The organism is Pantoea sp. FN0307 (assembly GCF_050113815.1).
In the GTDB taxonomy this organism is placed as follows: domain Bacteria; phylum Pseudomonadota; class Gammaproteobacteria; order Enterobacterales; family Enterobacteriaceae; genus Mixta; species Mixta alhagi.
In genome coordinates, this window is sequence record NZ_JBNJSO010000002.1 from 1 (window position 1) to 57,671 (window position 57,671).

Genomic DNA, 57,671 nt, shown 5'->3' on the forward strand with positions numbered 1-57,671 from the left:
GAATTTGCCTGGCGGCGAGAGCGCGGTGGTCCCACCTGACCCCATGCCGAACTCAGAAGTGAAACGCCGCAGCGCCGATGGTAGTGTGGGGCCTCCCCATGCGAGAGTAGGGAACTGCCAGGCATCAGATAACGACGGAGCCTCAGCGAAAGCTGAGGCTTTTTCGCGTCTGACGATCTCTTATTACCTACTGTTGTACCTCACCCATCCCTCCTGCGTTATAACCATTTTTTCTTTTTCCCTGTGCCCTCATAGCTTTTTTAATTTCCTGAATGAAACATTTTCAATTACTGGCTGAAGTCTCGACATTCTGGCTCTGGCAGGCTATCTTCGGGCATCTGGATGTCTAAACGTATAAACGTATATAGTGAGGAAGAAAGGCTATGCCAATTCGGGTACCTGATGAATTACCAGCCGTAAACTGTTTACGCCAGGAGAATGTCTTTGTTATGACGCATTCTCGCGCCAGCGTTCAGGAAATCCGACCGCTTAAAGTGCTGGTACTGAATCTGATGCCAAAAAAGATCGAGACGGAAAATCAGTTTTTACGTCTGCTCTCGAACTCCCCGCTACAAATAGATATTCAGCTGTTACGTATCGATAGTCGTGAATCCCGTAACACGCCGATGGAGCATCTCAATAATTTTTACTGCAATTTTGAAGACATTGAGCATGATAACTACGATGGTTTGATTGTTACCGGTGCGCCGCTGGGGCTGGTCGATTTTCAGGATGTGGCTTACTGGCCGCAAATAGAGCGCGTATTGCACTGGGCGAAAGAGCATGTCACTTCTACCTTGTTTGTCTGTTGGGCGGTACAGGCGGCGCTTAATATTCTGTATGGCCTGCCAAAACAAACCCGCGCTACCAAACTGTCAGGCGTTTATGAACATCAAACGTTGCATCCGCATGCCTTATTAACGCGTGGTTTTGACGATACTTTCCTTGCGCCGCACTCCCGTTATGCGGACTTTCCCGCTCAGCTAATTCGTGACTATACCGATCTGGAGATCTTCGCAGAATCTGAGCAGGCTGGCCCCTATCTGCTGGGCAGTAAAGATAAGCGGCTGGCCTTTGTTACCGGCCACCCTGAATATGATGCGCTAACGCTGGCAGGAGAATTTCAACGCGATAGCGAAGCGGGATTAAACCCGGTGATCCCTTATAACTATTTTCCGCACAACGACCCGACGCAGAAGCCACGCGCCAGCTGGCGCAGCCATGGAAACCTGCTGTTTTCCAACTGGCTCAACTATTACGTTTATCAAATAACACCTTACGACTTACGCCATATGAACCCTACCCTGGAGTAATGGATATCAACTGCCGTTGCATCAATTAAGAACGCGGCTGATCTGAATCCTGCTCCAGAGGCAGCTTTGAGTCGTACAAAAATTATGCCAGACTGTGCCGCAGACGGTACTAAAAATAACCAAAACAGGTGAAGCAAGAGTGACAGACAGAATCGACGCGCTGCATCGGCAGCTGGCACAGCGCATCATGGTGCTGGACGGCGGAATGGGCACCATGATCCAGAGCTACCGTCTGGAAGAGCAGGATTACCGGGGCGAGCGCTTCGCAGAGTGGCGTAGCGACCTGAAAGGCAACAACGATCTGTTGGTGCTGACGCAGCCGGAGATTATCCGAGCCATCCACAATGCCTACCTTGAAGCGGGCGCCGACATTCTGGAAACCAACACCTTTAACGCCACCACTATTGCGATGGCGGATTACCATATGGAAGCGCTGTCGGCAGAGATCAACTATGAAGCAGCCAGACTGGCTCGCGCCTGCGCCGATGAATGGAGTGCAAAAACGCCGGAGCGACCACGCTATGTTGCCGGCGTGTTGGGCCCGACCAACCGTACCTGCTCAATCTCTCCTGATGTAAACGATCCTGCGTTCCGTAATGTCACTTTCAATGAACTGGTTATTGCCTACCGCGAATCAACACGCGCGCTGATTGAAGGTGGCGTAGATATCATCATGATCGAAACCATTTTCGACACGTTGAACGCAAAAGCCGCCGTATTTGCTATCCAGAGCGAGTTTGACGCGCTGGGTGTTTCATTGCCGCTGATGATCTCCGGCACCATCACTGATGCCTCAGGCCGTACCCTTTCCGGACAGACAACCGAAGCGTTTTATAACTCGCTGCGCCATGCCGAACCGCTCTCTTTTGGGCTGAACTGCGCGTTGGGGCCGGACGAACTGCGTCAGTACGTAGCCGAAATGTCGCGTCTTGCCGAATGTTACGTCACCGCCCATCCGAATGCCGGTCTGCCTAACGCTTTTGGTGAATACGATCTGGATGCTGCGGTGATGGCGGAGCAGATTGCCGAGTGGGCGCATGCCGGTTTTTTAAATATCGTCGGCGGCTGCTGTGGAACCACGCCAGCGCATATCGCCGCGATGGCACAGGCGATCGAAGGCGTGACGCCGCGCAAGCTGCCGACGTTGCCGGTTGCCTGTCGCCTGTCCGGTCTGGAACCGCTGAACATTGGTGCCGATTCGCTGTTTGTTAACGTGGGTGAACGTACTAACGTTACCGGATCAGCAAAATTCAAGCGGTTAATTAAAGAAGAGAAATACAACGAGGCGCTGGATGTTGCACGTCAGCAGGTAGAGAGCGGTGCGCAAATCATCGATATCAATATGGATGAGGGAATGCTCGACGCTGAAGCGGCGATGGTGCGTTTCCTTAATCTGATTGCCGGTGAACCCGACATTGCGCGCGTGCCGATCATGATCGACTCCTCAAAATGGGATGTGATCGAAAAAGGGCTGCAATGCATCCAGGGCAAAGGCATCGTTAACTCTATTTCGATGAAAGAGGGTGAGGAAGCCTTTATCCATTATGCGCGACTGGTACGCCGTTACGGTGCGGCGGTGGTGGTAATGGCATTTGATGAGGTCGGGCAGGCGGATACGCGGGCGCGTAAGATCGAAATCTGTCGACGCGCTTATCGCATTCTGACGGAAGAGGTTGGCTTCCCGCCGGAAGATATCATCTTCGACCCAAATATTTTTGCCGTTGCGACCGGGATTGATGAACACAATAACTACGCGATGGACTTTATCGGTGCCTGTGAGGATATCAAACGGGAGTTGCCACATGCGCTAATCTCCGGCGGCGTCTCTAACGTTTCCTTCTCGTTTCGCGGCAACGATCCGGTACGTGAGGCGATTCACGCCGTATTCCTTTATTACGCTATCCGCAACGGCATGGATATGGGGATTGTTAACGCCGGCCAGCTGGCGATTTATGACGATCTGCCCGCCGAACTACGCGATGCGGTAGAAGATGTCGTTCTAAACCGCCGCGATGACGGTACCGAACGCCTGCTGGAGCTGGCGGAAAAATATCGCGGCAGCAAAGCGGCAGATGACAGCACCAAACCGCAGGCGGAATGGCGCAGCTGGGATGTGGCGAAGCGGCTGGAATATTCGCTGGTGAAGGGCATCACTGAATTTATCGAAGAGGATACCGAAGAGGCGCGTCTGCAGGCGGATCGTCCCATTGAGGTAATTGAAGGGCCGCTGATGGCCGGTATGAATGTGGTTGGCGATCTGTTTGGCGAAGGGAAGATGTTCCTGCCGCAGGTGGTGAAGTCGGCACGCGTTATGAAGCAGGCGGTGGCCTGGCTGGAACCCTATATTCAGGCCAGTAAGGCGGTCGGCAGCACCAACGGCAAAATTGTGTTGGCCACGGTAAAAGGCGATGTGCATGACATCGGTAAGAATATTGTTGGCGTAGTGCTGCAGTGCAATAACTACGAAATTATCGATCTTGGCGTCATGGTGCCGACGGAGAAAATCCTTAAAACCGCGCGTGAAGAACGGGCGGATATTATTGGCCTGTCAGGGCTGATTACTCCGTCGCTGGATGAGATGGTCAACGTGGCAAAAGAGATGGAGCGTCAGGGCTTTACCCTGCCGCTGTTGATTGGCGGAGCCACCACCTCTAAAGCGCATACCGCAGTAAAAATCGAACAGAACTACAGCGGCCCGACGGTTTACGTGCAGAACGCCTCGCGTACCGTTGGCGTGGTTTCTGCGCTGCTGTCGCCTGAGCAGTACGAGGGTTTTGTGGCCCGTACGCGTAAAGAGTATGAAACGGTGCGTATTCAGCACGGGCGTAAAAAGCCGCGCACGCCGCCGGTTACCTTACAGGCCGCGCGCGAAAATGATTTCGCCTTTGACTGGGAGCAGTACACGCCGCCCGGCGCACACCGGTTGGGCGTCAGCGACGTGCAAGCGTCAATTGAGACTCTGCGCCACTATATCGACTGGACGCCATTCTTTATGACCTGGTCGCTGGCGGGAAAATACCCGCGCATCCTTGAAGATGAGGTGGTTGGCGAAGAGGCTCAGCGCCTGTTTGCCGATGCGAATGCCATGCTCGATCGGCTGAGTGCTGACGGTAGCCTCACGCCACGGGGCGTGGTGGGGATTTTTCCGGCGAACCGCGTTGGCGACGACATTGAAATTTATCAGGATGAGTCGCGATCGCATGTGATTGCCGTCAGCCACCATTTACGCCAGCAAACGGAGAAGGTGGGTTTCGCGAACTATTGTCTGGCAGATTTTGTTGCGCCGAAGGCGAGCGGAAAAGCGGACTACCTGGGAGCGTTTGCCGTGACCGGTGGGCTGGAAGAGGATGCGCTGGCGGAAGCCTGGGATCGCAAACATGACGACTACAACAAGATAATGGTTAAAGCGCTGTCCGATCGTCTGGCCGAGGCCTTTGCTGAATATCTGCACGAACGGGTACGTAAGGTGATCTGGGGTTATGCCGCCAATGAAAACCTTAGCAATGAAGAGCTGATTCGTGAAAACTATCAGGGGATTCGACCTGCGCCTGGTTATCCGGCCTGCCCCGAGCATACCGAGAAAGCCACCATCTGGCAGCTGCTGGATGTGGAGCGTCATACCGGCATGAAGCTGACCGAGTCCTTCGCCATGTGGCCTGGTGCTTCCGTTTCCGGCTGGTACTTTAGCCATCCTGACAGTCGTTACTTTGCCGTGGCGCAGCTGCAGCGCGATCAGATTGAAGATTACGCTGCACGTAAAGGCATGACGATAAGCGAAGTAGAGCGCTGGCTGGCACCCCATCTTGGTTACGACGCCGACTGATAAACAGATCGCCGGCCCTGCTCTGGGCCGGCAACTTCTGCAACGTTGCCCAGCCAGGGCGTATACCCCTGCATAACGCCCATTAACTTTCCCCCGTGGCAGCCCCGTCTGGTCTACATTTAATAGATTAATCCCCGCGTGTGCCGCCTGAAAAATACCCTAAAAACAGGATCCTGCGGAGCGTGTAAGGAGAATTCTTTCATTTACTGCATTCCCGCCGGGCGGGCTGTAAATGCTGTTGTAGCCCGGCATAAAGGAGTCAGATAGCCGTGTTAACCCTGCTTAATTTACTTTCTGCGGTGGCGCTGCTGGTATGGGGAACCCATATTGTGCGCACCGGCATTATGCGCGTTTACGGTGCCGATCTGCGGCGCGTGCTCAGCCGCAGCGTAGAAAAGAAACCCATGGCCTTTGTTGCCGGGATTGGCGTGACGGCGCTGGTGCAGAGCAGCAATGCCACCACGCTGCTGGTGACCTCATTTGTGGCGCAAAACCTGGTCGGCCTGACGCCGGCACTGGTGATTATTCTTGGTGCTGATGTGGGTACGGCGATCATGGCGCGCGTGCTGACCTTTGATCTCTCCTGGCTGTCGCCGCTGTTTATCTTTTTTGGCGTGGTTTTCTTTCTTGGTCGTAAGCAAACGCGCGCAGGCCAACTGGGGCGAGCCAGTATCGGTCTTGGCTTGATTTTGCTGGCGCTGCAACTGGTGGTGGAGGCGGCCCGGCCAATCACGCAGGCTTCCGGCGTTAAGGTACTGTTCTCGTCGCTGACCGGCGATATTATGTTGGATGCGCTGATCGGCGCGGTGTTCGCTATTATCAGCTACTCCAGTCTGGCAGCGGTTCTGCTAACAGCAACGCTAACGGCGACCGGCGTTATCTCATTTCAGGTGGCTCTTTGCCTGGTGATCGGCGCTAACCTCGGCAGCGGGCTGTTGGCGATGCTGAATAACAGCGGCTCCAACGCAGCCGGTAAGCGGGTGGCGCTCGGCAGTCTGCTGTTTAAGGGCATTGGTTGTGTTTTAGTGCTGCCTTTTGTCCATGTGCTGTCGCCGTGGCTGGATAAATTGCCGGTGCCCGATGAAGAGCTGGTGATCTTCTTCCATGTTTTTTACAACCTGATCCGCTGTCTGGTTATGGTGCCTTTTGCCGATCCCATGGCGCGGCTCTGTAAGCGGCTGATCCGCGACGATCAGGAAAACGATGCGCGTCTGAAACCAAAACATCTCGATCGCAGCGCGCTGGATACGCCAGCGCTGGCGCTGGCTAACGCCGCGCGTGAAACCCTGCGCATGGGCGATGTGCTGGAAATGATGATGGATAATTTCTATAAGGTTATGCACGGCGAGCCGCGCCAGGAGCGTGAAATCCGGCGACTCGATGATGATGTGGATGTGCTTTATACCGCCATCAAACTCTATCTGGCACGCATGCCGAAAGAGGATCTGCCAGAGGAAGATTCACGCCGCTGGGCCGAAATTATCGAAACGGCGCTGAACCTGGAGCAGGCGGGCGATATTATCGAACGCATGAGCGGCGACGTGGCTGATAAGTCGCTGGCCGCGCGCCGCGCTTTCTCGCCGGAAGGGTTAAGAGAGCTGGAGCAACTGCATGAACAGCTGCTGAATAATCTGCGGCTGGCGCTCTCGGTATTTCTGTCGCGTGATATCGCCAGCGCGAAGCGTCTGCGCCGGGCTAAACACCGTTTTCGCATTATGAACCGCCGCTTTTCACATGAGCATGTTGATCGCCTGCATCAGAAAAATGTGCAGAGCATTGAAACCAGCTCGCTGCATCTGGGATTGCTGGGTGATATGAAGCGGCTTAACTCGCTGTTTTGCGCGATAGCCTATAGCGTGCTGGAACAGCCGGACGACGAACGGGATAAAGAGTGAAGCTTTGCCAGCCTTTCAGGCTGGCAAATCTCCCGGGCTTATTTTTTATTAACCGATTTGCCAGACCAGTAACCCGCCAGCAGTGAACCGGAAAGGTTATGCCAGACGGAAAACAGCGCGCCGGGCAGGGCTGCCAGCGGCGAGAAATAAAGTTTGCCCAGTGTGGCCGCCAGTCCGGAGTTTTGCATTCCCACCTCCAGTGCCAGCGTACGGCAGGTTGACTCATCAAAGCCAAACAGCTTGCCGCCCCAGTAGCCGCCTAACAGCCCGATGGCATTGTGCAGAATCACTGCCGCAATCACTACCAGGCCCACCGAACCGATAAAGCCCTGGCTACCGGCCACTACCGCGCTGATGATCAACAAAATGCATACCATGGAAAACGCGGGCAACCAGGGTTCCACGCGCTTTACCACGCGATTCATGGTGTGATGAACCATCAGACCGAGGCCGATAGGGATCACCACGATTTTGATAATGCTCAACAGCATGCCGACCACATCCACTTCAATATGCGTGTCTACATAAAAACGCGTCAGCAAGGGTGTGGCAAACACGCCTACCAGCGCCGAAACGGAAGAGATAGTTACCGATAGCGCTACATCGCCTTTCGCCAGATAGATCATAACGTTAGATGCTGTGCCGCTGGCTACGCTGCCCACCAGAATCATGCCTGCGGCCAGATCGGGCGGCATCTGAAACAGCCTGGCCAGCAGCCAGGCAGCCAGCGGCATCACCAGATAATGCAAAAAGGTACCGGCGATAACCGGAGCCGGGCGCACCAGCACACGCTTAAAATCATCGATATGCAAGGTAACGCCCATCCCGAACATAATCAGCATCAGCAAATAAGAAACCCAGGGGCCGATGCCGGTAAAGGTGCCGGGGGAAAAATAGGCGGCCACTGAAAGCAAAATCGCCCACAGCGGAAACAGCCGGGTGATCCTGGTAAGCATAGCCAGATATCCTTATAAAAATGCCAGGCGTTTGCTGTCAGGTTACGTTTATTTTACATCCGTGCCGCTGACAGCGTTAAACATTAGCTCTTAAACAGATTGCGATGCAGGGTGCGCACTATCTGCTCGGCATCGTTGCCTGGCACCAGGAAACAGAGGTTATAGCTGCTGGCGCCATAGCAGATCATGCGCAGGTTAAAAGGCTCCAGTACGCCGAAGACCTCTTTGCCAACGCCGCATGCCTGCGACAGCTTGTTGCCGATCAGGGCGATCAGCGCCAGATTCTCTTCTACCTCTACGCGACAGAGCGAGGAGAGCTCGGTCAGCAGCGCCTGGGTTAACAGACTGTCGCCGGTAGAGGTTGAGCCAGTGGTATCCAGCGTCAGCGCCACGCTCACTTCGGAGGTGGTAATCAGATCAACAGAAATATGATGGCGCGCCAGAATAGCAAACACCTCCGCCAGGAAGCCGCGCGCATGTAGCATATTCAGGCTATGCAACGTCAGCAGCGTTTGCTTGCGACGCAACGCCAGCGCACGGAATAAAGGCGGGTTTTCGGTCTCATTGCAGACCAGCGTGCCGCCAGCGGCAGGATCTTTGCTGGAGCCGACAAAAACCGGGATATCGTTGCGCACTGCAGGCATCAGCGTTGCCGGATGCAGTACTTTAGCGCCGAAGGTGGCCATTTCGGCCGCCTCTTCAAAGGTGATTTTATCGATGCGCTGCGCCGTCGGAACGATGCGCGGATCGGTGGTATAGATGCCGGGAACATCGGTCCAGATATCGATGCGCTGCGCCTGCAATGCCTCGCCCAGCAGCGCAGCAGTATAATCGCTGCCGCCCCGGCCCAGCGTGGTAGTGCGACCTTTCGCTTCGCTGCCGATAAAGCCCTGGGTAATCACCAGCGCCTGTTCCAGCCTTGGGCGCAACAGCTGGTGGCTTAATTCGGCCAGCATACTGACATCCGGCTCGGCGCGGCCAAAGCGATCGTCGGTGCGCATGATCTTACGCACGTCGAACCATTCGGCATCCACTTCGCGCTCCCGCAGGATTTCCACAAACAGCAGAGTGGAGATCAGCTCGCCGTGGCTCACCAGCTCATCGGTCAGCGCTGCCGAAGAGGCAAGCGCCGCCGCATCGGCCAGCATGGCAATATTCTCCAGCATGCGGTCGATCTCCTCGCGGATCACTTCCGGCTGCTGCAGCCGATCGACAATAGCGTATTGAATACGGCGAAGTTCATCCAGCAGCGCATAGCGCTGTGTGGGTTCATGGCCTTCGGCCAGGGCCACCAGCAGGTTGGTAACGCCGGCGGAAGCGGACAGCACCACCAGGCGCACATTAGCATCGCCCAGCACCACATCGGCGCTGCGGTTCATGGCGGTAAAATCCGCTACGCTGGTGCCGCCAAACTTGGCAACGATTAATTCAGATTGCAACATAGATACCCCGTGTCAGGTTCAATTCCATCAGCCTTGGCACAAGGGAAGAGCAGAAACGGGGCAGACGTAGAGGGGGAACAACTACGATCACCCAGAAGCGCCCCACCTTGCGGCGCGTCCGACTGTCGCACGCGCCTGGTGACAACCCAGAGGATTCAGCCTCTGCAGTCGACAACATCTCTGCCGTGGAGATATTGCCTCGGCGTCGCTCCCCCTGATGTGTCTTCACCGGATACGGCTCCTCTGACACACTGCCTGGGCGACGCGCCTCTTCTGGCTTGCGCATCGCTGCGCAACTAACCGTTTACAAATATCGGGTTCTGTCGCTGCTGTCAATCACTGCCATTTGAAGAATTCTCAACTTGTACCAGCGCAATCAGCGTACAGGGCACTTCCGGCGGCGCAGCGTTGCTCATAATCACCAGCTGTCTGTTCTCTTGTAGCGCAAAGAGTGGGATCGCGCCCCGATGCGTTGCCAGGTAATCCTGCCAGCCGAAATTTTCCGTTAGCTGGGTTGCTTTGATGGTTGCGCCTTTCGCCAACAGTGCGCTGAGATGACTCCAGGTTTGCTCCGCGCCGAAAAGCGTCTCATGCCGACGGAAGCGCGGACTTTCAGTATCACCACGACCTGTCAGCGACGATCCGGAGCGAACCGAAGCCACCTTCGCTGCGCCGAAGATATGGCTAAAATGATAAACCGCCAGCGCGTTTTGATGCCGGTTGGGTGACAGCGCCAGTACCTGAGCAATATCACTAAGATCGAGGTAGTTCTCCGCATGTTCTGACCAGGCATTACCGTAATAGGCAGGGATGCCTTCCATTCTGGCCTGACGATAAGATTCCCAGCTGCTGTCGGTAAGCATCACCGGGATATCCAGCCGCTGAAGCGCCAGCGCTAACGCCCGCGCGACGGCGTTAGCGCCGATAATCAACACGCCGCGCGGACGCTGCTGCTGAACGCGCAGCCAGCGAGCAAGCGGGGCGCTGGTCAGGCTTTGCAAAACGACGGTGCCGATAATCACCGCAAACACCACTGTTACCAGCCGGTCGGCCTGCGCATACCCGCTGCGCGCCAGCGTCAGGGCAAAAAGCGCGCTGACCGCCGCTGCCACAATGCCGCGCGGCGCGATCCAGCTCAGCAGCATGCGATCGCGCCAGTGCAGGGAGGATCCCCAGGTAGAGAGCGCGATACAGAGCGGTCGGGCGATAAACTGCACCACCAGCAGCACCGCTACCAGCGGCCAGCCCAGCGTCAGCAGCGCGCCAATATCCAGCCGGGCGGCAAGAATAATAAACAGGCCGGAAATCAGCAGCGCCGACAGTTCCTCTTTAAAGGCGATGATGTCACGCAGATCCACATCCCGCATATTGGCCAGCCAGATGCCCATTACGGTCACGGTTAGCAGGCCCGACTCATCGGCCAGCGCGTTGGATACGCCGAAGGCGGTTAACACAATCGCCAGTACGCCAAAGTTTTGCAGATAACCGGGTAGCCAGACGCGTTTCAGGGCGATACCCAGTAACCAGCCGGCCAGCGCGCCGATGCTCAGACCCACCGCTGCGGTAACGCCCAGCGTCCAGAACAGATGCGATAACGATTCAGCATGCTGACGCAGCACAATGAATTCAAAGACCAGCAGAGTAAAAATAGCGCCTACCGGATCGATAACGATGCCTTCCCAGCGCAGCACCTGATTGATCGCAGTATTGGGACGCACCACGCGCATCAGCGGCGCAATCACCGTTGGGCCGGTCACCACCGTGACCGCGCCGACCAGCGCCGCCAGTTCAGGTGGGAAGTTCAGCAGCAGCCAGCAGGCGAGGCTAATAACGGTAAACGTAACCGGCATACCGATGACAATCAGGTTACGCACTACGCCGCCGAGGCCGCGAATTTCATCGACGCGCAGCGTAAGCGCGCCTTCAAACAGAATGATGGCGACCGACAGTGAAACCAGCGGAAACAGCAGATCGCCAAACAGCGCATCAGGCTGCAAGACATGCGTTATCGGACCGAGTACGATTCCGAAAACCAACAGCGGTAAAATCGCTGGAAGCCGCAGTAACCAGGCGATCCACTGGGCCATCAGTGAACTGAAGCCAATGATCACCAGCAGTAATGGAGCAGAGAGCGGCATAAAAATTTTTCCTTTCAACGGTAAGAATCGTCATACTGAAATACCTTGCGGCTACGGTCACCGCAGCCTGAATTATAATGAGTCCCGGGCAAAGGGTGAGAAAAAGCTAGCGCGTGCTCACCGCTACAATAGTCGTAACCTGTTGCAGGAAAAGGAAAGTGAGTCACGGTCAACAGGTAAGATGACGTCCGGTCAGAATTACGGTTGTTAAAACATAAGAGTGTTGCCATGAAAAATATCAATCCGACGCAAACCGCTGCCTGGCAGGCCCTGCAGCAGCATTACCAACAGATGAAAGACGTACGTATTGCCGACCTGTTTGCCCAGGACAGCGATCGTTTTGCGAAATTCTCCGCTTCCTTTGATGACCAGATGCTGGTGGATTTCTCAAAAAACCGTATCACTACGGAAACCCTGGAAAAATTACAGGCGCTGGCAAAAGAGACCGATCTGGCAGGTGCAATTAAGTCGATGTTCTCGGGTGAGAAGATCAACCGCACTGAAGATCGCGCTGTGCTGCACGTTGCGCTACGCAACCGCAGCAAGACGCCGATCCTGGTAGATGGCAAAGATGTCATGCCAGAAGTGAATGCGGTGCTGGAGAAGATGAAATCTTTTTCTGAGCGCATCATCAGCGGCGAATGGAAAGGTTATACCGGCAAGCCTATCACCGATGTGGTTAACATCGGTATCGGCGGCTCCGATCTTGGTCCCTATATGGTGACCGAGGCGCTGCGCCCTTATAAAAATCATCTTAACATGCACTTTGTTTCCAACGTGGACGGCACGCACATCGCTGAAACGCTGAAAAAAGTGAGCCCGGAAACCACGCTGTTCCTGGTCGCGTCAAAAACCTTTACCACGCAGGAAACCATGACCAACGCCCACAGTGCGCGTGACTGGTTCCTGAACGCAGCGGGCGACGAGCAGCAGGTAGCGAAACACTTTGCCGCGCTCTCCACCAATGCCAAAGAAGTCGCTAAGTTCGGTATCGATACCGCCAATATGTTTGAGTTCTGGGACTGGGTTGGCGGCCGTTACTCTCTGTGGTCAGCAATTGGTCTCTCTATCATCCTGTCTGTGGGCTTCGATAATTTCGAGCAGCTGCTGAGCGGCGCCCATGCGATGGATAAGCACTTTGCGGAAACCCCGGCGGAGCAGAACCTGCCGGTACTGCTGGCGCTGATCGGCATCTGGTACAACAATTTCTTCGGCGCTGAAACCGAAGCTATCCTGCCGTATGACCAGTATATGCATCGCTTTGCGGCTTACTTCCAGCAGGGCAATATGGAGTCCAACGGTAAGTATGTCGATCGCAACGGTAATCCGGTCTCTTATCAGACAGGCCCAATTATCTGGGGCGAACCGGGCACCAACGGACAGCACGCGTTCTATCAGCTGATCCATCAGGGCACCAAGCTGGTTCCTTGCGACTTTATCGCACCGGCTATTACCCATAATCCGCTGGGCGACCATCACGCAAAACTGCTTTCTAACTTCTTTGCTCAGACCGAAGCGTTAGCCTTTGGTAAGTCACGCGAAGTGGTGGAAAAAGAGTTTGCCGATGCGGGCAAAGATGCGAAATCCGTGGAGCATGTCGCGCCGTTTAAAGTGTTTGAGGGCAACCGTCCGACAAACTCTATTTTGCTGCGTGAGATTACGCCGTACAGCCTGGGCGCGTTGATTGCGCTCTATGAGCATAAAATCTTTACCCAGGGCGTTATCTTGAATATCTTCACTTTCGATCAGTGGGGCGTTGAGCTGGGCAAACAGCTGGCTAACCGTATTCTGCCTGAGCTGGAAAATGGCGAGGAAGTAACCAGCCATGACAGCTCTACCAATGGCCTGATCAATCTGTATAAAGCCTGGCGTTAATCGCTGGCCTGAATCGCTGGCCTGAATCGCAAAGGCGCCCTGTACGGCGCCTTTTTTATTCCTCCGCATGATTTCAGGCGTGAAAAAATGCATTTTTGCGATCGATATTTCATTTCCTGACAGCAAAGATGGCGAAATTGGCTTTTTTGCTCTAAGCATTTTCTTAAAATATCGATTAGAGCCGAAAATTAACGCAGGATTAGTCCTAAACCTCTCTGGTTAAAAGTGGCGCTAAACAGGCGCTGATATTTTTTTAATATTTTGAAATATAAAGATTAATGTATAAAAGTTCATTAAAAGATAAATGATTTTGATTAATTTTTAATCAAAACAAGGCCTTTATTTAAATATTCTGAAATTTTGTTTTCAATTGGTTTTAACTGCTAAGTTTTATACATTTTACCAATGAAAAATATGAGATATGCCTTTTGTTCTGGATTTTAATGCTATCTCATCTTGCTGTTCTTCTCACCCCGCCACGCCCTAATTTCTGGTAATTTGTTGCCCTATACTGGAGCCGCCTGGAACCATCCAGGCAAATCATCCATTCATTTCATGAAGGGAAATTCAGTATGAAAAAAATAGTATGTGCCACGGCGGTTGCGCTGTATCTGGCATCCGGTTCGGCTGCCTTTGCCGCTCCGGTTGAAGCCGGTGCGGCAGCAGGCGCTGAAGCGGGAGCCATTTCCGCAGGCAGCACCACTGCAGTAGGTATTGGTGCCCTGGGCGCGCTGGTAGGCGTTGGCCTGGCGGCATCCGGCGGTGGGGATGGAACCAATACCGGAACCACCACCACAACCACGACCAGCACGACCCGCTAACGCGGTTTTTAATCATAACCACACGCCCGTGTGGTTATTTTCTGACTTTGCCGAACTCACACAGGGATAGACAGGTGCGCCATATTCCATTGCTGTTTCTTTGTCTTTTGTTACAAGCGTGTACACAAACGCAACAGGGGCTGGTTGATACCGCGAAGCTGGCGGTAATGGGCCCGGACGATGTCACCGTATCGGATGAAAAAATAGAATCACTGCCTTACGCCAGCATGTATTTGCGTATCAACGGCGGTCAGCGCATCTTCCTGGTGCTGGGCTATGCCGAACAAGGCCAACAGAAATGGGTAACGCAGGATCGGGCGATGCTGGTCACGCAGCAGGGCCGTCTGGTAAAAACCCTGGGCCTGAGCGACAACCTGCTGGAAGTGGATAATTTACAGCAGGATCCCTTAGCGCATTCACTGCAGATTCGTGAGGGTGAAAGCTGGACGCGCATCATGAGCTGGACCGAGAACGGCCAGCTGCGCGCAAGTAGCGCGACTTCACGTTTTATCCGCGGTCATGACGAAGTACTGACGCTGGCGGGTCAAAAGATCCCCTGCCGGGTCTGGCATGAAGAGGTGACCATCGCCGCGAACGGTACGGAATGGCAAAACACTTTCTGGATTGATGCCATCAGCGGCGAGGTGCGTCAGAGCGCACAGCAGGTGGGAGCGGATACGCTGCCGGTCGAGATCACCATTCTGAAGCCCGCAAAATCATGAAAAACATTCTTGCCTTAGCCAGCCTGCTTGGCGGCCTCGCATTTAACGCGCTGGCGGATAGCCAGGTGACAATTTATTACCCCAACGCATCGCAAACCGCCGTGGTCAGTGATGCACAAACGCTCTCTCAGCTACTTGCCAGTCCGGCGGTGAAGGATCGAAGCTGGTGGCCCGGTACGGTCATTGCGGAGTCGCTGGCAACGGCAGCGGCGCAGCAGCATTACCATCAGACGCTGGCAAAATTACAACGCTGGGCGGCAAGCGCAGAGGGCGCGCGCGCTGCGGCGATCAATGCTGTGTTGCAACAACTAAAAACGGTGCGGGTAACCGGCAGACAATTCACCTCGCTCGATCCTGACTGGATACGGCTACGTCCGGAGGCCAATCGGCGTCTGGAAGGAGAGTACAGCCTCTACACCCTGCAACGCCCCACCAGCATTACGCTGGCCGGCGCCATTGCCGACAGCGGTAAAGTGGTCTGGCAGCCGGGGCGCGATACGCGTGATTACCTTGTCGGTCATGCGCGCCTGAGTGGCGCAGAGCGCAATGTGGCAACGGTTATTGCGCCAGACGGCGCTATCCGGGAAGTGCCGGTAGCCTACTGGAATCATCGTCATGTGGAAGTCGCGCCGGGCAGCATCATCTATGTCGGCTTCTCTTCCTGGGCGCTGCCGGACGAATACCACGACCTTAACCAGCAAATCATCTCTGTTTTGACGCACCGGATCCCTGACTGATGAAAACAAACATGCTTCTCAGCCTGCTCGCTGTTTGCGTAGCGGCTGCCTGCCAGGCGCAGGCGGCAACGTGGGGCGAACCCATTGGCCCGTCACAGTCAGATTTCGGCGGGGTTGGCCTGATGCAGGTGCCAACGGCGCGAATGGCTAAAGAGGGCGAATTCAGCCTTAACTATCGGAATAACAATCAGTATCGATTCTATTCCGCTTCGCTGATGCTGTTTCCCTGGCTGGAAACCACCGTACGCTACACCGATGTGCGCACGCGGCTTTACAGTCGGGTGGACGGTTTTAGCGGCGATCAAAGTTATAAAGATAAGGCTTTTGATATCAAGCTGCGGCTATGGCAGGAAGGTTACTGGCTGCCTGAAGTGGCGCTGGGCATACGCGATTTAGGCGGCACCGGACTGTTCGACAGCGAATATCTGGTGGCGACCAAAGCCTGGGGACCGCTCGACTTTACTCTGGGCATTGGCTGGGGCTATCTCGGCAACAGCGGCAATATCAAAAACCCCTTCTGTTCCTATGACGATAAATTCTGCCATCGCCGTGGAGGCTTTGGCTCAGCAGGCTCGGTCAACGGTGACGAACTGTTTAAGGGACCGGCATCGATCTTCGGCGGCATTGAATATCAGACGCCATGGCAGCCGCTGCGTCTGAAGCTGGAGTATGAAGGCAACGACTATCAGGGCGACTACGCCGGTCGGCTGGAGCAGCGCAGCAAAGTCAACGTCGGCGCTGTCTATCGTCTGACGGACTGGGCCGATATCAACGCCAGCTATGAGCGCGGCAATACCTTCACTTTTGGCTTTACCCTGCGCAGCAATTTCAACGCGTTAAGTACGCGCCATCTCGACAGCAGCAAGCCGGGCTATCGTCCGCAGCCGCAGCCGGAAATCCTCCAGCATACGGCAGTAGCTAATCAGCTGACGCAGCTGAAATATAATGCCGGACTGGATGCGCCGAATCTGCAGGTGAAAGAGCGTACCCTCTATGTTACAGGCGAGCAGGTAAAATATCGGGATACGCAGCAGGGCGTCGATCGTGCCAACATTATTCTGATGAATAATTTGCCGGAAAATATCGATACGCTGCGCGTAACCCAAACGCGCTATAACCTGCCGCAGGTCACCACGGAAACCAACGTCAGTAGCCTGCGTCAGCAGCTGGAAGGCTACCCGCTGGGGCACGAGCAGCCGCTGGCGCAGCATCGTGTAGATCCGGTCGATCCGGGTAAAACCGAACAAGGGTACTATATTGAGAAAGGGCGTTTGAGCTACGGCCTTTCCCCGGTACTGAATCAGTCGGTTGGCGGCCCCGAGAGCTTTTATATGTATCAGGCGGGCATTAATGCCAACGCCGATTACTGGCTGACGCAGCATCTGCTGGTAGGCGGCGGCCTCTTTGTCAACCTCGCCAACAACTACGACAAGTTCAACTACGATGGTCGGCCGATCGACTCCTCACTGCCGCGCGTGCGTACCCATATTCGCGATTATGTAAAAAATAACGTTTACGTTAACAATTTGCAGGCGAACTGGTTCCAGCACTTTGGCAACGGTTTTTATGGCCAGGTGTACGGCGGCTATCTGGAAACCATGTATGGCGGCGTAGGGGCAGAAGTGCTCTATCGTCCGCTCGATGCCAGCTGGGCTGTTGGCATAGATGCAAACTATGTTAAACAGCGCGACTGGGACAACATGATGAAATTCACTAACTACACGGCACCGACCGGCCATCTCACCGCCTACTGGCAGCCGTGGTTTATGAATAACGTGCTGGTGAAAATGAGCGTGGGCGAATATCTGGCGAAAGATAAGGGCGGCACGATTGACGTCTCAAAACGCTTCGACAGCGGCGTGACGGTGGGCGCTTACGCTACCTTAACCAACGTCTCCGGTAACGAATATGGCGAGGGCAATTTCACCAAAGGGTTCTATATTTCCGTGCCGATGGATCTGTTTACCGTTACCCACAACCGTGGCCGCGCTCAGGTTAACTGGACGCCGCTGACGCGCGATGGCGGACAGATGCTGGGCCGTAAATATCAGCTGTATGATATGACCAGCGACCGTGATATTCACTTCCGCTGATTAGCACTGCCGTTCAGCAACACTGGAAACGCTCTGCCTTCGGTCAGGGCGTTTTTTTATGCGTAACATAATGTGATGTTGGTCACATTCTGTCATGATGTCAGCTCGGCAGATGCCGGTTACCACGTACGTAAAAGGGCATAACAATGAGTAGTGAAAAAATGATAGCCACCGTCCTGCAATGGATATTAAACATCGGCCTGCTGTTTCTGGGCCTTATTCTGATCGTCTTTCTGGGCAAAGAGACTATCCACCTGGCAAACGTCCTGCTGAATACTGGCGAAGCCGCCTCGGCTTATTTGCTGATCGAAGGCATTGTCATCTGGTTTCTTTATTTCGAGTTTATTGCGCTTATCGTTAAATACTTCCAGTCGGGTTACCATTTCCCGTTGCGCTATTTTATTTATATCGGCATCACGGCCATCATCCGGCTGATTGTGGTCGACCATAAAGATCCTTTCGACACGCTCTGCTATTCTGCCGCTATCTTGATTCTGGTTGTTACGCTGTGGCTGGCCAATAGCAACCGACTCAGGCGCGAATAAAAAAAAGGCGGCCAACAGGCCGCCTGAATATACACAGGACACAACTTAGCAGTGGCAATAACAACAAAGGCAACAATGGCAATAAAAATCATTAACCCTTCACGCCGCCAGCGGTTAAACCGCTAACCAGCCAGCGCTGCGCCAGCAGAAACACCAGCGTAATCGGCAGCGCAGATAACACCGCCGCCGCGGCAAAATCTCCCCACAGATAGTTCTGCGGATTCAGATACTGCTGCATACCCACCGCCAGCGTATAACTGTTAACATCACGCAACAGCAGCGAGGCGACGGGCACTTCCGTCACGGCAGCAATAAAAGACAAAATAAACACCACGGCAAGAATAGGCACAGAAAGCGGCAGTAAAATTAAGCGGAAAGCCTGCCATGGCGTTGCGCCGTCCAGCGCCGCTGCTTCTTCCAGCGAACCATCAATGGTTTCAAAATAGCCTTTAATCGTCCAGACGTGTAAGGCGATACCGCCGAGGTAGGCAAAAATTAGCCCGGCATGGGTATTCAGGCCGATAAAGGGAATGTACTGTCCCAAACGGTCGAACAGAGCATAAAGCGCTACCAGCGAAAGTACAGCGGGAAACATCTGAAATATAAGCATTCCTTTCAGCAGCGTCGTCTTACCGCGGAATCGCATACGGGCAAAAGCATAGGCGCAGGTTGTGGAAAGCGCAACAATCCCAACGGCAGTTATCGCGGCCACTTTTACTGAATTCCACAGCCACAACAGCACCGGAAAAGGGGGCGGGGTAACGCTGCCGTTTTCGTGCGTGACGGTGAAACCCAGCGCCAGCTTCCAGTGGTCCCAGGAGATATGCTCCGGCAGCAGACTGCCGATCGCATAGTTGCCGGGACGCAGAGAAATCGCCAGCACCATCATCAGCGGATACATAATCAGCACAATAAAGCCGAGCAGCAACAGATGCGTCAGCGCCAGCCGCAGCTTCTGTGATTTGGGTTGAACCATCGCCATCTCTCGCTCCTTAATCTGTCTTAATACGGGTGAACCGCAGGTTAAACAGCGCCAGCGCGCCGACCAGCAGGAAAATCAGCGTAGCGATAGCGGCTGCCAGGCCGAAATCCTGACCGCCGCCGCCTTCAAAGGCGATGCGCCAGGTGTAGCTCACCAGCAGGTCGGTATAGCCTGCTGGCGTGGTCGTGCCGAGCCGGTCAGGGCCGCCGTCGGTAAGCAACAAAATCAGCACGAAGTTATTAAAGTTAAAGGCGAAGCTGGCAATCATCAGCGGCGTAAGCGGCTTAACCAGCAGCGGCAGCGTAATGCGGAAAAAGTTTTGCATCGGCGTGGCGCCGTCCAGCGCTGAGGCTTCATACAGGTCGTCGGGAATCGCTTTGAGCAGCCCCATACACAGAATCATCATGTAGGGATAGCCAAGCCAGGTATTCACAATTACCAGCATGGTACGCGCCATAGCCGGATCGCTGAACCAGGCAGGTTTGATGCCGAACAGACCGTCAAGCATCATATTGATCTCGCCAAAGCTCTGGTTAAACAGCCCTTTGAAGATCAGAATGGAGATAAAGGCCGGAACCGCATAGGGCAGGATCAGCAGCAGGCGATACACCGCACGTCCTTTTAGCGCTTCCCACTGCATCAGGCAGGCCAGCACCATGCCTACCGCCACGGTCAGCAATACCGTGAGCGCGGCGAAAATGACCGTCCAGATAAAAATAGCGATAAAAGGCTGCTGAATTCCCTTATCGGTCAATACGCGCAGGAAGTTATCCCAGCCCACCGCCACCGTATAACCAGGGCTGAGTTTTTCACTGGTCCACTGCTGGTTGGCATCTTTGGTCTGCCAGAAGCCGGTTTCGTCATTGGCATACCAGACTTTGCCGGTCTGTTTGTCGGTCAGCGAGTTATCTTCGCCGAGGCGGTAGAGCGGCTGAGTGCCAGAGAACTGACGCAGCGAACTCATGCGCAGTTGCGTACCGTCCGGTAGACGTGCCGTTAGCTGTGAAAGCGCCTGACGATTTTGAGTGATATCACGCAGCATGGCGCGCTCACCTGCCGGTTCTTGCTGGGTTTCTGTAAGAGTAAGTGTTTGCTCACCTTTGCCAGCGAGGGAAAAGGGCGGGGTAATAAACTGTTTGTTTTCCGGGCTTTTCAGCAGCAGGCGCCACTCTTTATCCGCCGTTGACCAGAGGGAAAATGCGTAGCTGTCACCCGCCTGAAATTGACGATCCAGCAGTACCTGACGCGCCCGCTCAAAAGAGAGCTGGTTAGTGCTGCTGTAGTTGGTAAACGCGATAGCGATGGTACAGGCCAGCGGAAACAGCACAAACAGCACCATGCCTGCCAGTCCGGGCCAAACGTAGCGCCACGCCTGAGCCCGGCGGCGGAAGAAAATAATCAGGCCGCTGCTGAGCAGAATCAACGTGACAATAGCGAACAGGTATTCGCCCTGGGCATACATCAGAACAACCAGATAGCCGGTTATCATCACACACAGGGCAAGAACCAGCCACTTCAGGGCGTCACGCTGCCACCACAATGCGGATTTTGCCATTTCAGGTTCCTTCTGCAACTGATGAAAAGAGGGGCGAGCCGCAGCATCGGGCCACCTGACGAACAGAGCCGCAGGTGGCCGGGAGCAAAGCGATAGCAAGCCCTTACTTGGTTAAGCGGTTTTCCGCATCTTTCAGCGCGGCTTCCACCGTCTGACGACCATTGATCGCATTCAGCACCGCGTTACGCTCGGCGTACCAGAAGGCGGACATTTGCGGCACGTTCGGCATGATCTCGCCTTTCTGCGAGTTCTCCATGGTGGCGGCAATCTTTTCATCCTTCGCCAGCTTCTCCTGATACGATTTCAGCGCCACGGCACCCAGCGGCTTGTCCGCATTCATTTTCGCCAGGCCGTCATCGGTCAGCAGATAGTTTTCCAGAAACTCCTTCGCCAGCTCTTTGTTGGGGCTGGCGGCGTTAATGCCCGCGCTCAGGACGCCAACGAATGGCTTCGACGGCTGACCTTTAAAGGTGGGAAGCAGGGTGACGCCATAATTGATTTTGGCGCTTTCGATATTATTCCATGCCCAGGGACCGTTAATGGTCATCGCGGTTTCGCCTTTATTAAAGGCCGCTTCAGCAATGGCGTAGTCGGTATCCGCATTCAGGTGTTTGTTTTTAATCAGGTCGATCAGGAATTGCAGACCCTGCTGTGAGCCCTGATTATTAACGCCAACCTTTTTCACGTTATAGCTGCCGTTCTCTTTCTCAAAGGCGTAACCGCCGTTTGCAGCAATAAGCGGCCAGGTGAAATAGGGTTCCTGCAGGTTAAACATCAGAGCGCTTTTGCCTTTGGCGCGCAGCGCTTTGTCCAGAGCCGGGATCTCTTCCCAGCTTTTAGGCGGGTTGGACAGCAGATCTTTGTTATAAATCAAAGACAGCGACTCCACCGCCACCGGATAACCGATCAGCTTGCCGTTAAAACGCACCGCGTCCCAGGTAAAGGGATAGATTTTGTCCTGCAGCGCTTTGTCTGGTGACACTTCTGCCAGCAGGCCCGATTGCGCATAGCCGCCAAAGCGATCGTGCGCCCAGAAAATAATGTCCGGGCCATCGCCAGTGGCCGCAACCTGCGGATATTTCTCTTCCAGCTTATCAGGATGCTCAACGGTGACTTTAATGCCGGTATCCTGCTCAAACTTTTTGCCGACTTCCGCCAGGCCGTTGTAGCCCTTATCGCCATTAATCCAGATCACCAGCTTGCCTTCTTCGATCTTCGCCAGCGCGGCGCCCGGTAACAGCGCGGCGCTCATGGCGCATAACAACAGCGTTTTGCTATTAAGTTTGAACTTTGACATTTCCCTTACCTCTAAACGTGAGTGGTTGTCGTTAGGCAGGAGTCTGCTGATAAGCGACGGCTGACTCATCCTCCCTGTTTCTACGCCCCACCGGCCAGAAGTGTGATCCCTATAGCTTTTTTGTCCCTTTCTGCGTGCCAGCACACAAAAAACAGCCCCTTTTCCTGCCGTTTCGATCACGAAAAAGCGTGACGGGTCAGTGAGATCCCCCTTTCCGCTACAAACTCATCCTCCTGCCTCCTCCCCCGTAAAAAAGCGGATGGTGGAGGATTTTTCCTCCCCCGCCTTCACGCACACTTCCTGCCATTCAAAGGAAGTCGTGGAGATGGGAGAGGCCAATGACGAATGTGGTGCTGAAAGAGGTCACCAAATCCTGGGGCGATGTGGTGGTATCAAAAGATATCAACCTGTGCATTGCCGAGGGGGAGTTCGTGGTGTTTGTCGGGCCATCAGGCTGCGGCAAGTCAACGCTGCTGCGCATGATTGCCGGACTGGAAGAGATCACTTCCGGCGAACTGACTATTGGCGGTAAACGCATGAACGAAGTGCCGCCAGCCGAGCGCGGCGTGGGAATGGTCTTTCAGTCTTATGCGCTTTATCCCCATCTGACGGTGGCGGATAACATGTCATTCGGCCTCAAACTGGCCGGTACCCATAAAAAAGAGATCCAACAGCGCGTTTCGCAGGTAGCGGAAGTGCTGCAGCTGGCGCATCTGCTGGATCGCCAGCCGAAGGCGCTCTCCGGCGGGCAGCGCCAGCGCGTGGCGATTGGCCGTACGCTGGTGGCGGAACCGCAGGTCTTCCTGCTGGATGAACCGCTCTCTAACCTGGATGCCGCACTGCGCGTGCAGATGCGCATTGAGATTTCCCGTCTGCATAAGCGCCTGAAGCGCACCATGATTTACGTCACTCATGACCAGGTTGAAGCGATGACGCTGGCAGACAAGATTGTGGTGCTGGAAGGTGGACGCATCGCCCAGGTCGGTAAACCGCTGGAGCTGTATCACTATCCCGCTAACCGTTTTGTCGCCGGTTTTATCGGCTCGCCCAAAATGAACTTCCTGCCGGTAAAAGTTACCGCGACCGCCATCGATCAGGTGCAGGTAGAGCTGCCTAATCGCCAGCAAATCTGGCTGCCGGTAGACAGCATCGATGTACCGGTCGGCGCCAATATGTCGCTGGGCATTCGCCCCGAACACTTGCTGCCCAGCGAGGTGGCTGACGTCACGCTGCAGGGCACCGTGCAGGTTGTCGAACAGCTTGGCCAGGAAACACAAATCCATATCCAAATCCCTGCGCTGCGTCAGAACCTGGTTTACCGCCAGAGCGACGTGGTGCTGGTTGAAGAAGGTGCCCAATACGCCATCGGACTGCCGCCACAGCGTTGCCATCTTTTCCGTGAAGATGGACGCGCCTGCCGTCGGTTACACAGCGAACCCGGCGTAGAAGCACACATAACAGTAAAATCATAACAGGAGAACAGCGATGTTAACGCGCTCTAAGTACCCTCTGGCCGTGGCAGTGGCCCTCGCAGTTGTGGCACCGCACGCCAGCGCGGTGGATTTCAAAGGTTATGCCCGTTCCGGCATCGGCTGGACCGGCAGCGGCGGTGAGCAGCAGTGCTTCCAGGCAACCGGCGCTAACTCTAAGTACCGTCTTGGCAACGAATGTGATACCTATGCGGAAATCCAGCTGGGCCAGGAAGTGTGGAAAGAGGGTGAGAAAAGCTTCTATGTCGATACTATGATCGGCTATGGCGTATCGCAGGAGAATGATGTTGAAACCACGAATCCTGCGGTACGTCAGATGAACGTAGTGGGTAAAAACCTGTTTGATGCGCTGCCGGGTGCCAATATCTGGGCCGGTAAGCGTTATTACAAGCGTCATGATGTCCATATGATCGACTTCTACTACTGGGACGTTTCCGGTCCTGGCGGCGGTATTGAAGATATCGATCTCGGCTTCGGTAAGCTGTCGCTGGCTGCCACGCGTAACTCAGAGGCTGGCGGATCGGAAGCCTTTATCAATGGCAATACACGAAGCAAAAACCGTGCAAACGATATTTTTGACGTGCGTTTAGGCGGTATGGAAGTGAACCCTGGCGGCTCGCTGGAGCTGGGCTTTGACTACGGCAGCGCGAACGATACCGACGGCTATAATGCAGCAGACGAAGATGCTTCTGATAATGGCTGGATGGCCACTCTGGAACATACCCAGACCTTCTACGGCACCAGCCTGAATAAATTCGTTGTGCAGTACGCCACCGACGCGATGACTCAGAACCGCAACGGTCGTCCAGGGACAGCAGTAAATAACAACGGCTCGATGTTCCGCGTGATCGACCACGGCGCGATTGACTTCAACGATACCTGGAGCCTGATGTATGTGGGTATGTACCAGGACGTGGATCGCGATAACGATAACGGCACCACCTGGTACACCGTGGGCGTGCGCCCGATGTACAAATGGACGCCGATCATGAGCACCCTGCTGGAAGCGGGCTACGACAACGTGAAGTCCCAGCGCACCGGCGACCGCAACAGCCAGTACAAAATTACCCTGGCTCAGCAGTGGCAGGCAGGCAACAGCATTTGGTCACGTCCGGCGATTCGCGTATTCGCTACCTACGCCAAGTGGGATGAGAAATGGGGCTACGCTTCCTCTGAGACAAATAATCAGAACTACGTTGGCAACCTGCCGGGCACTACCGCTGGCGTTGCCTACAGCGATAACGCTGCGCATACCTTTAGCCGTGGCGACAATGATGAAGTTTCCTTCGGTATTCAGATGGAAGCCTGGTGGTAATAAGACAATCTGACAGGGCATAGTCCGCCCTGAGTCCTGCCTTAGCCCGCCTCCCTATTGCCTGAGAGAGGCGGGTTTCTCTTGAGGATAACAAAATGAAAAAACATCTACTCGCGCTCTGCCTGTTTCCGGCCCTGAGTTTTACCGTGCTGCCAGTTGTCGCCGCCAGCACCAGCCTTAATCCGCAGAATGTGGCTACCGCGCCGTCGATCGCCCCGGAAAAACTACAGCGCCTCTCCTGGCTGCCGTTGGCACCGCCGGTGGGTCAGGACATTGCGCTGAATACCGCCTCGGCCAGCCTGAATGAAGGCGATATCAGCGGGCCGGTTGCCGCCGTTGCGCTGCCCGCCGATCAGGGATCGCTGGAAGTCACACTGGCCAGCATCATGAAAGATCAACGTGTTTATGCGCCGAACGTACTGGTGCTGGATAGCCAGCTGCAGCCTGCGGCCTTTTTCCCCAGCAGCTATTTCACTTACCAGAAGCCAGGCATTGTTGCCACTAACCGGCTGGAAGGCACCATGAAGCTGACGCCGGTGCTGGGACAAAAACAGATTTACCTGTTGATCTACACCACCACGCGCGATCTGGCGCAAACCTCTACTATGATCAACCCGGCAAAACTTTATGCGGAAGGGGCAAGCAATGCCATTCCTGACGTGCCGGATCCGGTGGTACGGCACGTTAATACCGGTACGCTGTCGCTAAAAGTGAAAAGCGAGCAGAACAGCGGCAATATTATGATCGGCAAGCTGTTCGGCTCTGGTGAGTCGAAACCCGTGGTGGTGGGCAGTGCCAATGCCTCTACGGGATCGGCTCAGCCGAACATCAGTACGCCAAACTCGATGCCAACCGCCGCGCCTGCGCCAGCCGCCAAATCTGAGCCGATGCTGAACGATACCGAGAAATATTTTAACGATGGTATTCGCAAAGCCGCGAAAGCGGGTGATATCGATAAAGCGCTGAAGCTGATGAACGAGGCGGAACGTCTTGGCTCCACATCAGCACGCGCAACATTTATCAGTAGTGTGAAAGGCAAGGGATAACATCCCCATATTGCTGATCTTGCTGGATGATTGGTGCGCCGTTGGCGCACCCTTTTTCGGCGGTTCAAAACTTATCGCGGCGCGGCTCCTCTGCGAATAATCAACGTTATTATCTTACTTCTATCTACATCGGTTTTCGCAAAGCGTTAGGAAATCATGCCAGTGACAAAGTCCGCTTCTGGATTATACAGGTTCCATATTCTGCCGCTAAAATTGCCTGTGCTATTTTTTTCTTTCTATAAATTATTCAAATAAACATATTTTATTAATGCCATTACAAGCGTAAAAACTATACAAGCCAGAGTGAATAAAGTTACTCTGTAATAAGTTTTCATCCATCCCAAAAAGCTATCGGGAACCGTATCAAAAAAATTATAAACGTCACGGTTGTTGTAAAACATGAATAGAGGCTTCCTGTTTCTTTTAATGCATATAAAGTAGTAGACCAGTGTGAAAGACCCAAAGAACCCCATCAGTGAATGGAAATGATAAGGCACAGGAAATGTAAAACCTTTTTTATAGTAAATTTCAATGATTTTTTCGTATTTATTTCGGTTTGCACAATAGTAAAAAAACAAAAAGATAAGAGATAAGAAGCCTGCCCATATGCCCGCTATCCCCATGTAAGAAAATAAATTATTCACGCATTAACCCCTGAAAAAATAATCTATAATTGACTCGCCGGCAGTACCGGTGGCATATCCTCCAGCAACCGAACCGATAGCTGCACATGCCAGCCCTCCCGCTCCACCTGCGGGCGCTGTTATAATTCCAAGCCCAACACAGATGGCGCCTCCTGCAGTGGCCCCAATGGCACCGCCAGAGACACCTAATAAAGTACCTGCGGCAAATTTCGTATATTCTTTAAATGCACTTCTTCCGCATTCGTTTTCTCTTCCTGTCGAGCAGGCCTTCATCACATCGTTGGTGGTGCCCGCAAAAGAAAAACCGATGCCAATATATCCACCCAGCTTTAAGAATCTTGCAGCTTTGGCTGCATTACCGACATACGTTGAATATCCTGGGATACCTACCACGCCTGCCGTTGACCATTCATGAACAATTGCGCGACTGGAAAGATTTAACGCCTTGCGCATATCTTCATAGGGACTGAATTTTACGGTATGACGAGCCAGTGACTTAACCAGAGGTTTATTTACCAGCGTTTTTAGCTCATTTAGTAACTGGTTGCGTTCAGCAAAAAATTGCTGCCCAATGGGCGTACCCTGCGTTCGGTACTGGTTTTGATAGGTTTTTTCAATTTTTTTAACGTGCTTTCTATTGCCAGAAAGTACTTTTCTCCTGAGTCACCCGCCGTACTGAATATTTGATCTCCTGCTTTGGTTAGGCCGGCAATCATACCGTAATGCTTATGGAAAAAATCCGCTTCCTCTGCGCTGACGCTGGTAAAGGCTATATTTGTTTGCTGCTTTGCCTGCCTCAGCGTTTGCAGCATCTGTGTTGTTGCAGGTGTATCTGGATCGGCAACAATCAGCATCTGTCCGGATTTTAGCCACTGCGTATCAGCGTTGAGATCCATAAAAAGGCTTACTGCCGGAGAGCGGATATTCCGGAAAAGTTGCCGGGCCTGAAAATCCAGCGTACCGGTTTGTTCAACGACACAATATCCTGGCGCAACATTACGTTTCATGCCTCCATCCTCCGTTGATGTTATGTGGTTTTACCGCGCTAATAATAGGTATGCGGAAAGAATATAAAACAATATCCGGGTAATCATGGCTGGCGTTGCAGACATAGTATCGATTTTGCCATAAAGGCTCACGCCATTAACACCAGACCGGAAGCCAGGCTGAAAGGCACGCAACCCATGCGGTAAAGAGCAGATTGCCCGCTGATTTCCCATGCTATTTTTCTGCTGTGTGGCGTGTTACGCGTAAGGCTCTGCGCTACACTATGGCACCTGTTTTTTACCGGAGATGCCGAATGTCCGATAACGCGCTTTCCCTGCTGCGCGCCATTGCCTGGCTTCCCACCTCATCGCCTGCGCTGTCAGCACCGCTGCTCGACTGGCTGCTGGAAGAAGATTCGATGACGAAGCGCTTTGAACGCCACTGCGGGAAAGTTACCGTAGAGCCGCAGTTTGAAGGCTTCGTCACTGCTGATGATATCGCTGAGGAGCTGCCGTTTCTGCCGCTGGAGCCGCGCTACTGGCTGCGTGAAATCATCTTGTCGGGTGACGGCGTGCCCTGGCTGGCTGGCCGCACGGTGGTGCCGGAATCGACCCTGGACGGACCAGAAATGATGCTCAGCCAGCTGGGCACGCGTCCGCTGGGCCGTTATCTCTTCTCTTCCTCCACGCTAACGCGTGATTTTATCGATCCCGGTATCTCTGCTGCGCTGTGGGGGCGTCGCTCGCGTCTGCGTTTATCGGGCAAGCCGCTGTTATTAACCGAGCTGTTTTTGCCCGCTGCACCGCTTTATCAAAGCCTGTCTGGAGAACCAAGTGAGTAATATAGAAAAAGGGCTGACGCGCAATAAGCTGCAGGCTTACAGCCGACTGATGCGCATTGATAAACCGATTGGTTCGCTGCTGCTGCTGTGGCCGACATTATGGGCGCTGTGGCTGGCGGGCGAAGCCGTGCCGCCGCTGCAGGTGTTGATCGTGTTTGTGCTGGGCGTCTTTTTTATGCGAGCGGCGGGTTGCGTGGTGAATGATTTTGCCGATCGCAAAATTGATGGTCACGTAAAGCGTACTCAGACGAGGCCGCTGGCCAGCGGCATGGTCAGTGAGAAAGAGGCAAAAGTGCTGTTTGTAGCGCTGGCGCTGGTCTCTTTTGCGCTGGTACTGACGATGAACGCCATTACCATCTGGCTGTCGTTCGCCGGGCTGGCGCTGGCCTGGATCTATCCTTTTATGAAGCGTTATACCCATCTGCCGCAGGTGGTATTGGGTGCCGCCTTCGGCTGGGCCATCCCAATGGGCTGGGCGGCAGTCAGCGGCCACGTGCCGCTGAACGGCTGGTTACTGTTTTTCGCCAACATTTGCTGGACGGTGGCCTATGACACACAGTACGCCATGGTAGACAGGGATGATGATGTAAAAATTGGCGTAAAATCAACGGCTATTCTGTTTGGGCGTTTTGATAAGCTGATCATTGGCCTGTTGCAGCTGGCGACCCTGCTGTTGCTGATAATTGTTGGTCAGCGCATGGAGCTGGATGGTGCTTTTTACTGGTCGCTGCTGTTGGCCGCCGCGCTGTTTGCACATCAGCAGAAACTGATTGCCGAACGCCAGCGGGAGCGCTGTTTTCAGGCTTTTTTAAATAATAACTATGTGGGTCTGGTGATATTTATCGGCATTGCGCTGAATATGCCGCCGTTCAGCCAGTGGTAAATGATCAATTAAACAGAAGCGAATAAAAAAGCGGGCGCCACTGGCGCCCGCTCTGTTTTACGCTTTAGTCAGCCTTTAGCTGGGCGTAACGGCATTTTCAATCGTCTGACGTACGTCGCTGGTGATCAGCTCCGCCAGCATATGATAAGTGTTCTGCGTCTGCTCCAGCGCGGCATCGCCGGTATCGCTGATATAGCCTTCGTCGCGTAGCGTCAGCACCAGCGTTGAGAACACCGCCTTATCGAAAAACTCCGGCGCGTTGATGCCATGCAGCACCGACAAACGCTGCGCCAGCGTACGGCTCTCTTTCTCCAGTGAACCGCGGTTAATTGCCGGATTAGCGCTGAGGATAGAGAAGGTGATGGCGTAGCGCTGCAGCGTTTCACGCATACCTGCAGCCAGCAGCTGCAAGGTACGGAAACGCACCGCGTTCAGACGCATCACATCGTTTTCAATGATGATCAACTGCTGACGAGCCAGTTCGGCAACCAGCTGTTGCAGCAGCTGTGGCAGTTCTTCTTTATCCCAACGCAGGAACAGCTCGCTTTTCAACAACGGATAAAGCACCGAGACCTGACGCAGCAACTCGGCGGCGGAGATTTCACGATGCTGCTGCACAATCGCGGCAATCAGCGACGGCATCACCAGCATATGGTGCACATTATTGCGATAGTAGGTCATCAGCACTGCCTGTTCGCGCGGCAGGATAATGATATCGCCAATATTGTCTTTTTCCGTCTCGAACTTATTCATGTTCAGCGCATGTTCCAGCAGCGCTTCCGGCGTCATATCCGGCACGGTGGCATCCGGCGAATAGGGAACATGACGCAGCAGATCGAGGTAGCACTCCAGCTGCTCGATAAGCTGTTCACGGGTGAGCGAGCGCTGACGTGAGGCGAGCAGTGCGGTAACGCACAGGTTCATGGCATTGGCGGCGCTGGCGTTGTTAATACGCACCATAATCTGCTGGGCGATATCGTTTACCGCTGGCGTCAGCCATTGTGGACGCTGCGCGACAATGGGATCGATCGAATCACGCCACTCCGGCACCTGCTTGTTAAGATAATTGACCAGCGGCAGCGGCTCGCCAAAGTTGACATAACCCTGGCCCAGATTACGCAGCTTGCTCAGGCCGCGCAGCATTTGCATAAAGCCTTCTTTCTCTTTAGCCGCGCCGCGCAGTTCCTTAGCGTAAGTGCCTACTTCCATTACATGCTCATAGCCGATATACACCGGCACCACGGTAATAGGTCGGTTGCCGCCACGTAGCATTGCCTGAATCGTCATTGACAGCGTACCGGTTTTCGGATCGAGCAGACGTCCGGTGCGTGAGCGTCCACCTTCAACAAAATATTCAACCGAATAGCCGCGGCTGAACAGCTCGCCCAGATATTCGCGGAACACCGTGGAGTAGAGCTTGTTGCCCTTAAAGGTTCGACGAATAAAGAACGCGCCGAGACGACGGAAAATTGGCCCGGCCGGCCAGAAGTTAAGGTTGATGCCGGCAGCAATGTGCGGCGGCACCAGCCCCTGATGATAAAGCACGTAGGAGAGCAGCAAATAATCCATATGGCTGCGGTGGCAGGGCACATAAACCAGTCCGTGACCATCCAGCGCCAGCTGACGAATACGTTCGCCGCCGCTGACGTTGATGCCCTGGTAGATTTTGCTCCATGTCCAGCCAATCACGCGGTCGCTCAGACGGATCATTTCATAGGAAAAGTCAGCCGCGATCTCTTCCATCAGCTCGATGGCGTTCTGCTGCGCTTTCTCCTGCGAGATTTTTTTGCTGCGCGCTTCGTCCTCTACCGCTTTGGCAATGGCCTTCGACTGCAGCAGCTTATTAAACAGATCGTGGCGTACCGGCAGGCGCGGCCCAACGGCGGCCAGACGCTGACGGGCAAAATGAATGCGCGCCACGCGCGCCAGCTTCTGGGCAATGGTTTTATCGGTGCCGTGTTCTGTCGCCATACGACGCAGAGAAACCATCGGTGAGAAACGCACAAAGCTATCGCGTCCCAGCCACAGCACAGCAATAAATTTCTGTACGCCATTCAGCTCACGCAGGTGAGGGGTTTGCTCGCCCAGCACCTCACGTCCCGGCGCACGGCCAAACATCACCGAAACCGGTACCATCTGCACGTCGAGGTTCGGGTTATTGCGGTGCAAATCAAGATAGTCATGAAACAGTTTCACTGATTCCTGATTCGGCACAAAATAGGGGAACACGCGTGGGCCGTCATGAATAAAGACGTAACGCGGCAACAGCGCGCCGTCTATCTCCAGCGGATCAAGCGGATCGGGCAGATCGTGCAGGCGACACTGGGTGCGCAACGCAAGGAGATCGGCCTTTGAATCATAAGGCAGCACATACATAATGGGGCGCGACGTATCGATTCCCAGTTCTGCTACCGGCTCACCCGGAATTGCCTTACTCTTAACTAAAAATGTTAGTGGTAAATTCAGTAACTTATAATAAAGTTTACGCCAACCTGACATAGACAACATGAAGCCTCTTGTTAGCAAAGCGCCGCAAGCATACCAGAAAGCGCATTGAAGATCTGTGGTGTTGCAATTAGTGCTGCATCCTGACATTGACGTTAAACATTGCAAAGGGTTCCCTGAAGATGGCAAATAACGTAACGGGCCTTACCCGCATCATTAAGGCGGCCGGATATTCCTGGAAAGGCCTGCGGGCAGCCTGGCAGCATGAAGCGGCGTTTCGCCAGGAAACACTGTTGGCGCTGGCGGCGGTGCTCATCGCTTGCTGGCTTGATGTTGATGCCATCACGCGCGTTTTGCTGATTGGCTCTGTGTTTCTCATTATTATCGTCGAAATCCTTAACAGCGCTATCGAAGCGGTGGTGGACCGCATCGGCAGTGAGCTTCATCCGCTGTCCGGACGGGCTAAAGATATGGGCTCAGCGGCGGTACTGCTCAGCATCATACTGGCCCTTTTTGTTTGGGTAACCCTGCTGTGGTCATATATTCGATAGGGTTTCCATAATGGATAAAGAGTTGTTTTTTACACAGCTTTCGGTTTCCATTCCACCAATACCTGTATATACTCACAGCGACTGTATAAACAACCAGGGGGCGGGATGAAAACCTTAACGGCTCGGCAGCAACAGGTTTATGACCTGATTCGCGATCACATTAATCAGACAGGTATGCCGCCAACACGTGCGGAAATCGCCGCCCAGTTAGGCTTTCGCTCCCCTAACGCAGCAGAGGAACATCTCAAAGCGCTGGCGCGTAAAGGCGTGATTGAGATGGTGTCTGGCGCTTCGCGCGGTATTCGTCTGATGGCAGAAGAAGAAAATGGCCTGCCGCTGATTGGCCGCGTTGCCGCCGGCGAACCGCTGCTGGCGCAGGAGCATATCGAAAGCCGCTTCCAGGTTGACCCTAATCTGTTTAAGCCTCACGCAGACTTTCTGCTGCGTGTCAGCGGTATGTCGATGAAAGATATCGGTATCGTGGATGGCGATCTGCTGGCAGTGCATAAAACGCAGGATGTCCGTAACGGCCAGGTGGTCGTGGCGCGCATTGATGATGAAGTCACTGTGAAACGTCTGAAGCGTCAGGGCAATACTGTGCAGCTGCTGCCAGAAAACAATGATTTCCAGCCGATTGTGGTCGATCTGCAACAGCAGACGCTGACGATCGAAGGTCTGGCCGTTGGCGTTATTCGTAACGGCGACTGGCTGTAATGACTCAGTGGCGGCCTGCTGGCTGCCACTTACTTCCCCTGTAGTCCTGATTCCGGCGATAACCGCTGTGGCTTGTCGCCATATTTTTACTGCGGATTGCCATGCACTTCTTTTCTGCGACCGATAAACACCTCTGGCGGCTGGCGCTGCCGATGATCCTCTCAAACATTACCGTACCCCTGCTGGGCCTGGTGGATACCGCCGTTATTGGTCATCTCGACAGCCCCATTTATCTTGGCGGCGTTGCCGTAGGCACTACGGCTACCAGCTTTGTTTTTATGTTGCTGCTTTTCTTACGGATGAGTACCACCGGACTGACCGCACAGGCGTTTGGCGCCGGCGATAAGCAGGCACTGGCTCGCGCCCTGATACAACCCTTATTCATCGCCATTATCGCCGGAATAATATTTATCCTGCTGCGCGGGCCGCTAAGCGCTCTGGCGGCACAGCTGGTTGGCGGCAGTCCGGCGGTGCTGGAGCAGGCGCAGCGCTTTATTCATATTCGCTGGCTCAGCGCCCCTGCAACGCTGGCAAACCTGGTCATACTTGGCTGGCTGCTTGGCGTCCAGTATGCGCGCGCGCCTGTTATTCTGCTGATTGTCGGCAATCTGGTTAATATTTTGCTGGATTTGTGGTTTGTTATCGGCCTTGGCTGGGGCGTGACCGGAGCGGCGGCGGCTACCGCAATTGCAGAAGCGATAACGCTGTTGGTGGGGCTGGGCTTGGTATGGCATGTGCTGCGCCTGCGTCAGATCACCTTTGTGCACCTAAAAAATGCACTGAAAGGCGATGTGCGTCGGTTACTGCGGCTGAACCGCGACATTATGCTGCGTTCGCTATTGCTGCAGCTGTGCTTTGCCTCGGTGACGATTCTGGGTGCGCGCATGGGCAGCGAGGTAGTGGCGGTCAATGCGGTGCTGCTGATGTTTCTCTCCTTTACCGCCTACGCGCTGGATGGCTTTGCCTATGCGGTTGAGGCAGTTTCAGGCGAGGCTTTTGGCGCACGCGATAGCGCTAAGTTACGTCAGGTATGGATTGCAGCCTGTCGTCAGGCGGGGCTGGTAGCGCTGTTATTTGCCGTGGGATATGCCCTTTGGGGCAGGGACATTGTTTCGCTGCTCACCTCTCTGCCACAGCTGCAGGCGCTGGCGGATCGCTATTTACCGTGGCAAATGCTGTTACCCGTTGTGGGCGTCTGGTGCTATCTGCTGGATGGCATGTTTATTGGCGCAACGCGCGGGCGAGAAATGCGCAACAGCATGGCGCTGGCGGCATTGGGGTTTGGTCTGACGCTGTTAACCGTTCCGCAACTGGGCAATCATGGTCTCTGGCTGGCTCTCACGGTTTTCTTACTGCTACGTGGGTTAACGCTGGGGTGGATATGGCATCGTTACCAGCGACGGGGAGACTGGTTCACCCTTTGAAACATTTCTTACGGTTACGCTTATTAACTGAATTCGCTGGCTTTTCAGCATAATTGATGGCTTTTAGAGCATTTTTAAAGCGCATGTTCCGCTGTTTAACAGCAAAATCGTGAGGTTCTACTATTATTAAAAGTGTCAAACACAGGGAATAAGCGTTTTTACCGAAGATAATTTCGCTGATAGCTAAAAGCTGTTAACACCCAAGGTAGAGGACAAAACGATGAACAGAGACGAAGCCGGCGGTAACTGGAAACAGTTTAAAGGTAAAATGAAGGAAAAATGGGGCAAGCTGACCGATGATGACATGACCGTCATTGAAGGTAAACGCGATCAGCTGGTCGGTAAAATTCAGGAACGCTACGGCTATGCAAAAGACGAAGCGGAAAAAGAAGTAAGCGATTGGGAAACCAATAACCGCGACCATCGCTGGTAAGCGCTTTTTTCAGGATGATGCTCCCACCCGCAGGCACATGGAATGTGCCACCCATTCTACTTTCCCGCCATCAGTTTGTACCGCGTTATCGCCCGCGTTTTTTCTCGGTTACGCTGTGATCGTGCGTACAGTTTTCCGGATGCTGACAGTTTTCCACATCTTTACAGCCAGCGCACAGCCCGTGAGCTTCAATCACGCTATTACGTAATGAAAAGCCGCTCTGCTGAGAGAGCAACTGGAGAACGGTTTCCACTCCCTGCGCATGTTGTTCGCTGACGGTACCGCAGCGGTCGCAAATCAACATCGCTGAAGTATGTCGCGGTTCCTCAAAATGATGACAAACCACGTAGCTGTTATTGGATTCAACGCGGTGAATAAACCCCTGCTCCAGTAAAAAGTCGAGCGCACGATAAATAGTAGGCGGTTTGGCCTGTGGCTCAGAGGCACGTAGCAGATCGAGCAGGTCATAGGCGCTGATAGCTGTGTTTTGTTCAGCCATCAGACGCAACACCTCCAGACGCTGCGGCGTCAGGCGCACGTTGCGTTGCAGACAAATTTTTTCAGCCTGCGACAGAATCTGTTGTGAAGGTGTTACGCTCATAATCTTTCTCCGGGCGATTGAAATGTTATTTTATCACACGGGTGTTAACAGACAAAATGATTGCCTAATCGACAACAGCGTCATTCATCGGCTGCTTACCAGGCAAAGGTTAGCTGGATAAAGGGCTACCCTTTTAGGTCGGTATAATGAGGCCGCCGCTTAAAACTTGCTTTAGCCCACTTTATTCTTTCTTTAGCTGTAAACAGATAGCTACCTTTCTGATTTAGCGTTTGAAAAGCATCTAAAAGCGCCAAAAAAAGCATAAACCTCCGCTGCATCAGGCTAACAACAGCCTGATAATCCTGCAGACTGCATTAGCTTTTTTGGTTGCATCTAAAAAATCGCCGTTTCCAGTTTGCAGTAGAAAAAAGATCCAGCTAATGTTCAGTCAGGCTTAATAACTGCAGAAAAGCTAAACTGCTAACAATTCTAAAAGACACGTTAAGCCACCGATTGCTTAAAAAAGCAGCAATCCTCTGATAAGCCGGGGAAAAAGGCCTGAGTTCAGGTTAATAAAACAGGCAATTACTGGTCATCATTCATCCAGTGATTTCCTTCTTACTTTCAGCTTATTTGGGTGGCGTCTGATAATGACAAAGAAAAACATGCATTCCTTGAAGCTTTCTCCTGCGGCGGTATTAATGCCGTTAATCTTTACCTCTTTTTCTTCTCTGGCTGCTGGCAGTTACTTCGATGCCCGTAATGATGCGATGGGCGGCACCGGCGTGGCCTCATCCAACTACACTACTGCACCGCTAACTAACCCGGCGCTGCTGACCAAAGGCCGCGCGGAAGATAACGTAAGCGTTATCCTGCCATCTGTTGGGGTGCAGATCAGCGATAAAGATAAGATGGTCGATAAGATCGATGATGTGACCGATACCGTTGATCGCTACCAAAATGTCTTTGATGATTTTGACCTTGAAGATCTGTTGACCAATCCTGCTGGCGTGCTTGGCAATGTGCGCTCCGCCTCTGGTGATTTGGCCAATCAGCTGCGCGGCCTGCGCGGAAATAAAGCTGACGGCTCAGCCGGCGCCGCCATTGTGGTTGCAGTGCCTAATGAAACGTTGCCGTTTGCCTTTGTGGCGAAAGCTTATGGCTCCGTGCATCTGCATACCGACGTGGCGCAAAGTGATATCGACTACCTTGACGCTGTCGCCAATGGTTCACGCCTTCCTTTGCCAGGCGATCAATATTTACTGCGCTCCAGCGCTACCGGCGTGGCGGCGATTGTCGCGGATTACGGTATTGCGGTCGCGCATGAGTTTAAAATCGGTGAACAGGCCGTTTCGGTAGGTATTACGCCAAAACTGCAACAGACTCGCCTGTATAACTATCGCGCCTCGGTTTACAACTTCGATAAAAATAAAGTTACCAATAGCGAGTATCGCACCAACGATACCGGCTTTAACCTGGATGCCGGTCTCTCTACCGATGTAGGTAAGAACTGGACCTTTGGCCTGAGCGCGCAAAACCTCATTTCACGTGATATTGAAACCAAAGAAGTTAATGGCTATCAAGATACCTACCAGATTCGTCCGCTGGTCACCGTAGGTGCAGCCTGGCACAACGAAAAGCTGACTGCCAGCCTGGACGTGGATGCAACCCGTACCAAGCGTTTTAAATCGCAGGCTGACAGTCAGTACGCCGGAGTTGGTGTGGAATATCGCGTTCTTGACTGGCTGCAACTGCGCGGCGGCTACCATGCGGATATGAAGTCTAACGACGTCAATGTCGTCAGTGCAGGTTTTGGTATTTCGCCGTTTAATAACCGCGTTCACCTCGATCTGGCCGGTTCCGTGGGGGAAGACGATACCTGGGGTGCAATGGCACAGCTGGGCTTCTCTTTCTGATAAACCTGAACAGGTAGCATCAGGGAAGGCAGAGCAGGACCGCGATTGTTTATTGCGGTCCTGTTTTCATTTACAGGGTGAGAAAAGCAAGATTCCCGGCTTTACAAGGTTCTGTAACTCCCATCATGGCAAAAGGGCTGGATGTGGCGTCAACTGGAGCGATGAGATACCGATGAAAGATGAATCATTTGCCGATCTGCTGGCAAGTGCAGAAGAGATGGTAAAAATTGAAAAGGGTGAACAAACGCCAGAGCCGGAGCATGTTCATACTTTTAGCGAGATTGATGTTGAAGCGATACGTGAAGCAACCGGGCTAAAACAACAAGATTTTGCCGTGGCCGTCGGTGTTAGTTATGACCTTGTAAAAAGCTGGGAAACCAAACGGCGTCAGCCAACCGGAGCCTCAAGAAAACTTCTGCTATTGCTGCAGAGTAACCCTTTTATTATTAACCAGCTTAAAGCCATTTGATTCTTTGATGCGTCTGTTTGGACGCCTCGGTCTTGTTTATCGCCGCCACTCCGCCAGCAAACACCGTAATACACGCTCTACGCGCCAGGCATCACGCTATGTTATAATCGAGCATCTTTTATTCTGCCTTTTCCTTTGTTCCCGTTGCAGAATAACGGTGAACGGAAACATCAAAAAGTTAAAAAATGCCTCAAAACTCAGAGATATCAACGGCACTGCCCGACAGCGTCGCTAAAAACAGCGCTCTTTTCTCCTCCCAGCGTTTTTCCATCGCGCCGATGCTCGACTGGACCGATCGTCACTGCCGTTATTTTCATCGGCAGCTGACGCGTAATACGCTGCTCTATACCGAAATGGTTACTACCGGTGCCATTATTCATGGCAAAGGCGACTATCTGGCCTATAACGAGGCGGAACATCCGGTTGCCCTGCAGCTGGGCGGCAGCGATCCGGCGGCGCTGGCGCAGTGCGCGCAGCTGGCGCAGGCGCGCGGCTACGACGAGATCAACCTGAACGTGGGCTGTCCTTCCGATCGCGTGCAGAACGGACGCTTCGGTGCCTGTTTGATGGGGGAGGCGGCGCTGGTTGCAGATTGTATTAAGGCGATGCGTGACGTGGTTTCTATTCCGGTCACGGTTAAAACCCGCATCGGTATTGACGATCGGGATTGCTATGAATTTCTGTGCGATTTTATCGGCACGGTAGCCCAGCAGGGCGGCTGCGATACTTTTATTATCCATGCGCGCAAAGCCTGGCTCTCCGGCCTTAGCCCGAAAGAGAACCGTGAAATTCCTCCGCTTGATTACCCGCGCGTGTACCAGCTCAAGCGTGACTTCCCCGGGCTGACAATGGCGATTAACGGCGGCGTGAAAACGCTGGAGGAAGCGCAGGAGCATTTACGTCATCTGGATGGCGTTATGATGGGGCGCGAAGCCTATCAAAACCCTGGCCTGCTGGCGCAGGTCGATCGCGTACTGTTTGGCAGCACCGCGCCGGATGCCGATCCGGTTGCCGTGGTCCGCGCTATGTATCCTTATATTGAGCGCGAACTGGCGCAGGGAACGTATCTGGGTCATGTTACGCGCCACATGCTGGGTCTGTTCCAGGGAATTCCCGGCGCACGACAGTGGCGTCGTTATTTAAGCGAGAATGCGCATAAGGCCGGAGCAGGGATAGAAGTCGTTGAAAAAGCGCTGTCGCTGGTCGCAGATAAGATGACCACCGAAGTCTGACTTGTTTCGCTTATGTTAAAACCCGTGCAGCTGCCGTACGGGTTTTTTTATTTCCACGCTTATGCGCGCCAGCAAAACCAGACCTTTAGTTTGCTAATTATCAATAAGTTAGCTATCTGAAAGCGGCCAATATGAGGCGTAGATCACAGAGTGACATTTTGCTTCGTTATTTTTCGCAATTAAACATATTTTTTACTTATGAATTCTGCGAGACTATTTCTCGTTGAGTCGAAACACATTATCGTCGCTGTACCCTACAACAGTGCGAACTAAAAAAAGCAAAAGGGCTTCCTTCGGGAAGCCCTTATTGTTTGTACATCCGGCGGCTCAGGGGATCAGCAGGCTGGAACCCTGCGTTGCGCGATTTTCCAGCTGCGTATGCGCACGCTGCGCCTCGCGCAAAGGGAAGCGCTGGCTTCCCGGAACTTCCACTTTAATCGCGCCGCTGGCAAGCATCGAAAACAGATCGTTACTGGCGCGCTGCAGCTCATCCCGCGTGGTGATATAACCGTTAAGTGAAGGGCGCGTCAGGTAAAGCGAGCCTTTCTGGTTCAGAATCGCCAGGTTAACGCCGGTCACCGGACCGGAGGCGTTACCGAAACTGACCATCAGGCCACGTCGCTGCAGGCAGTTAAGCGAGGCTTCCCAGGTTGCCTTGCCTACCGAATCGTAAACCACGCGTACCTTTTTACCGTCGGTCAGCTCGCTAACGCGCTGTGCGATATCTTCTTCACGATAGTTGATTGTTGCCCAGGCCCCGCGATCTTTAGCCAGCCGCGCTTTTTCCTCTGAGCCAACCGTCCCAATCAAATGCGCACCCAGCGCCTTTGCCCACTGACAGGCGATCAGTCCTACGCCGCCAGCCGCTGCGTGAAACAGAAAGATCTCATCTGCCTGCACTTCATACGTTTGCCGTAGCAGATAGTGTACGGTAAGCCCCTTCAGAAACGAGGCCGCCGCTTGTTCAAAAGAGAGGGCATCAGGCAGCAGCGCAATCTTATCCTGATGCACATTATGGATTTCACTGTAGGCGCCCAGCGCAGACTGCGCGTAAACCACGCGATCGCCGGGCTTGATCGCTGTAACCCGGTTGCCAACTTTTGTTACCACGCCTGCGGCTTCGGTGCCGATACCGGAAGGCAGCTCAGGCACAGGATAAAGCCCGGAGCGTACGTAGGTATCGATATAATTGATGCCGATAGCTTTGTTCTCTACCTGCACTTCATCGTCAGCGGGGTCGGAAGGATTGAAGTCGATCCATTGCAGCGTTTCCGGGCCGCCATACTGGGCGATTTGAATACGTTTTGCCATTGTCCCTCCTGCTGGTTTCCAGTTACGACATGACGTCAAGCTGGCGAAAAACGGGTATACTTGCGCGTCACTCACACATTCGGTATTGCATTCACTATGGCAGGAAATAAACCCACCAACAAATCCAACGAGGTTCGCGATCGCCAGGTAGAAGGGCTGAAATTGCCGCCCCATTCGCTGGAAGCGGAGCAGTCGGTGCTGGGCGGGTTGATGCTGGACAACGAGCGCTGGGATAACGTCTCAGAGCGCGTGGTGGCCGAAGACTTCTACAGTCGCCCTCATCGTCTGATATTCAGTGAAATGCAGCGGCTGCTGGAAGCCAGCCAGCCCATCGACCTGATTACGCTTTCTGATTCACTGGAGCAGCGCGGCGAGCTGGATATGGTCGGCGGCTTCGCCTATCTGGCGGAGCTGTCAAAAAATACCCCCAGCGCGGCAAACATCAACGCCTACGCCGATATCGTTCGCGAGCGAGCGGTGGTGCGCGAAATGATCGCGGTAGCGAACCAGATCGCCGATGCCGGTTATGATCCGCAGGGGCGCAGCAGCGAGGATCTGCTGGATTTCGCTGAGTCGAACGTCTTTAAAATCGCTGAACAGCGCGCGAATAAAGATGAAGGCCCGAAAAACATTGAGCAGATTCTTGAGGCGACCGTTTCGCGCATCGAGTCGCTGTATCAGAAGCCGCACGACGGCGTAACCGGCGTAGATACCGGTTATCAGGATCTCAACAAAAAAACCGCCGGTTTGCAGGGTTCCGACCTGATTATCGTGGCGGCGCGTCCGTCAATGGGTAAAACCACTTTCGCCATGAACCTGTGCGAAAACGCCGCGATGCTGCATGAAAAACCGGTGTTGATCTTCAGCCTGGAGATGCCCAGCGAGCAGATTATGATGCGTATGCTGGCGTCGCTGTCACGCGTTGACCAGACACGCATACGTACTGGCCAGCTGGATGATGAGGACTGGGCGCGTATTTCCGGCACCATGGGCATCCTGCTGGAGAAAAAGAACATCTATATTGATGACTCCTCTGGCCTGACGCCAACGGAAGTACGCTCGCGTGCACGCCGCATATTCCGTGAGAATAACGGCTTAAGCCTGATTATGATCGACTACCTGCAGCTAATGCGCGTACCGTCGCTTTCTGACAACCGTACGCTGGAGATCGCTGAGATTTCCCGCTCGCTAAAGGCGCTGGCAAAGGAGCTGAACGTGCCGGTGGTGGCGCTGTCGCAGCTTAACCGCTCGCTGGAACAGCGCGCCGATAAACGTCCGGTAAACTCCGATCTGCGTGAATCTGGCTCGATCGAGCAGGATGCCGACCTGATCATGTTTATCTATCGTGATGAGGTTTACCACGAGAACAGCGATCTGAAAGGGATCGCCGAGATCATTATCGGTAAACAGCGTAACGGTCCGATCGGGACGATACGTCTGACCTTTAATGGGCAATGGTCGCGTTTTGACAACTATGCCGGGCCGCAATACGACGACGAATAGCATGCACGTTTTGTGCATCTCTTTGGGTCATCAAAAAATTGTGTTGGACATTTGCCGCTTAATTGCGCTTATCTGTAACGATTTAAGCGCTAAGAGCGGCAAACCAAGATGGCACAGCTTGACGATTACGATCTGAAAATTCTGACCTTACTCCAGGCCAATGGGCGCTTAACCAATCAGGAACTGAGCGACCTGGTCGGCCTGTCCGCCTCGCAGTGTTCCCGCCGCCGCATCACCCTTGAGCAGGGAAATCTTATACTGGGCTACCATGCGCGCGTCTCACCTGACGCCGTTGGGCTGGGTATGATTGGCCTGATTGAGGTGCGCCTGATTAATCACACCTCCGATTATGTAGAGAGCTTTCACCACATGGTGGCAGAGCAGAGCGCTATTGTGGACGCTTATAAAACCACCGGTGATGCGGATTATCTCCTGAAGGTAGCCGTTAACAGCCTGGCTGAGCTAAGCGCATTAATCAGCGAGCTGGTGGCGGGGCATCGCAGCGTATCGCACGTTAAAACCTCTGTGGTGCTAAACCGGCTGAAAGAGAACGGTCTGACCATCGCCGCGCCCGCGCCGCTGCACCAAAAAAGTGCCTGACGCACAGTTAGAGTGCATTAAGCGGAGTTAAGCGCACAGTTTGTGCATAAATAGCGCTCAGGGTGCGCAGCTTAAGCGTCATCAGGCTAAACAGAGCAGGTAACGTGCGGTTAAATTATTTATTTAATCAGGCGGTTACTGGCAAAGCATCAATTTATGCCGCTAAAGCCTGCCGTTATGGTGCGATTCTTGCTGGCCGTTATCTTTTTCTTCGGTAAACAGCCCTATGGATAATATCGTTCAACCCGCCCGCGTTCCGCACACACTGCTGGAAGATGCGCTGGCGCTGCTGTTTGGCACGCTGATGGTATCGTTCGGTGTGGTCATGTTAAAGCAGGCTGGCGCACTGACCGGCAGCACGGCAGGCATCGCTTTCCTGATCAGCTATCTGACCTCTTTTTCCTTTGGCACGCTGTTTTTTGTTATTAACCTGCCGTTCTACTGGCTGGCGGTAAAGCGCATGGGGTGGGCATTTACCACCAAAACTTTCTGCGCCGTCGCGCTGGTTTCACTCTTTACCCGGCTGCATCCACTTTTCATTCATTTTGACGCGCTTAACCCGTTTTATGCGACAGTGTTCGGTAACATTATTATGGGCGTTGGGTTTATTGTGTTGTTTCGTCATAAGGCCAGCCTGGGCGGCATCAATATTCTTGCCCTGTGGTTGCAGGATCGGTTTGGCATTCGTGCCGGCAAGCTGCAAATGGCGGTAGACAGCTGCGTGGTTTTGGCCTCATTGTTTGTGGTTTCGCTGCCAATGCTGGCGGCGTCAATCGCTGGCGCGCTGATGCTGAACTTGATTATTGCGATGAACCATCGGCCCGGGCGTTATGAAGTTTGAGCTGATAAAAGAGACTATCACTAGGGAGATTTACCGTGTTTCAAAAAGTTGATGCCTACGCTGGCGATCCGATTCTTACGTTAATGGAGACCTTCAGGCAGGATCTGCGCCCGCATAAGGTTAACCTGAGTATTGGGCTCTTTTACAACGAGCAGGGCATTGTTCCGCAACTGCAGGCGGTAGCCGAAGCGGAAGCGCGTCTGAATGCTCAGCCGCAACAGGCATCACTCTACCTGCCGATGGATGGGCTGGCCAGCTATCGCCAGGCGATTGCACCGTTGCTGTTTGGCGCGCAGCACGCGGCGCTACAGGAAAAACGCATTGCAACGATTCAAACCGTGGGCGGTTCCGGCGCGCTGAAAGTGGGTGCGGATTTTCTGAAGCGCTATTTCCCGCAGTCGCAGGTTTGGGTCAGCGATCCGACATGGGAAAACCATGTGGCGATCTTCGCGGGTGCCGGTTTTGATGTGCATACCTATCCCTGGTATGACGCACAAACCAATGGCGTTAAGTTTGATGATTTTCTTGCCACGCTGAAGTCGCTTCCCGCTCAGAGCGTGGTGCTGCTGCATCCCTGCTGCCATAACCCGACCGGTGCCGATCTGACTAATGGGCAGTGGGATCGCGTTGTTGAAGTGCTACAGGCGCAGCAGCTGATCCCTTTCCTGGATATTGCCTATCAGGGCTTCGGGACCGGTATGGAAGAGGATGCCTATGCTATTCGCGCCATCGCCGCTGCGGGGATTTCGGCGCTGGTCAGCAACTCCTTCTCAAAAATCTTCTCGCTATACGGTGAACGCGTCGGCGGCCTGTCGGTGGTCTGTGCGGATACGGAAGAGGCGACGCGGGTTCAGGGACAGCTGAAGGCCACGGTGCGCCGCAACTACTCTTCACCACCAAACTTTGGCGCTCAGGTCGTGGCCTGTGTGTTGAATGACGAAGCGCTGAAGACCCACTGGCTGGCGGAAGTAGAAGCGATGCGTCTGCGTATTCTGGATATGCGCCAGGCGCTGGTAACGGCACTGAGCGCCGCGCTGCCCGGCAAAAACTTCGATTATCTGCTGAAGCAGCGCGGCATGTTCAGCTATACCGGACTGAGCGCTCAGCAGGTCGATCGTCTGCGTGAAGAATTTGGCATTTACCTGATCCACAGCGGACGCATGTGCGTAGCGGGCCTGAATCGTAACAATGTTCATCAGGTCGCAGAAGCTTTCGCGGCAGTGATGTAAGCGCAGTCGTTAAAGGCGGTGCCAGCCGCCTTTTACCATTATTCCATTGCCAGACTCCCCGTTTGCCCGGCCACCGGGAAATGTAGCCTCTTCAGTACAGCATCTTCCTCTTAAACGCGCGCAATAACGAAGCGGCCAAAGCGAACCGCAACGTCCAGGCCGTTAATAATTTTTATCTTTTGCAGGTTTACCTTTGCGCCACATGCTGCACACTTAACGGAGTCTTTTAAAAAGGAGTATGGCGTAATGTGGCACCAACAGACCCTGTCGCTGAGCGCGAAAGCGCGCGGCTTTCACCTGATTACCGATGAGATTATCGAACAATTGCCGGTAATGCGTGAAATCAATACTGGGCTATTGCATCTGCTGCTACAGCATACTTCCGCCTCACTAACGTTAAATGAGAATTGCGACCCCACAGTACGCAGCGATATGGAGCAGCATTTTATGCGGCAGGTGCCGGAAAATGCGCCTTACCAGCATGATTATGAGGGCGTGGATGATATGCCTGCGCACATTAAATCATCGCTGCTTGGCGTTTCGCTATTGCTGCCGGTTAACCGTGGGCGCCTGGTGTTAGGTACGTGGCAGGGCATCTGGCTGGGGGAACATCGCATACAGGGCGGTTCACGCCGCATTATCGCCACGCTGCAAGGAGAGTAAAAATGAATACGTCAGATCTGCTGTCATATTGTATGAGTAAAGCGGGCGCGGAACAGCGCGTCCACAGCGACTGGAAGGCAACGCAAATCCTGGCGGACGGCGTGTTATTTGCCATGGTGCATGAGCCAGAAGGGCGGCCGGCCGTCTCGCTAAAAACCTCTCCGGCGCTGGCCGATCTGCTGCGGCAGCAGCATGCCGACGTTTTTCCCAGTGCGCATTTGAACAAATCTCACTGGAGCACGCTTTATCTGGATGGCGGTTTAAAAGATTCGCAGATTTACTATCTGGTGGATGCGTCGCTACAGCAGGCGCTGGCGACGAAAGCGGCGGGCAATCATTAAACTGTCGCTGCGGACTGGCCGCAGCGACAAGATTTTTAGGCGGCAGATTCCTGACGCAGCGTATCAATATCGATAACAAAGCGGTATTTCACATCGCTTTTCAGCATACGCTCATAGGCTTCGTTAATCTGGTTCATGGCGATCAGCTCAATATCGGAGGTGATATTGTGCTTGCCGCAGAAATCGAGCATCTCCTGCGTTTCAGCGATGCCGCCAATCAGCGAACCCGCCACGCTGCGACGTTTGAGAATCAGATCGAACACGTGCGGGGCCGGATGATCGTTTTCCGGTGCGCCAACCAGCGTCATATTACCATCGCGCTTCAGCAGGTTGATAAACGGATTAAGGTCGTGCTGCGCCGCAACGGTATTCAGAATAAAGTCGAAGCTGTTAGCGTGCTGCGCCATCTGCTGGGGATCTTTAGAAATCACTACCTCATCAGCGCCCAGACGCTTGCCGTCTTCGATTTTAGACGGTGAAGTGGTAAACAGCACCACATGCGCGCCCAGGGCATGTGCCAGCTTCACACCCATATGACCCAGACCGCCCAGGCCAACGATACCGACTTTTTTGCCCGGACCCACGTTCCAGTGGCGCAGCGGGGACCAGGTGGTAATGCCAGCGCACAGCAGCGGCGCTACGCCTGCCGGATCGAGGTTTTCCGGTACGCGCAGCACGAAATCTTCATGCACAACGAGGCTGGTGGAATAACCGCCGTAGGTGACTTCCTGCGTTTCGCGGTCCTGGCCGTTATAGGTAGGCACCATACCGTTTTCGCAATACTGTTCCAGACCTTCCTGGCAGCTGGGACAGGTACGGCAGGAGTCAACCATACAGCCCACGCCAACCAGATCGCCTACGCGATATTTTTGCGTATGAGCGCCTGTTGCGGTAACGCGGCCGACAATTTCATGACCCGGCACGACGGGGAAAATGGTGTTATGCCATTCATCGCGCGCCTGATGCAGGTCTGAATGGCAAACGCCGCAAAATAACACTTCAATTTGTACATCATGCGCGCGCAGTTCACGCGGCTTATAGTCAAAAGGCGCGAGTCTGGATTTCGCATCCTGGGCAGCATAAGCGTGCGTAATATTCATGGTGTCTCCTGTTATTGAAGCCGTTGTAAAGCTAAGGAAAAGCATTGCGCTCCGGTTAAACCGGGCGTTTCGCAGCACGTGCGATAAGAGCTAATAAGGATAACAGCGTGGAGAAGAGCAGCCAGACCTGAAAGTGTCTAAATCTTGCCTGATTCTGCATGAATGCCCAGGAAAGAGGCAAGGCGGGTGAAAAGCCCCTGAGGCAGAGCGCATCAGGGGCGGAGAACAGCCGTTTAGCGCTGTTCCAACAGCGGCTTCAGGAAGCGGGCGGTATGTGATTCTTCACATTTGGCGACGGTTTCCGGCGTACCGGCTACCAGAATCTGTCCGCCTCCGCTGCCGCCTTCCGGGCCAAGATCCACAATCCAGTCGGCGGTTTTCACCACGTCAAGGTTATGTTCAATCACCACGATGGTATTGCCCTGATCGCGCAACTGATGCAGCACCGTCAGCAAAAGCTGAATATCAGCAAAGTGCAGGCCGGTAGTCGGCTCATCAAGAATATAGAGCGTCTGGCCGGTGCCGCGTTTCGACAGCTCGCGCGCCAGCTTCACGCGTTGCGCCTCGCCGCCTGACAGCGTTGTCGCAGACTGACCCAGACGAATATAGGAGAGGCCCACATCCATCAGCGTTTGCAGCTTACGCGCCAGCGCAGGCACGGCATCAAAAAATTCACGTGCCTCTTCGATGGTCATATCCAGCACTTCGTGAATGTTTTTGCCTTTGTATTTAATCTCCAGCGTCTCGCGGTTATAGCGCTTGCCTTTACACTGATCGCACGGCACATAAATATCGGGCAGGAAGTGCATCTCTACGCGCAGCACGCCGTCGCCCTGACAGGCTTCGCAGCGTCCACCACGCACGTTGAAGCTGAAGCGGCCTGGATTATATCCGCGTGAACGCGACTCCGGCACGCCAGCAAACAGCTCACGAATCGGCGTAAAAATGCCGGTGTAGGTGGCCGGGTTAGAGCGCGGCGTACGACCAATTGGACTTTGATCGATATCGATAACCTTATCGAAGTTCTCCATGCCGGTAACTTCACGATAGGGCGCAGGCTCGGCAATGGTCGCTCCGTTCAGCTGACGCTGAGCGATAGGAAACAGCGTATCGTTGATCAGCGTGGATTTACCGGAGCCGGACACGCCAGTGATGCAGGTAAACAGCCCGACCGGCAACGTTAACGTCACATCTTTCAGGTTATTGCCACGCGCGCCGCTCAGCTTCAGCACTTTAGTGGGATCGGCCGGTACGCGCTGCTCCGGCACGGCAATCTTTCGCTTGCCGCTCAGATACTGACCGGTCAGCGAGGCTTCTACCTGCATAATCTCTTCGGCGGTGCCTTCCGCCACTATCTGACCACCATGCACGCCTGCGCCTGGACCGATATCGATGATATGGTCAGCGGCGCGGATGGCATCCTCATCGTGCTCGACCACAATCACCGTATTGCCAAGGTCGCGCAGATGAATCAGCGTGTCCAGCAGGCGTTCGTTATCACGCTGATGCAGACCGATAGAAGGCTCATCCAGCACATACATCACGCCAACCAGCCCTGCACCGATCTGACTGGCCAGACGAATACGCTGCGCCTCGCCGCCGGAGAGGGTCTCCGCCGAGCGCGACATAGAAAGATAGTTCAGGCCGACGTTAACCAGGAAGCTCAGGCGATCGCCAATCTCTTTCAGCACTTTTTCAGCAATTTTTGCCCGCTGACCGCTTAACTTCAGGTTGCGGAAGAAATCCATCGCATGGCCGATGCTCATATCAGAAATGGTCGGCAGCGTGGTGTTTTCTACATAAACGTGGCGCGCTTCGCGACGCAGACGCGTGCCTTCACAGGTGGCGCAGGCGCGGTTACTGATAAATTTCGCCAAATCTTCACGTACCGCGCTCGACTCCGTCTCTTTATAGCGACGCTCCATATTGTGCAGCACGCCTTCAAACGGATGACGGCGCACCGAAGTATCGCCACGATCGTTAATATATTTAAATTCGATGCTTTCTTTGCCGGAGCCATACAGGATCACCTGCTGCGCTTTCTCGTTCAGGGTATTGAACGGCGCTTCGACATCGAAATTCAGGTGTTCCGCCAGTGACCGGAGCATCTGGAAATAGTAAAAATTACGGCGATCCCAGCCGCGGATCGCACCGCCAGCCAGCGACAGCTCCGCATTTTGCACCACGCGATCCGGATCGAAATATTGCTGTACGCCGAGGCCGTCGCAGGTAGGGCATGCGCCCGCCGGATTGTTAAATGAGAACAGGCGTGGCTCCAGCTCGCTCATGCTGTAGCCGCAAACCGGACAGGCGAAGTTGGCAGAGAACAGCAGCTCTTCTGCATCGGGATCATCCATATCGGCCACGATTGCCGTACCGCCGGAAAGCTCCAGCGCGGTCTCAAACGATTCCGCCAGCCGCGTCGCCAGATCTTCACGTACCTTAAAGCGATCGATAACCACTTCAATGGTATGTTTCTTTTGCAGTTCCAGCTTTGGCGGATCGGAGAGATCGCACACTTCGCCGTCGATACGGGCGCGGATATAACCCTGCGTCGCCAGATTCTCCAGCGTTTTAGTGTGCTCGCCTTTACGATCTTTCACCACCGGCGCCAGCAGCATCAGGCGCGTGCCTTCCGGCTGCGCCAGCACGTTATCGACCATCTGGCTAACGGTTTGCGCCGCCAGCGTAACGTCATGATCGGGACAGCGCGGCTCGCCAACGCGTGCAAACAGCAGGCGCAGGTAGTCATGAATTTCGGTGATGGTGCCCACGGTGGATCGCGGGTTATGGGAGGTTGATTTCTGCTCGATCGAAATCGCTGGCGACAGCCCTTCGATATGATCGACATCCGGTTTTTCCATCAGCGAAAGAAACTGACGTGCGTAAGCGGAAAGCGATTCCACATAGCGGCGTTGACCCTCAGCATAGAGCGTATCGAACGCCAGTGAGGATTTACCGGAACCTGACAGGCCGGTGACAACGATCAGTTTGTCGCGAGGGATGATCAGGTTGATGTTTTTCAGGTTGTGGGTGCGAGCACCCCGGACTTCAATCTTATCCATTCACATTTCCCGGATTAGCGCAGACTCACCATGCCCGTAACGATACGGCAGGACTAAACAGGTCATTATGGCACAAAAAATAACTGAATGTATATCCAGTAGTCAGTTGCAACCCTGCAAAAAGATCTTCATTATTGGAAGCTTGCTCGGAAGTATGATCGGGCAGGCTAGCGTGATAGAATTTACCGTTTAGACTTAATGAATACTCATCGGGAGACGCGAACATGGCCAGCAGAGGCGTTAACAAAGTGATTCTTGTCGGGAATCTGGGTCAGGATCCGGAAGTGCGTTATATGCCTAATGGTGGAGCCGTAGCGAATATTACGCTGGCTACCTCCGAAAGCTGGCGTGACAAGCAGACCGGAGAGACCAAAGAGAAAACGGAATGGCACCGTGTCGTGCTGTTCGGCAAACTGGCGGAAGTGGCGGGCGAATACCTGCGTAAAGGTTCTCAGGTTTATATCGAAGGTGCTCTGCAAACGCGTAAATGGCAGGACCAGGGCGGCCAGGAACGTTATACCACAGAAGTGGTGGTTAACGTCGGCGGCACCATGCAGATGCTGGGCGGCCGTCAGGGCGGTGGTGCAGGCGCGCCGGCAGGCGGCGCTATGGGCGGCGGCAACAGCAACAACAATAATGGTTGGGGCCAGCCTCAGCAGCCGCAGGGCGGCAGCCAGTTCAGCGGCGGCGGTCAGGCACCTGCTCGTCCGCAGCAGCAGAGCGCACCGGCTAACAATGAACCGCCGATGGATTTCGACGACGACATTCCGTTCTGATCGGTTTGTTTCTGTGAAAATTCGGTGTTTTAAAGCCCTGCTACGGCAGGGTTTTTTTTGAGCTAATTTAGCAGGCGATTAATTTACATTCAGGTCAAGAACACCTCTGACAAGGATATGAGCGATCTTCCCGAGCTGCTGGCGCAGGACCTGCGTGCTAAAGGTTATAACGTAGTGAATTCTCCGGATAATGCTTATTACTGGATTCAGGCTAACGTACTGAAAGCCGATAAGATGGATCTGCGTGAAGCACAGGGTCTGTTAGGCAGCGGCTATGAAGGCGCGGTTGCAGGCGCGGCGCTGGGCAGCGGTATTACTGCTTATAACAGTAATTCAGGCGGTGCGGTGTTGGGTGCGGGTCTGGCGCTGGGCCTGGCCGGTATGGCAGCGGATGCGCTGGTGGAGGATATTAACTACACCATGGTTACCGATCTGCAGATTTCCGAGCGCAGTAAAGAGAATGTCACCACCGATAATATTGCCGCGCTGCGTCAGGGAACCTCTGGCGTTAAGCTGCAGTCCAGCAAAGCTGATGGCAATCGCATGAAATACCAAACCCGCGTGGTTTCCAATGCCAACAAGGTCAACCTTAAGTTTGAAGAGGCGAAACCGGTACTGGAAGCGCAGCTGGCGAAGTCCGTTGCGGCTATTCTGTAATGCAGCAGGGCGACCTCTGGTCGCCCTGTTTTGCTCTGTCAGCGGTTAACGATTTTCTTGATAGTGTTGTTCACAGCGCTCTTTTGCCTCCTGGCGTAAATCACGCAGGTCCGGCATGCTGTCGCCAGACCCATAACCCATCGTGCCGCTTGTAGCTTCTTGCTTCTCTTCCGCTACGGCAAACTCAAGTTTGCCATCCTGTTGCCAGTCATCGCTATCGCTCTGACGGATAAAGATAAGCGCATATTCCGGCGTCGATTCATCAGCGCCATAAATTTCATATTTATAGGCCGCAGCATCTTCATCGCCCAGTTCCAGCGTATCAATCAGTTGTAAGTCCGCCATCGGTGCCTCCTGTTAACTAAAAGCAAAGTATAGATAATTTATCGTTATCTGAAGGCAAGGAACCGGACTGAAGATCTATTGGCCTGCCGGGACCGTACGCTAAAGGTGTATAAACAGCATAAACAACAGGGCGGAAATCAAAATTGAGACCGGCAGCGTCAGCACCCAGGCGATCAGCAGATTGCGCAACGTCGCCATTTGCAGACCGGAGCGGTTAGCCGCCATGGTGCCTGCCACGCCGGACGACAGAACATGCGTGGTAGAGACCGGCAGACCAAAGGCGTCAGCGGCACCAATGGTGGCGACCGTGACCAGCTCTGCGCTGGCACCCTGTGCATAGCTCAGATGCGTTTTGCCGATCCGCTCGCCGACGGTAATCACAATGCGTCGCCAGCCCACCATGGTACCCAGGCCAAGCGCCAGCGCCACCACCACTTTTACCCAAAGTGGAATAAAGCGGGTCGCATTATCCAGCTCGCTTTTCATCGCGTTAAGGTTGTTCTGCATCTCTGCCGGGAACGGCGCTTTTGCCGCCTTTAGCTGCTTAATGCTTTCTGCTGCCAGATACATATCATTACGGGTATTGGCCACCAGCTGTGCCGGAATATTCTCCATCGAACCATACTGCTTGATCTGTCGGCCAATTTTATCCAGCAGCGCGCCCAGCGCTGGCGCAACCTGCGGATTGTTTTCGCCGCTGCGCATAAACTCCATCAGCACGTCACGCGGCACATACTGTGGCGGCAGCGTGTGCTCTGCTGTCAGCTGCTGACTGGTAATCTGCGCCAGTGCCGCCACGCGCGGGATCTGATCGGGCGGGACAGAGCGGTTAAGAGCATAGGCAATCGGCATTGCGCCCACCAGAATCAACATAATCAGTCCCATGCCTTTTTGTCCGTCGTTAGATCCATGGGCAAAGGAGACGCCGGTGCAGGTGAGGATCAACAACGCACGGATCCAGCCCGGCGGCGGCTGTGGTCCTTCTGGCGCGCTATAGAGCTGGCGATTGCGCAGCCATTTTTTCATCACCAGCAACAGCAGCGCAGCGCTGGCAAAGCCAACAAGCGGCGAAAACAGCAGCGCGTAAGCAACATTAAGCGCCTGATCCCAGTTAACGCCTTCCATGCCGCTACGCCCGTTATTGATAGCGTTCGCCACCCCGACGCCAATAATTGAGCCAATCAGCGTATGGGAAGAAGAGGAGGGCAAACCCAGATACCAGGTGCCGAGATTCCAGGTTATCGCAGAAAAGAGCAGGGCATAGATCATGGCGAAGCCATTACCGCTGCTGGCCTGTAGCATTAACTCCATGGGTAGCAATGAAATAATGCCGAAGGCCACCGCGCCGCTGGAAAGCAGCACGCCGCTGAAGTTACATAAGCCGGACCAGAGGATAGCCGCACCGGGCGGTAGTGAATGGGTATAAATCACCGTGGCTACCGCATTGGCGGTATCATGAAAGCCGTTAACAAACTCGAACGCCAGCGCAATCACCAGCGCCAGGCCTAACAGCACAAAAGGAAAGTAGCTGGTAACGACTTGCCCGGACTCTTCCACATCGGCAAACAGGTTCACCCCGGCAAAAACGAGTCCGGCGACGATCAGCACGATCACGGCCAGTGCGGTTTTTTTACTGTGTTTACTGCTCAGATCGGGACGCGCCGACGCAGGCGATGACGCGGCGTGCCAGGTTTGATTCTCGCTCATGACGGGCCTCGCTAAAGAAGTAATATCGCAGCTCTGGAGTGTTACTTGCGCGATATGACAGTGCGATGACCCTAACGGTAAAAAAGCCTCAATTACAGATAATGCCTGGCGACGCGCGATCAGGCGCTGCGCCATTTCAGCCGTGCCGGCAAGTAACGCTGCAGATTTTCCGGCGTTTCGCCTTCCATTAAGGCTGTGACGATTTCGAAGCAGTTCCACGCCAGCATTCGCTCATCCTGTACCACCGTATCGATTTTCACCGACAACGCATCATACAGATAGTGATCGTCAAAGCTGCACAGGCGGATCGGCTGATCCAGCAGGCCATGTTGGCTAAGATAGCGCAGCACGCCCTCTTGCAGACCGCAGGCGGCACAGAACAGCGCCTGCGGTACGCGGCCCAGACGCATATAAAGCTCGGCGAACATCTCATAACCGGAGCTGGCATGGTAATGACCGTGAATAACCCACTCCGGCTTTAACGCCATGCCAGCCCGCGCCAGCCCCTGACGGAAACCTTCCAGCCGATCGCGGGTTGGTGAAATGCGCGGCTGGCCACCGAAGAAATAGAATTCGTCAAAGCCTTCCCGGGCAACGCTTTCAACCAGGCTGGCAGTGGGTTCCACCGCCTCGGTGATCACCAGCGGCAGCGAAGATTCGCCCAGATGACGATCGAACAGCACCACCGGGATCTGCTGATTAATCTTCTGGTATTCCGCATCGTTCAGCATGCTGGATGCCACGATTAACCCATCGACCTGGCGCTGGATCAGGTTATTCACCGCCAGCGTTTCCTGACTGGCGTTCTCATCCGTACAGGCGATCAGCAGCTGTAGTCCGGCATCGCGGCACAGGGTTTCCAGCGCATGGGAAAAGGTGGCAAAGCCCTGATTGGTCATTTCCGGCACTACCAGACCCACGGTATGGCTGCGGGAAGAGTTTAATGCGCGGGCATGAATGCTGGGCTGATAATGTGCCTGGCGAGCAATATCCATTACCCGCTCGCGCGTCGCTTCCGACACGCGCAGTTCCTTGCCTCTTCCGCTGAGAACCAGGCTGGCGGTAGACTTGGAGACGCCCGCCAGCTGGGCGATATCTTTAATCGTGACGCGTTTTGGTTTATTCACTGTCGGCTACATCAGGGTGATTTGATGGCGGTTATACTATCACGCCCGCTTCCAGTCGCCAGTAATGCAGCCTGACATTCGTCTCGCCTTCCAGCCGCAACTGCGGCGTCACCGTGGGAAAATAGCGGCTGGACATCACCGCCTCACCATCGTTGATAAAAATCTCAATGCTGGAACGGTCGCAAAAAATATGCAGACGGGCAAGGCTGCCGTGCCAGTAACGATGCTCTTCAACGCCGCTACGCGGGTTGCGCCGCGACAGTTGTAGTTCTTCTCCATTCCAGCTCAAGCGGAGCGCATCAGCGAAATGCAGCGTTAGCGCGCCCTCTGGCTGCATCAGCAATTCGGCGCTGCTGATATCAAGCAGCTCCAGCTGTTGCGCTGCGCCCTGTAATGTCAGCGGTGAATGGCGCAGCTGCTGCAGCTCACGCGCCGGGCGTTGCCGCAGGCTGCCCTGTTCCAGCGTCAGCTCGCGTGGGCAGGTCATTTGATGGATCCAGCCGTAAGCGATGGTGGGCTGATAAAACTCATCGCCATCGGGAATGCCCATCCAGCCAAACAGCAGCCTTCTTCCGTCGCTGCTGGCGGTGGTTTGCGGAGCATAAAACTCAAAGCCAAGGTCGAGTTCATGGAAGTCGCCATGCGGGAAACGGGCGTGCTGATAATCCAGTTCACCAATAAAATAGCCGCTCTGAAAGGTATTGAGCCAGCGTTTCTGCTGAGGTGCCAGTCCCTGCGGGCAGGTAATCAGGATATCGCGCTCGCCCAGACGGAAGAGATCCGGGCACTCCCACATATAGCCAAAATCGCCCAGCCCATTAAGCTGGCTGCCGGCGATTTCGCCCAGCAGTTGCCAGCTATGCAGATCTTCACTGCGCAGCAGCAGCACTTTGCCTTCGCCTGCCAGGTTTTGCGCGCCCAGTACCATGTACCACTGCCCGTCGTCATGCCGCCACACTTTCGGGTCACGCACATGGCCGCTGTAACCCTCAGGCAGAGCCAGAACCGGGCCCAGCTTACGACAACTGCCGTCTTCTTCCAGCGTGGCCAGGCACTGCCAGGCGGTGCGGCCTTTCGCAAACTTGACGTTGCCGGTATAGATCAGCGTCAGCACGCCATCATTATCTACCGCAGAACCCGAGTAACAGCCGTGGCTTTCATACTCTTCTGACGGCACCAGCGCGATCGGCTCATGTTGCCAGTGGACCAAATCGGCGGAACGCCAGTGGCCCCAAAATTTTGCGCCGTGTGCGCAGGCCAGCGGATTCCATTGATAAAAAAGATGAAAATCGCCATCAAACTGAATAAAGCCGTTTGGGTCATTCAGCAGGCCCACCGATGGCGCCAGATGCCAGGCCGGGCGATGAGGATCCTGAGCGGCGCGGAGCTGTCCCTGCATCAGCGCCTTTACGGTTTGTTTCAGAAGTGCTGCCTCTTTCATGCGCTGGCCTCAACTTTATATTTCAGCATCAGGGAGAGCAGGAAGCCGATGCCAAAGGCGATCGCCATACCGATAATGTAGTTCACCAGCGAGCTGGCCTGCACAATGGCCATGCCCGGCAGCGCCGTCAGCCCAACCGCCGTCATATTAACGTGACTAATTACCACCCAGGCTCCTGCCGCCGCACCGCCAACGATACCGGCAATAAAGGGTTTCATATAACGCAGATTCACGCCGAAAATGGCCGCTTCAGTAATACCGAGCATGCCGGAAAAAGCGGAGGGCAGCACAATACTGCGTACCTTAACATCGCGGGTTTTAAACCAGACTGCCAGACAGGCGCCCGCCTGCGCCACATTGGCCATCGACCAGATCGGCAAAAGGAAGTTAACGCCGATTGAGGGATTGCCCAGCAGGCCCGCTTCAATGGCATGGAAGCTGTGATGTATACCGGTGACCACAATCACGGAATAGAGTCCGCCGAACAGCAACCCTGCCAGCCAGCCCGCATGAGCGATCAGCGTACTCAGTACCAGAGAAATGCCATCGCCCAGCGCCCGTCCCGCCGGACCAATGATCAGCATGGCGACAAAACCGGAAATGATTACCGTCAGGAACGGCGTCAGAATAATATCCAGCGCGTCCGGAATAACCCGACGCAGACGCTTCTCCAGCAGGCTCATAAACCAGACGGCCAGCAGCACCGGGAATACCGTGCCCTGATAGCCGATCATTGCCACATCCAGACCGAAAAAATCCATGGTTTTAAAACCGCCCGCCACGCCCCAGGCGTTGGTCAGCGCCGGATGGGTAAGAATCCCGCCCAGCGTTGCGCCAAGATAAGGGTTGCCGCCAAATTCGCGTGCGGCGGTAAAGCCAATCAGGATCGGTAGAATGATAAAGGCCGCCGAACTGAACATATCCAGCATGACAAACAGTGCGCTGTCAGGATTGACCCAGCCGTAGGTCTTCATCATGCCGAGCAGGCCCATCAGCACGCCCGATGCGACAATCGCCGGGATAATCGGCACAAAAATGTTCGACAGCAGTCGGGCGACGCGCTGCGCCGGATTCAGTTTTTGCGTTGCTGCCTGCGCCGTTTCGCCTTTGCTGGCTTCGCTGATGCCTGCCGCCTGAATAAAGGCGGCATAAACCTTGTTCACCACGCCGGTGCCGAAAATAATCTGCATTTGTCCAGCATTACGAAAGCAGCCCTTTACGCCATCCAGTTTATCGATAGCATCTTTATCTGCCTTAGCGTCATCCACCAGTACCAGACGCAGACGCGTAGCGCAGTGCGCGGCCGATGCAATATTTTCCCTGCCGCCCAATAGCGGTAAAAGCTGCTGCGCAACCTTATTAAAATCCATACTGCCCCCTGTCAGGTTATTTTTGTCTGGTGTCAGAACCAGGTTTCCATCTGCACGCCAATATTCCACTCGCCGCCGGAAGAGAAGCCGCTGCTGCCAAAGGCGTCGTCGCTGGCATAGTTATCCAGCGAGCTATCCCAGTTCATCCAGCTGGCGAAAAAACGAATTTCCGGTCGGGTAAAGAAGTCGCCGATATCGCCGACCTTGAACGTTGGTGCCAGCGTCAGCTTGTAAAAGCTACCGCTAACGCTCTGACGGTTTTTAAAGCCCTGCGGATCAAGATCCATATATTGATAGCTGCCCTCCCAGGCCAACGCGAAGTTCTGGTTAATTTCCTGGATAAAGCGGGCATTAAACGTCAGCCAGCGATAGTCATCGCCCCGCACATAGCGATCGCGACTTTGCTGAGCCAGTAGCGCCGGGGCGAAGCTCCAGGTGTTATTAATCGCGGTGGTGCCGTAGCTGGCCAG

Annotated in this window: 45 protein-coding genes, 1 rRNA gene, 2 pseudogenes and 1 riboswitch (1 of these 49 running past the window's edge); of the genes and pseudogenes, 30 read left to right on the top strand and 18 right to left on the bottom strand. The window is 54.2% G+C overall.

What is annotated here, in order from left to right; all coding sequences use genetic code 11:
• Positions 1-7 precede the first annotated feature (7 nt).
• The 4 genes from rrf (at position 8) to ACQE3Z_RS07555 (ending at position 7,031) form a co-directional block, all read left to right on the top strand.
• A 5S ribosomal RNA gene (gene rrf, locus ACQE3Z_RS07540) occupies positions 8-123 on the top strand.
• A 260-nt stretch (positions 124-383) separates the two neighbouring features.
• Positions 384-1,313, top strand: coding sequence for a homoserine O-succinyltransferase MetA (gene metA / locus ACQE3Z_RS07545; protein WP_426973099.1), 930 nt, complete (start codon positions 384-386; stop codon positions 1,311-1,313).
• 139 nt (positions 1,314-1,452) lie between these two features.
• Positions 1,453-5,136 carry a methionine synthase gene (gene metH / locus ACQE3Z_RS07550; protein WP_426973100.1) on the top strand — a complete coding sequence of 1,228 codons (3,684 nt, stop codon included), beginning with the start codon at positions 1,453-1,455 and terminating at the stop codon, positions 5,134-5,136.
• Positions 5,137-5,405: 269 nt separating this feature from the next.
• A complete protein-coding gene (locus ACQE3Z_RS07555) occupies positions 5,406-7,031 on the top strand; it encodes a Na/Pi cotransporter family protein (protein ID WP_426973102.1) in 1,626 nt (541 codons plus the stop codon).
• 38 nt (positions 7,032-7,069) lie between these two features.
• Here ACQE3Z_RS07555 and panS read toward each other — a convergent pair whose 3' ends face one another.
• From panS to ACQE3Z_RS07570, 3 genes are all read right to left on the bottom strand, one after another.
• The gene (panS, locus tag ACQE3Z_RS07560) at positions 7,070-7,987 is read right to left on the bottom strand and encodes a ketopantoate/pantoate/pantothenate transporter PanS (RefSeq protein ID WP_426973103.1); all 918 of its coding nucleotides are present in this window, start codon (positions 7,985-7,987) and stop codon (positions 7,070-7,072) included.
• A gap of 83 nt (positions 7,988-8,070) precedes the next feature.
• A complete protein-coding gene (gene lysC / locus ACQE3Z_RS07565) occupies positions 8,071-9,429 on the bottom strand; it encodes a lysine-sensitive aspartokinase 3 (protein WP_426973104.1) in 1,359 nt (452 codons plus the stop codon).
• A gap of 87 nt (positions 9,430-9,516) precedes the next feature.
• A riboswitch (Lysine riboswitch) is annotated at positions 9,517-9,710 on the bottom strand.
• 51 nt (positions 9,711-9,761) lie between these two features.
• Complete coding sequence (locus tag ACQE3Z_RS07570; RefSeq protein WP_426973106.1) at positions 9,762-11,567, bottom strand: cation:proton antiporter; 1,806 nt, start codon at positions 11,565-11,567, stop codon at positions 9,762-9,764.
• A 228-nt stretch (positions 11,568-11,795) separates the two neighbouring features.
• On the opposite strand from ACQE3Z_RS07570, the gene pgi reads away from it, so the two are divergent.
• The 6 genes from pgi to psiE all read left to right on the top strand — a co-directional run bounded on the left by pgi (position 11,796) and on the right by psiE (position 18,360).
• Positions 11,796-13,442 (top strand): glucose-6-phosphate isomerase, encoded by a 1,647-nt coding sequence (gene pgi, locus ACQE3Z_RS07575; protein ID WP_426973108.1) that lies wholly within the window; start codon positions 11,796-11,798, stop codon positions 13,440-13,442.
• A gap of 572 nt (positions 13,443-14,014) precedes the next feature.
• Positions 14,015-14,263 (top strand): exopolysaccharide production protein YjbE, encoded by a 249-nt coding sequence (gene yjbE / locus ACQE3Z_RS07580; protein WP_085069605.1) that lies wholly within the window; start codon positions 14,015-14,017, stop codon positions 14,261-14,263.
• 74 nt (positions 14,264-14,337) lie between these two features.
• The gene (locus ACQE3Z_RS07585; RefSeq protein WP_426973110.1) at positions 14,338-14,985 is read left to right on the top strand and encodes a YjbF family lipoprotein; all 648 of its coding nucleotides are present in this window, start codon (positions 14,338-14,340) and stop codon (positions 14,983-14,985) included.
• Positions 14,982-15,722: a capsule biosynthesis GfcC D2 domain-containing protein gene (locus ACQE3Z_RS07590; protein WP_426973112.1), complete on the top strand. Its 741-nt coding sequence runs from the start codon at positions 14,982-14,984 to the stop codon at positions 15,720-15,722. Before ACQE3Z_RS07585 ends, ACQE3Z_RS07590 begins: the two co-directional genes overlap by 4 nt.
• Positions 15,722-17,815: a YjbH domain-containing protein gene (locus tag ACQE3Z_RS07595; protein ID WP_426973113.1), complete on the top strand. Its 2,094-nt coding sequence runs from the start codon at positions 15,722-15,724 to the stop codon at positions 17,813-17,815. Before ACQE3Z_RS07590 ends, ACQE3Z_RS07595 begins: the two co-directional genes overlap by 1 nt.
• Positions 17,816-17,961: 146 nt before the next feature.
• Positions 17,962-18,360, top strand: coding sequence for a phosphate-starvation-inducible protein PsiE (gene psiE / locus ACQE3Z_RS07600; RefSeq protein WP_426973115.1), 399 nt, complete (start codon positions 17,962-17,964; stop codon positions 18,358-18,360).
• 91 nt (positions 18,361-18,451) lie between these two features.
• Here the strand turns inward: psiE and malG are convergent, their stop codons facing one another.
• The 3 genes from malG to malE form a co-directional block, all read right to left on the bottom strand.
• Positions 18,452-19,342, bottom strand: coding sequence for a maltose ABC transporter permease MalG (malG, locus tag ACQE3Z_RS07605; RefSeq protein WP_085069615.1), 891 nt, complete (start codon positions 19,340-19,342; stop codon positions 18,452-18,454).
• A gap of 10 nt (positions 19,343-19,352) precedes the next feature.
• Entirely contained in the window at positions 19,353-20,897 is a 1,545-nt protein-coding gene (gene malF / locus ACQE3Z_RS07610) for a maltose ABC transporter permease MalF (protein ID WP_426973116.1), read from the bottom strand.
• Between the two features lie 103 nt (positions 20,898-21,000).
• Positions 21,001-22,194, bottom strand: coding sequence for a maltose/maltodextrin ABC transporter substrate-binding protein MalE (gene malE / locus ACQE3Z_RS07615; RefSeq protein WP_426973118.1), 1,194 nt, complete (start codon positions 22,192-22,194; stop codon positions 21,001-21,003).
• Between the two features lie 338 nt (positions 22,195-22,532).
• Between malE and malK the strand changes: the two genes are divergently transcribed.
• The 3 genes from malK (at position 22,533) to malM (ending at position 26,045) form a co-directional block, all read left to right on the top strand.
• The gene (gene malK / locus ACQE3Z_RS07620) at positions 22,533-23,666 is read left to right on the top strand and encodes a maltose/maltodextrin ABC transporter ATP-binding protein MalK (RefSeq protein WP_426973120.1); all 1,134 of its coding nucleotides are present in this window, start codon (positions 22,533-22,535) and stop codon (positions 23,664-23,666) included.
• 13 nt (positions 23,667-23,679) lie between these two features.
• Positions 23,680-24,999 carry a maltoporin gene (locus ACQE3Z_RS07625; protein ID WP_426973121.1) on the top strand — a complete coding sequence of 440 codons (1,320 nt, stop codon included), beginning with the start codon at positions 23,680-23,682 and terminating at the stop codon, positions 24,997-24,999.
• A gap of 95 nt (positions 25,000-25,094) precedes the next feature.
• Positions 25,095-26,045 (top strand): maltose operon protein MalM, encoded by a 951-nt coding sequence (malM, locus tag ACQE3Z_RS07630; protein WP_426973122.1) that lies wholly within the window; start codon positions 25,095-25,097, stop codon positions 26,043-26,045.
• A 647-nt stretch (positions 26,046-26,692) separates the two neighbouring features.
• Here malM and ACQE3Z_RS07635 read toward each other — a convergent pair.
• Positions 26,693-27,696: pseudogene (locus ACQE3Z_RS07635) on the bottom strand (hypothetical protein).
• Positions 27,697-27,989: 293 nt separating this feature from the next.
• Between ACQE3Z_RS07635 and ubiC the strand changes: the two are divergent.
• Together ubiC and ubiA are read left to right on the top strand one after the other, a co-directional pair.
• A complete protein-coding gene (gene ubiC / locus ACQE3Z_RS07640) occupies positions 27,990-28,517 on the top strand; it encodes a chorismate lyase (RefSeq protein WP_250651063.1) in 528 nt (175 codons plus the stop codon).
• Position 28,518: 1 nt separating this feature from the next.
• A complete protein-coding gene (ubiA, locus tag ACQE3Z_RS07645) occupies positions 28,519-29,400 on the top strand; it encodes a 4-hydroxybenzoate octaprenyltransferase (RefSeq protein ID WP_426973735.1) in 882 nt (293 codons plus the stop codon).
• Positions 29,401-29,475: 75 nt separating this feature from the next.
• Here ubiA and plsB read toward each other — a convergent pair whose 3' ends face one another.
• On the bottom strand, positions 29,476-31,899 hold the full coding sequence (gene plsB / locus ACQE3Z_RS07650) for a glycerol-3-phosphate 1-O-acyltransferase PlsB (protein WP_426973736.1): 2,424 nt from the start codon (positions 31,897-31,899) through the stop codon (positions 29,476-29,478).
• Positions 31,900-32,027: 128 nt separating this feature from the next.
• Here plsB and ACQE3Z_RS07655 point away from each other — a divergent pair, with 128 nt between their 5' ends.
• From ACQE3Z_RS07655 to ACQE3Z_RS07670, 4 genes are all read left to right on the top strand, one after another.
• The gene (locus ACQE3Z_RS07655) at positions 32,028-32,396 is read left to right on the top strand and encodes a diacylglycerol kinase (RefSeq protein ID WP_250651062.1); all 369 of its coding nucleotides are present in this window, start codon (positions 32,028-32,030) and stop codon (positions 32,394-32,396) included.
• A 105-nt stretch (positions 32,397-32,501) separates the two neighbouring features.
• Positions 32,502-33,110, top strand: a complete 609-nt coding sequence (gene lexA, locus ACQE3Z_RS07660) for a transcriptional repressor LexA (protein ID WP_085069641.1) — start codon at positions 32,502-32,504, stop codon at positions 33,108-33,110.
• Positions 33,111-33,211: 101 nt separating this feature from the next.
• Positions 33,212-34,534: an MATE family efflux transporter DinF gene (gene dinF, locus ACQE3Z_RS07665; RefSeq protein WP_426973123.1), complete on the top strand. Its 1,323-nt coding sequence runs from the start codon at positions 33,212-33,214 to the stop codon at positions 34,532-34,534.
• A gap of 220 nt (positions 34,535-34,754) precedes the next feature.
• Positions 34,755-34,967, top strand: a complete 213-nt coding sequence (locus ACQE3Z_RS07670; protein ID WP_085069645.1) for a CsbD family protein — start codon at positions 34,755-34,757, stop codon at positions 34,965-34,967.
• Between the two features lie 85 nt (positions 34,968-35,052).
• Here ACQE3Z_RS07670 and zur read toward each other — a convergent pair whose 3' ends face one another.
• Positions 35,053-35,568: a zinc uptake transcriptional repressor Zur gene (gene zur / locus ACQE3Z_RS07675; protein ID WP_250651060.1), complete on the bottom strand. Its 516-nt coding sequence runs from the start codon at positions 35,566-35,568 to the stop codon at positions 35,053-35,055.
• Between the two features lie 590 nt (positions 35,569-36,158).
• On the opposite strand from zur, the gene ACQE3Z_RS07680 reads away from it, so the two are divergent.
• The 3 genes from ACQE3Z_RS07680 (at position 36,159) to dusA (ending at position 39,125) form a co-directional block, all read left to right on the top strand.
• The gene (locus tag ACQE3Z_RS07680; protein ID WP_426973124.1) at positions 36,159-37,424 is read left to right on the top strand and encodes a conjugal transfer protein TraF; all 1,266 of its coding nucleotides are present in this window, start codon (positions 36,159-36,161) and stop codon (positions 37,422-37,424) included.
• A 172-nt stretch (positions 37,425-37,596) separates the two neighbouring features.
• Complete coding sequence (gene nadS / locus ACQE3Z_RS07685) at positions 37,597-37,893, top strand: NadS family protein (protein ID WP_426973125.1); 297 nt, start codon at positions 37,597-37,599, stop codon at positions 37,891-37,893.
• Positions 37,894-38,078: 185 nt separating this feature from the next.
• A complete protein-coding gene (gene dusA, locus ACQE3Z_RS07690) occupies positions 38,079-39,125 on the top strand; it encodes a tRNA dihydrouridine(20/20a) synthase DusA (protein ID WP_426973126.1) in 1,047 nt (348 codons plus the stop codon).
• Between the two features lie 327 nt (positions 39,126-39,452).
• On the opposite strand, the gene ACQE3Z_RS07695 is transcribed toward dusA, so the two are convergent.
• The gene (locus ACQE3Z_RS07695) at positions 39,453-40,436 is read right to left on the bottom strand and encodes a quinone oxidoreductase (RefSeq protein ID WP_426973127.1); all 984 of its coding nucleotides are present in this window, start codon (positions 40,434-40,436) and stop codon (positions 39,453-39,455) included.
• A gap of 96 nt (positions 40,437-40,532) precedes the next feature.
• Between ACQE3Z_RS07695 and dnaB the strand changes: the two genes are divergently transcribed.
• The 6 genes from dnaB (at position 40,533) to ACQE3Z_RS07725 (ending at position 45,613) form a co-directional block, all read left to right on the top strand.
• On the top strand, positions 40,533-41,939 hold the full coding sequence (dnaB, locus tag ACQE3Z_RS07700; protein ID WP_250651058.1) for a replicative DNA helicase: 1,407 nt from the start codon (positions 40,533-40,535) through the stop codon (positions 41,937-41,939).
• 108 nt (positions 41,940-42,047) lie between these two features.
• Positions 42,048-42,539, top strand: coding sequence for an Lrp/AsnC family transcriptional regulator (locus ACQE3Z_RS07705; protein WP_426973129.1), 492 nt, complete (start codon positions 42,048-42,050; stop codon positions 42,537-42,539).
• 226 nt (positions 42,540-42,765) lie between these two features.
• Positions 42,766-43,380 (top strand): YitT family protein, encoded by a 615-nt coding sequence (locus ACQE3Z_RS07710; RefSeq protein WP_085069661.1) that lies wholly within the window; start codon positions 42,766-42,768, stop codon positions 43,378-43,380.
• Between the two features lie 35 nt (positions 43,381-43,415).
• Positions 43,416-44,609 carry an aromatic amino acid transaminase gene (locus ACQE3Z_RS07715; protein ID WP_426973131.1) on the top strand — a complete coding sequence of 398 codons (1,194 nt, stop codon included), beginning with the start codon at positions 43,416-43,418 and terminating at the stop codon, positions 44,607-44,609.
• A gap of 246 nt (positions 44,610-44,855) precedes the next feature.
• Entirely contained in the window at positions 44,856-45,272 is a 417-nt protein-coding gene (locus tag ACQE3Z_RS07720; protein ID WP_085069665.1) for a secondary thiamine-phosphate synthase enzyme YjbQ, read from the top strand.
• Between the two features lie 2 nt (positions 45,273-45,274).
• Positions 45,275-45,613 (top strand): MmcQ/YjbR family DNA-binding protein, encoded by a 339-nt coding sequence (locus ACQE3Z_RS07725; protein WP_085069667.1) that lies wholly within the window; start codon positions 45,275-45,277, stop codon positions 45,611-45,613.
• 35 nt (positions 45,614-45,648) lie between these two features.
• Here ACQE3Z_RS07725 and ACQE3Z_RS07730 read toward each other — a convergent pair whose 3' ends face one another.
• Both ACQE3Z_RS07730 and uvrA read right to left on the bottom strand, forming a co-directional pair.
• Positions 45,649-46,713: an NAD(P)-dependent alcohol dehydrogenase gene (locus ACQE3Z_RS07730; RefSeq protein ID WP_426973134.1), complete on the bottom strand. Its 1,065-nt coding sequence runs from the start codon at positions 46,711-46,713 to the stop codon at positions 45,649-45,651.
• Between the two features lie 233 nt (positions 46,714-46,946).
• Entirely contained in the window at positions 46,947-49,778 is a 2,832-nt protein-coding gene (uvrA, locus tag ACQE3Z_RS07735) for an excinuclease ABC subunit UvrA (protein ID WP_426973135.1), read from the bottom strand.
• A 224-nt stretch (positions 49,779-50,002) separates the two neighbouring features.
• On the opposite strand from uvrA, the gene ACQE3Z_RS07740 reads away from it, so the two are divergent.
• Complete coding sequence (locus tag ACQE3Z_RS07740; protein WP_426973136.1) at positions 50,003-50,554, top strand: single-stranded DNA-binding protein; 552 nt, start codon at positions 50,003-50,005, stop codon at positions 50,552-50,554.
• A gap of 69 nt (positions 50,555-50,623) precedes the next feature.
• Positions 50,624-51,211: pseudogene (gene traT / locus ACQE3Z_RS07745) on the top strand (complement resistance protein TraT); the annotation flags it as partial.
• A 45-nt stretch (positions 51,212-51,256) separates the two neighbouring features.
• Here the strand turns inward: traT and ACQE3Z_RS07750 are convergent.
• The 6 genes from ACQE3Z_RS07750 to ACQE3Z_RS07775 form a co-directional block, all read right to left on the bottom strand.
• On the bottom strand, positions 51,257-51,556 hold the full coding sequence (locus tag ACQE3Z_RS07750) for a hypothetical protein (protein ID WP_426973137.1): 300 nt from the start codon (positions 51,554-51,556) through the stop codon (positions 51,257-51,259).
• Positions 51,557-51,655: 99 nt separating this feature from the next.
• Positions 51,656-53,263, bottom strand: a complete 1,608-nt coding sequence (locus ACQE3Z_RS07755; protein ID WP_426973139.1) for an inorganic phosphate transporter — start codon at positions 53,261-53,263, stop codon at positions 51,656-51,658.
• A 119-nt stretch (positions 53,264-53,382) separates the two neighbouring features.
• Positions 53,383-54,390 (bottom strand): LacI family DNA-binding transcriptional regulator, encoded by a 1,008-nt coding sequence (locus ACQE3Z_RS07760; RefSeq protein WP_426973140.1) that lies wholly within the window; start codon positions 54,388-54,390, stop codon positions 53,383-53,385.
• A gap of 31 nt (positions 54,391-54,421) precedes the next feature.
• On the bottom strand, positions 54,422-55,831 hold the full coding sequence (locus ACQE3Z_RS07765) for a sucrose-6-phosphate hydrolase (protein WP_426973141.1): 1,410 nt from the start codon (positions 55,829-55,831) through the stop codon (positions 54,422-54,424).
• On the bottom strand, positions 55,828-57,201 hold the full coding sequence (locus ACQE3Z_RS07770; protein WP_426973142.1) for a sucrose-specific PTS transporter subunit IIBC: 1,374 nt from the start codon (positions 57,199-57,201) through the stop codon (positions 55,828-55,830). Before ACQE3Z_RS07770 ends, ACQE3Z_RS07765 begins: the two co-directional genes overlap by 4 nt.
• A gap of 32 nt (positions 57,202-57,233) precedes the next feature.
• A protein-coding gene (locus ACQE3Z_RS07775) for a carbohydrate porin (protein WP_426973737.1) crosses the window boundary here: on the bottom strand, positions 57,234-57,671 show its 3' portion. 1,059 nt of this gene lie beyond the right edge of the window; the window shows 438 of its 1,497 coding nt (coding positions 1,060-1,497); its start codon lies off the right edge, out of view; it ends in the stop codon at positions 57,234-57,236.

Coding starts and splice junctions, on each gene's coding strand:
- dusA (WP_426973126.1), top strand. CDS start 38,079: ATGCCTCAAAACTCAGAGATATCAACGGCACTGCCCGACAGCGTCGCT.
- ACQE3Z_RS07725 (WP_085069667.1), top strand. CDS start 45,275: ATGAATACGTCAGATCTGCTGTCATATTGTATGAGTAAAGCGGGCGCG.
- ACQE3Z_RS07570 (WP_426973106.1), bottom strand. CDS start 11,567: ATGCCGCTCTCTGCTCCATTACTGCTGGTGATCATTGGCTTCAGTTCA.
- ACQE3Z_RS07770 (WP_426973142.1), bottom strand. CDS start 57,201: ATGGATTTTAATAAGGTTGCGCAGCAGCTTTTACCGCTATTGGGCGGC.
- ACQE3Z_RS07755 (WP_426973139.1), bottom strand. CDS start 53,263: ATGAGCGAGAATCAAACCTGGCACGCCGCGTCATCGCCTGCGTCGGCG.
- malG (WP_085069615.1), bottom strand. CDS start 19,342: ATGGCGATGGTTCAACCCAAATCACAGAAGCTGCGGCTGGCGCTGACG.
- ACQE3Z_RS07595 (WP_426973113.1), top strand. CDS start 15,722: ATGAAAACAAACATGCTTCTCAGCCTGCTCGCTGTTTGCGTAGCGGCT.
- ACQE3Z_RS07730 (WP_426973134.1), bottom strand. CDS start 46,713: ATGAATATTACGCACGCTTATGCTGCCCAGGATGCGAAATCCAGACTC.
- yjbE (WP_085069605.1), top strand. CDS start 14,015: ATGAAAAAAATAGTATGTGCCACGGCGGTTGCGCTGTATCTGGCATCC.
- nadS (WP_426973125.1), top strand. CDS start 37,597: ATGAAAGATGAATCATTTGCCGATCTGCTGGCAAGTGCAGAAGAGATG.
- malF (WP_426973116.1), bottom strand. CDS start 20,897: ATGGCAAAATCCGCATTGTGGTGGCAGCGTGACGCCCTGAAGTGGCTG.
- dnaB (WP_250651058.1), top strand. CDS start 40,533: ATGGCAGGAAATAAACCCACCAACAAATCCAACGAGGTTCGCGATCGC.
- dinF (WP_426973123.1), top strand. CDS start 33,212: ATGCACTTCTTTTCTGCGACCGATAAACACCTCTGGCGGCTGGCGCTG.
- zur (WP_250651060.1), bottom strand. CDS start 35,568: ATGAGCGTAACACCTTCACAACAGATTCTGTCGCAGGCTGAAAAAATT.
- ACQE3Z_RS07625 (WP_426973121.1), top strand. CDS start 23,680: ATGTTAACGCGCTCTAAGTACCCTCTGGCCGTGGCAGTGGCCCTCGCA.
- malM (WP_426973122.1), top strand. CDS start 25,095: ATGAAAAAACATCTACTCGCGCTCTGCCTGTTTCCGGCCCTGAGTTTT.
- malE (WP_426973118.1), bottom strand. CDS start 22,194: ATGTCAAAGTTCAAACTTAATAGCAAAACGCTGTTGTTATGCGCCATG.
- ACQE3Z_RS07750 (WP_426973137.1), bottom strand. CDS start 51,556: ATGGCGGACTTACAACTGATTGATACGCTGGAACTGGGCGATGAAGAT.
- ACQE3Z_RS07710 (WP_085069661.1), top strand. CDS start 42,766: ATGGATAATATCGTTCAACCCGCCCGCGTTCCGCACACACTGCTGGAA.
- lysC (WP_426973104.1), bottom strand. CDS start 9,429: ATGTTGCAATCTGAATTAATCGTTGCCAAGTTTGGCGGCACCAGCGTA.
- ACQE3Z_RS07670 (WP_085069645.1), top strand. CDS start 34,755: ATGAACAGAGACGAAGCCGGCGGTAACTGGAAACAGTTTAAAGGTAAA.
- ACQE3Z_RS07740 (WP_426973136.1), top strand. CDS start 50,003: ATGGCCAGCAGAGGCGTTAACAAAGTGATTCTTGTCGGGAATCTGGGT.
- uvrA (WP_426973135.1), bottom strand. CDS start 49,778: ATGGATAAGATTGAAGTCCGGGGTGCTCGCACCCACAACCTGAAAAAC.
- ACQE3Z_RS07680 (WP_426973124.1), top strand. CDS start 36,159: ATGACAAAGAAAAACATGCATTCCTTGAAGCTTTCTCCTGCGGCGGTA.
- metA (WP_426973099.1), top strand. CDS start 384: ATGCCAATTCGGGTACCTGATGAATTACCAGCCGTAAACTGTTTACGC.
- psiE (WP_426973115.1), top strand. CDS start 17,962: ATGAGTAGTGAAAAAATGATAGCCACCGTCCTGCAATGGATATTAAAC.
- pgi (WP_426973108.1), top strand. CDS start 11,796: ATGAAAAATATCAATCCGACGCAAACCGCTGCCTGGCAGGCCCTGCAG.
- ACQE3Z_RS07695 (WP_426973127.1), bottom strand. CDS start 40,436: ATGGCAAAACGTATTCAAATCGCCCAGTATGGCGGCCCGGAAACGCTG.
- ACQE3Z_RS07590 (WP_426973112.1), top strand. CDS start 14,982: ATGAAAAACATTCTTGCCTTAGCCAGCCTGCTTGGCGGCCTCGCATTT.
- panS (WP_426973103.1), bottom strand. CDS start 7,987: ATGCTTACCAGGATCACCCGGCTGTTTCCGCTGTGGGCGATTTTGCTT.
- ACQE3Z_RS07720 (WP_085069665.1), top strand. CDS start 44,856: ATGTGGCACCAACAGACCCTGTCGCTGAGCGCGAAAGCGCGCGGCTTT.
- ACQE3Z_RS07765 (WP_426973141.1), bottom strand. CDS start 55,831: ATGAAAGAGGCAGCACTTCTGAAACAAACCGTAAAGGCGCTGATGCAG.
- lexA (WP_085069641.1), top strand. CDS start 32,502: ATGAAAACCTTAACGGCTCGGCAGCAACAGGTTTATGACCTGATTCGC.
- ACQE3Z_RS07655 (WP_250651062.1), top strand. CDS start 32,028: ATGGCAAATAACGTAACGGGCCTTACCCGCATCATTAAGGCGGCCGGA.
- ACQE3Z_RS07705 (WP_426973129.1), top strand. CDS start 42,048: ATGGCACAGCTTGACGATTACGATCTGAAAATTCTGACCTTACTCCAG.
- ubiC (WP_250651063.1), top strand. CDS start 27,990: ATGTCCGATAACGCGCTTTCCCTGCTGCGCGCCATTGCCTGGCTTCCC.
- malK (WP_426973120.1), top strand. CDS start 22,533: ATGACGAATGTGGTGCTGAAAGAGGTCACCAAATCCTGGGGCGATGTG.
- plsB (WP_426973736.1), bottom strand. CDS start 31,899: ATGTCAGGTTGGCGTAAACTTTATTATAAGTTACTGAATTTACCACTA.